The organism is Chromobacterium sp. ATCC 53434, assembly GCF_002848345.1.
Classification (GTDB): domain Bacteria; phylum Pseudomonadota; class Gammaproteobacteria; order Burkholderiales; family Chromobacteriaceae; genus Chromobacterium.
On record NZ_CP025429.1, the window covers coordinates 2,409,120 to 2,465,388 of the forward strand.

A 56,269-nucleotide genomic window follows, 5' to 3' on the forward strand; every position below is an offset into this window, starting at 1 on the left:
TCCAGTGCCGCCACTTGGCGTTCCGCACCAGGTCCTGCAAGGCCGACACCGCGGTTTGGATGCCGTCCATGCTGTAGGCGCCGCTTGCGCCGCGGAAAAAGAACTCCGGCAGCATCAGGATCTTCAAGGTGTCGTCGGCGCCGGACACCGCCGGCAGACCGTGCGCGGCCTCCAGCACGGCGGACACCAGCTTGACGCGCTCCCGTATGTCCTGCGCCTCGTCGGCCAGGCCGATATACCGCTCCCGGCTCCCCGCCATCTGCGGGCTGGTATCCAGCACATGGGCGATGAATTGCACTTGGTAATAGTCTGCCGACATCGGGTCCGTCCTCTTCGCATTGAATCGGGTGCGGGACCGCTTCTCCCCGTCCGCCTGCCCGGCTCCACCACCGGACCGCAGCCAGAAGCGGCCCCGCGATGCCCACCGTACGCCGACTCCGCGCCGGCGGCGGCGGCCGACCGTCTTTTCGGAGCGTTCCGACGCGGGCCGCGCCCCCGGCCCACATCGGCGGCAGAAACGCGGGTATCATCGTCGTCCATCCGGATACCCATCAGCAGGAGGCCTCATGCCCACCCCCGCCGCCCTCGACAGCCCGGCCGTCTGGCAGGCCGACGCCTTCATGGCGCCGCCGGCGCCGCCGGCCATCGCGTTGCCGCCGGGCCCGTGGGTCTGCCTCGCCTCGCGCTTCGCGCTGACGGCTTACCACGACGACGGTTTCGCCGACTTCGGCGTCGCGTTTCCCGACACGCTGCGACGGGCGGTGCCCAAGCGCCGCGCCGAGTTCCTGGCCGGCCGCCGCCTGGCCCGCGAGGCCTTGCTCCGGCTGACCGGCCGCGCCGCCGACATCGCCATCGGCCCCCAGCGCGAACCGCTGTGGCCGGACGGCGTGCGCGGCTCGATCAGCCACAGCGGCGATCTGGCCGTCTGCCTGGCGACGGCGGCGGCCGACGCCCTGGTGGGCATAGACGTGGAGAACCTGTTGGCGCCGAGCGGCCGCGAGGCGGTGCTGCGCATGTGCACGCGCGAGGAGGAGTTGCCGCTGCTGCAGACGTCCCCGCTTGGCGAGACCACGGCGCTGACGCTGCTGTTCTCGGCCAAGGAGGCCTTGTTCAAGGCGCTGTTTCCGCGGGTGGGGAGCTATTTCGACTTCCAGGCCGCGTCCTTGCGCGAACTGGACCCGGCGGCGGGCCGCCTGACGCTGACGCTGACCGAGGACCTGGGCCAGGCCTACCGGGCCGGACAGCGCGTTCCGGTTCGTTTCGCCATCGAGACGACGCGGGTGATCAGCTGGATAGCGATGGGCGGAGACGAGGCGGCGGCAATCTAGCCGGGATCAGGCGGAACGAAGCAGGCAAGCCTGGGCCAGCCGCGCCAGCTCCGGCCCGCAGGAGCCGCAGACGGTGCCGCAACCGAGCGCCTGCTTCAACTCCGCCAGATCCAGGCCCTGCGCCAGCTTGTCCAGGATGGCGGCTTCGCCGACCTGGGTGCATTGACAGACGACGCGGTCGCGCTTGACGGCTCGCGCCGGCCCCGGTGAAAAGACCGACAGCCTCGCCCCCTGCCACGGCTCGTCGTCCAGCAGGCATTGCAGCAGCCGCTCGCCGGCTTCGCGGTCGGCCTGGGCGCCGCCGGCGAACAGCAGGCCGGCCAGGCGCTCGCCGCGCCAGGCCACGCGTTTCAAAACGCCGCGGCCGTCGTCGCGGTACTCCAGCACATCCGGCCCGGGCCACAGCGCCAGCGCGTCCAGCAAGCCGGCCAGCCAGTCCGGCCTCGGCGCCGCGTCGGCGGCGCGCAGCAGCAAGATGTCCGACGCCGCCAGCGAAATCGCCGCATAGCCGACGTCGCCCAGCAACGGCGTCAGCCTGGACTGCAGCGCCGGCGGATCGTCGCCCCGCAGCGCGGCCAGCACCCGCCACGGCAGTTCGGCCTTTTCCACCCGCACCGCCGCGTGCTTCAACTCGGGCTGGAACGACAGCCCGTCCACCGCCGACGTGGTCGCCTCGTTGCTGCCACCGCTGTTCAGGAAACGGCGGTTCCAGTGCATCGCGGCGAACACGCAGCCGGGCGCCATCTCGCCGTCGGTCTTCAGCGGCAGCACCCACTGGCCGCGCTTGCTGGCGACGCGCACCAGATCGCCATCCCGCAGATTCTGCCTGCCGGCGTCTTCCGGGTGCATGCGCAATTCCGGCTCCGGACTGTGGGCGAACAGGCTGGCGACCCGACCGGTGCGGCTCATGCCGTGCCACTGGTCGCGCAGGCGGCCGGTGATCAGCCGGAACGGATAGCGGGCCAATATCTTGTCCGCCGGCGGCTGGTAGGCGATGGCGTGAAACCGCGCCTTGCCGTCGGCGGTGGCGAAGCGGCCGTCGACATAGCGCCTGGCCTGCCCTTCGCGCCGGCCGGCCGGCAACGGCCATTGCTGCGGCCCGGCCGTCTCCAGCAAGCGGTAGTCCAGCCCGCCGATGTCCAGGTCGCGGCCGATGGTCAGCCCGCGGTGCTCGTCGAAGATGCGCGAGGCGTCGGGATAGTCGAAATGGTCGGCCTCGCCCGGATGCAGCCGCGCCGCCAGCCGGCGCGCGAACTGGCAGGCGATCCAGCTGTCCGCCATCGCCTCGCCCGGCGGCGGCGCCGCCATCCGCACCCGGCTGATCCGACGCTCGGAATTGGTGACCGTGCCCTCCTTCTCGCCCCAGCTGGCCGCCGGCAGCAGGATGTCGGCGAAGGCGGTGGTGTCTGTGTCGGCGAAGGCGTCCTGCACCACCACCAGCTCGGCGCGCGTCAGCGCCTGCCGCGCCAGCGCCAGGTCCGGCATCGAATGGGCCGGATTGGTACAGACTATCCACACCGCCTTGACGTCGCCGCGCGCCAGCGCCTCGAACATCGCCACCGCCGGCAGGCCGGGCCGCGGCGACAGCCTGTCCGCGGGCACATCCCAGTGCGCGGCCACCTCGCGCCGGTGATCGGGATCGGCGATGTCGCGGTGGGCGGCCAGCATGGTGGCCATGCCGCCGACCTCGCGCCCGCCCATCGCGTTGGGCTGGCCGGTCAGGGAGAACGGGCCGGCGCCCGGCCGGCCGATCTGGCCGGTGGCCAGGTGCAGATTGATCAGCGCCAGGTTCTTGGCCGTGCCCTGGCTGGACTGGTTCAACCCCATGCAATACAGCGACAGGCTGGCCGGACTGCGGCCGAACCACTCGGCGGCGGTGACGATGTCGTCGGCGGCGACGCCGCAGATATCGGCCGCCGCCGCCGGCGTGTAGTCGCGCGCCATGCGCTTGAGCGCGGCGAAACCGTCGGTATGGGCGGCGATGTAGCCGGCGTCGATCAGCCCCTCCCAGATCAGGTGGTGCAGCATCGCGTGGAACAGCGCCACATCGGTGCCGGGCTGGATCTGCAGATGCAGATCGGCCATCGCGGCGGTATCGGTGCGGCGCGGGTCGACGACGATCCAGCGCACATCGCCCCAGGTCCGCCTGGCGTCCTCCAGCCGGCGGAACAGCACCGGGTGCGCATAGGCCATATTGCTGCCGGCGAACAGCACGCAGCCGGCGGACTCAAGGTCCTCGTAGCAGGTGGGCGGGCCGTCGGCGCCGAAAGCCATCTTGTAGCCGGTGACGGCGCTGGACATGCACAGCCGGGAGTTGGTGTCGATGTTGTTGGTGCCCACCACGCCCTTGGCCAGCTTGTTGAACAGGTAGTAGTCCTCGGTCAGCAGCTGGCCGGACGCGTAGAAGGCCACCGCGTCCGGGCCGTGGCGGCGGACGATGTCGGCGAAGCGGTCGGCCGCCGCGTCCAGCGCCTCGTCCCAGCCGACCCGGCGGCGCGGCGCGTCCCTGGCCGGTCGCATTTCGGGATATAGCGCGCGGCCGCTATCGCCGGCCGCGCTGGCCGCCAGTTGCAAGCCCTTGCTGCACAGGCGGCCGTAGTTGGCCGGGTGCGCCGGGTCGCCGCGCACGCCGGTGATCCGGCCGTTCTCGCTGGCGATCAGCACGCCGCAGCCTACGCCGCAATAGCAGCAGGTGGAGCGGGTTTCCGTCTTGGCCATGCCGCGCCTCCTTGCCTGGCAGCCGTTCGCTACAAGGCCAGCCAGACTTCGTCGTTTTCCAGCCGGGCGGCAAAGCGGCGCGCGCAGCCGGCATCCGGCGCCAGCGCCTCCCCGCTGGCCAGGTCTATGTTCCAGCCGTGCAGCGGACAGGCCACCGCGCGGCCGTGCACCATGCCCTGGCTCAGCGGCCCGCCCTTGTGCGGACAGCAGTCCAGCAAGGCGAACACCTGGTCGTCATGGGTGCGGAACAGCGCGATGTCGCCGCCCCGCCATGCCAGCACGCGGCTGCCCTGCGGCGGGATGTCGTCCAGCGCGCAGACTCTGGTCCAGTTTTCCGTGTTCATTCCGCTCTCCTCAGCTCTCCACCGCGATGGGGATGTATTCGCGCTTCTGTTCGCCGGCGACGCGCGCCGCCCACGGATCGGGCAGGCCCTGCAGGGCGAACAGCAGCCGCCGGTGCAGCGCGCGCCGGCTGTCGGCGTCGTCGACCACCCTGGCCTTGACGTAATCGAGCCCGACCCTCGCGATGAAGTGGACGGTGCGGTCCAGGTAATAGGCTTCCTCGCGGTACAGCTGCAGGAAGGCGCCGCTGTATTCCTTCACGTCCTCCGCCGTCTTCACCTTGCACAGGAATTGCGCCACCTCGGTCTTGATGCCGCCGTTGCCGCCGACGTACAGCTCCCAGCCGGACTCCACCGCGATCACGCCGACATCCTTGATGCCGGCCTCGGCGCAGTTGCGCGGGCAGCCGGACACCGCCAGCTTCACCTTGTGCGGGCTGCCCATATTGGCCAGCATGGTTTCCAGGTCTATGCCCATCCGCGTGCTGTCCTGGGTGCCGAAACGGCAGAACTCGATGCCGACGCAGGTCTTCACCGTGCGGATGGACTTGCCGTAGCCATGGCCGGAATTCATGCCGAGTTCGCGCCAGACGTCGACCAGGTCCTCCTTCTTGACGCCAAGCAGGTCGATGCGCTGGCCGCCGGTCACCTTGATCATCCTGATCTGATATTTGTCGGCGACGTCGGCGATGCGGCGCAGCTCGTCGGCGGTGGTGACGCCGCCCTTCATCTGCGGAATCACCGAGAAGGTGCCGTCCTTCTGAATGTTGGCGTGCGCCCGCTCGTTGATGAAGCGGCTCTGCGGATCGTCCACCGCCTCGTGCGGCCAGGTGGACAGCAGGTAGTAGTTGACCGCCGGCCGGCAGGTGGCGCAGCCGTTGGGCGTCCGCCACGCCAACTGGCGGAACACCTCGGCGTGACTCAACAGATGGCGCTGGCGTATCGCCTCGCGCAGCTCGGCGTGGCTGAGGCCGGTGCAGCAGCAGACGGCCTTGGTCTTCGGCGCTTCCTGGAAGCTGGAGCCGACCACGCTCATCAGTATCTGCTCGACCAGGCCGGAACAGGAGCCGCAGGAGCTGGCCGCCTTGGTGTGCTTCTTCACCTCGTCCAGCGTGAACAGGCCCTTGTCCTGTATCGCCTTGACGATGGTTCCCTTGCACACGCCGTTGCAGCCGCAGACCTCGTCCTCGTCCCGCATCGCGGCGGCGCGGCTCTGCCCCTGCACGCCGACATCGCCTATCGCCGTTTCGCCGAACATCAGCGTGTCGCGCAGATCGGCCACCGAGCGCTGCTCGCGCAACAGCTTGAAATACCAGGCGCCGTCGCCGGTGTCGCCGTATAGGCAGACGCCGGCCAGTTTGTCGCCGCGCAGCACCAGCTTCTTGTAGATGCCGCCGGCCGGATCGGACAGCACGATCTCCTCGCAGCCTTCGCCGCCGATGAAATCGCCGGCGGAAAACAGGTCGATGCCGGTGACCTTCAGCTTGGTCGCCGCCACCGATCCCCGGTAGCGGGCGGTGCCCAGCCGCGCCAGATGATTGGCGCACACCTTGGCCTGCTCGAACAGCGGCGCCACCAGCCCGTAGGCGACGCCGCGGTGGCTGGCGCACTCGCCGACGGCGTAGACGCGCGGGTCCGATGTCTGCAAGGCGTCGTCCACCACCACGCCGCGGCTGCAATGCAGGCCGGCGGCCGCGGCCAGCCCGGCGTTGGGACGGATGCCCACCGCCATCACCACCAGCTCGGCCTCCACCTCCTCGCCGTCGCAAAAACGGGCCGCCCTCACCCGGCCGCCGCCGTCGTCCAGCAGCGCGGCGGTCTGCCGTCCCAGCAGGAAGCGGATGCCGCGCGCCGCCAGCGCCCGGCGCAGCAGCTCGCCGGCCTGGCGGTCCAGCTGGCGCTCCAGCAGCCAGTCGGCCAGATGGACGACGGTGACCTCCATGCCGCGCAGCCGCAGGCCGTTGGCGGCCTCCAGGCCCAACAGGCCGCCGCCTATCACCAGCGCGCGGCGGCAGCGGCCGGCGGCGGCGATCATGTATTCGGTGTCGGCGATGTCGCGATAGCCTATGACCCCGTCCAGATCCCCGCCGGGAATCGGCAGCATCACCGGCGAGGAGCCGGTGGCCAGCAGCAGCCTGTCATAGCCGGCGACGGTGCCGTCGTCGGCCGTCACCTCGCGCCGGTCGCGGTCTATCGCGTCGACGCGCTTGCCCAGATGCAGGGCGATGCCCCGCTCCGCGTACCATTCCGGCGGATTCAGGATGATGTCCCGGAACGCCTGCTCGCCGGCCAGCACCGGCGACAGCAGGATGCGATTGTAATTGGGGTGCGGCTCGGCGCCGAACACCGTGATGTCGTACAGGTCCGGCGCCAGCGCCAGCAGCTCTTCCACCGCGCGGATGCCGGCCATGCCGTTGCCGATCACCACCAGCCGCTGCCGGGCCCGGTCCTTCAGTTCAGCCATATCCATATCGTTTTCCCTTTCCACTGCACCCGGCGGCAAACGCCTAGACGCGGGCGGCGGCCGCCGCCCAGTTGTCGCGCCAATGCCGCTGCACGCCCGAGAGGCCCAGCCAGGCCAGCAGGCACAGTCCGGCGAACAGCCACAGCCCCGGAGCGTAGTCGCCGCCGGCCTGCTTGATCAGGCCCAGGCCGGCCGCCAGCATGAAGCCGCCGATGCCGCCGGCCATGCCGACCAGGCCGGTCATCACGCCCAGCTCCCGGCCAAAGCGCTGCGGCACCAGTTGGAACACCGCGCCGTTGCCGGCGCCCAGGCACAGCATGGCCAGCACGAACAGCGTCAGCGCCGCGCCGGCTCCGCCGGGGTTCAGCGCGGCCGCCCCCAGCAGCAACGCGCAGGCCAGATAGACCGCCAGCAGCGAGCGGGCGCCGCCCCAACGGTCCGCCAACACGCCGCCCAGCGGCCGCATCGCCGAGCCGGCGAACACGCAGGCCGCGGTGTATAGGCCGGCAGTCTTGGCGTCGAAACCGAACTGGTCGTGGAAATAGCCGGGCAAGGTGCTGGCGAAACCGGAGAAACCGCCGAAGGTCATCGAGTAGAAAAACATAAACCACCATGCGTCGCCTTGCTTTAGGACAAGCAGATAATCCGCCAGCCGTTTCGTCGGCGCCGCCGCCGGCGCCTCTCGGGCGAAGACGGCGTAGACCAGCAAGCCCAGCGCCAGCGGCAGACAAGCCAGGCCGAACACGTTCTGCCAGCCGGCGGCGGCGGCCAGGGCCGGCGCGAACAGCGCCGCCAGCACGGTGCCGGAGTTGCCCGCCCCGGCGATGCCCAGCGCCGTGCCCTGGTACTGCGGCGGATACCAACGCGAGGCCAACGGCAATGCGGCGGCGAACGAGGCGCCGGCCACGCCCAGCAGCGCGCCCAGCAACAGGATGCCGGCGAAGCTGGATATTTGCGCCAGCCAGGCGCCGAACAGCGCGGCGAGCACCACCGCCTGGCCGAACAGACCAGCGCGCTTGGCGCCGATGCGGTCCACCAGCACGCCCATCAGCGGGCGCAGCAGCGCGCCGGCCAGTATCGGCACGGCCACCATCAGCGCGCGCTGCCCGGTGGAAAGCCGCAGCGCGGCGGCGATGGGCACTTGCAACGGCCCCAGCAGATACCAGGCCATGAAGCTCAGGTCGAAGTACAGAAAAGCACAAGCCAGCGTCGGCCGATGTCCGGCCTGCCAGAAGCCACGGTCCATGATCACTCCCGGCGCGAGTTCCGCCGCGCATGCGGATCGTCAAACAAAACGGCGCCCTCTCCGGTATCAGAACAGGAGAGGACGCCGTTGTCCCTTGTGGCAACCACCTAATCTTGGCGCTTGCCCGCGTCTATCGCTCGGCGGCGCGCCGTTGCGCCGCCCAGGCATGGACACCGCAAATCGCGTGCCAGCGCTAAGAACCTCTGCTCCCGCGTTGCGCCTCCTTGTCGTACGACTGGCGCCGCCTGCATCGGCGCGCCCTGGCTCAGGTTCTCTGCGAGGTTTTGTTCGCGGCGCCAAGATTCCAAGCGTATCGATTTTCGCTGCTTTGCCGCACCGCAACAGTGCGCCGCCATCGAATTCGCACCGCTTTCGGGCGGCGGCATCGCTCAATCCAGCAGTTCGCTGGCGTCTATCAGCTGGCGGGACAATTCGGCCAGGCGCAGGCCGGCGTTCATCGCCCGGCGGCGCAGCAGCGCATACGCCTCCTCCTCGCCCAGTCCGCGGCGGCGCATCAGCATGCCCTTGGCCCGCTCGATCAGCTTGCGCTCTTCCAGTTGCCGTTCCAGATCGGCCAGCTGGCGCTTCAGCGCGGCGTCCTCCTCGAACTTGACCCTGGCCATGTCGATGATGGGCGCCAGCCGCTCGGCGGAGACGCGATCGACGATGTAGACGGTGACCCCGGCGCGCACCGCGGCCTGGATGGCCGGCATTCCGCCGTGTTCGGCGAACATCACCACCGGGCGAGGCGCGAACCGTTGCATCAGCGCGAGCGGCTCCAGCGTGTCCGGCGTCGGCGACTCGGTATCGACGATGACGACATCCGGCCGCTGCGACTCCGCCAGCCGCCACAGCTCGGCCGCGCCGTCGGCCTCGGCGATGACCCGATAGCCGGCGTCGGCGGAAGCGTCGCGCAACTGCCGCATCGGCCGGTCGGCATCGTTGACCAGCAACAGCCTCAAGGGGGCGGACGGGTCCATGGTCTCATTCGCGGAATGGCTCTGCGGGACATAAAAGCAAACCTCATGCCCGAATGCCGTGACAACGCAAAAACGCCCGCGTGAGCGGGCGTTGCGTGAATCAGCCGGCTTTGACCGGTTCCGGCTTGCCTCCCTGCGGCGGACCGCCCGACTCCGCGTCCAGATTGCTCTCCGCGCGGCGGCCTGTCCAATAGGCTGCATTGGCGATGCCAAGCTTTTCCGGATGAAACACCGGGTCCACGCCCAGCGCCTTCTGCGCCTCGTAATCCCGCAGACAGGCCAGCGCCGGCTTCTGCATCAGGATGATGGCGACGATGTTCAGCCAGGCCATCAGGCCGACGCCGATATCGCCCAGGCCCCAGGCCAGGTCGGCGGTCTTCACCGTGCCGTAGACGGTGGCCGCCATCAGGCCCACCTTCAGCGCGAACATCAACCACGGCCGCCGCGTCTTGCGATTGATGAAGGCGATGTTGGTCTCGGCGATGTAGTAGTAGGCGATGATGGTGGTGAAGGCGAAAAAGAACAGCGCCAACGCGACAAACACCGAGCCGAAGCCGGGCATGATGCTTTCCATCGCGGTTTGCACATAGCCCGGGCCGGCAGCCACGCCCTTGATGCCGGTGTACAACGCCGCGCCGTCCGGCCCCTGGACGTTGTACTGGCCGGTGATCAGCAGCATGAAGGCGGTGGCGGAACAGACGAACAGGGTGTCGATGTACACCGAGAACGCCTGCACCAGTCCCTGCTTGGCCGGATGGCTGACCGCGGCCGCGCTGGACGCGTGCGGACCGGTGCCCTGGCCGGCCTCGTTGGAGTAGATGCCGCGCTTCACCCCCCACTGGATGGCGAAGCCCAGCACCGCGCCCATGCCCGCCTCAAAACCGAAAGCGCTCTTGAAGATCAGCGCCACCACGCCCGGCAATTGCTCGATATTGAGCGCGATCACCACGCAGGCGACGATGATGTAGCCCAGCGCCATGAAGGGCACCACCGCCCCGGCGAACACCGCGATGCGCTTGACGCCGCCGAAGATGATGAAGCCCAGCATGATGGCCAGCACGGCGGCCGTCACCGTGGGCGCGATGCCGAAGGCCGACTGCATCGAATTGGCGATGGAATTGGCCTGGATGCCGGGCAGCAGCACGCCGGTGGCCACCACCGTGGTCAGCGCGAACAGCCAGGCATACCACTTCATGCCCAGCCCCTTCTCGATGTAGAAGGCCGGTCCGCCGCGGTACTGGCCGTCTATCTTCTCCTTGTACACCTGGCCCAGCGTGGACTCGACGAAGGCGGAACTGGCGCCGAGAAAGGCCACCAGCCACATCCAGAACATCGCTCCCGGCCCGCCGAAGGTGATGGCGGTGGCCACCCCGGCGATATTGCCGGTGCCCACCCTCCCCGCCAGCGTCATCGCCAGCGCCTGGAAAGACGACACGCCTGCGCTGCTGCTCTGGCGGTTAAACATCAGGCGCAGCATTTCCTTGAAATGCCTCAGTTGCAGAAAACGGGTGCGCAGCGAGAAATACAGGCCCACGCCCAGACACAGGTAAATCAGTGCCGGGCTCCAGACCACGCCGTTGATGGCGTTGACCAACTCTTCCATGGGTTCTCCTTTGTAAGCGAAGATGTGCAACCGGCGTGTTCTTATATTCCTGCTGCCGATTGTCCGACCGGAACCCGCAAGATAATGGTCAAAGCCTCAATGTTTCCAGATGGTTTACTGTAAAAATAAAGTAAATACCCTAAATAAATAACATCGCGCCAGCCCGGCAATCGGCCGGCAGGACCGGCGGCGCCGCGTCGGGCCCAGGCCGGAGCGGCATGCCCGCGCATGGTATAGTGTGCCCCCGGTTCTTCCCGTAGAAAGCTTCAAGCCATGCCCATTCCCTTCCGTCTGTCCGCAGCCTGCCTGCTGCTGGCCGCGCTGAGCGGCTGCCAGCAGCCGCAACGCATCCAGGCCAGCTACCACTGCGATGATCAGATTCGGTTCAGCTTCGACCGTCGCACCCAGACGGTGGAAGTGGTCCGCGGCGGCGAGCGCTTCAACGGATATATGGACGAGAAAGGTTTGCTGACCTGGCCCAAGCCGCTGGCCGGCAAGGCGCTGCCGGACAGCTTCTTCATCTCGCGCAAGACGCCGGACCAGATGAAGCTGTACGGCGGCTTCGCCGGCACCGGCAAGGCGTGCCGGCTGGATCCGGGCTGAGCGGGCGCCGCGCGAGGCTTCACATCCGGCCTCCGCCAGCGTCCATGGAGCGAGCCGACGCATTTTGCGCCGGCTTCAGCTAAATCGAGAAACCGCCGTCGAAGAAGACCTTGTCGCCGAAGCTCAGCCGGCCGCCGGAAAAGATCAGGTCCAGGTGATGGCTGCCCAGCTCGCCGCCGCCCAGGCCCAGATGCAGTCCTGGGTGGCGCTCCTCGAAGCCGGCGTTCAAACCATACAGTCCCTTCACGCCGCAATTGGTCCCGATGCCGAATTCCGCCACTGCGGCGTTGCCGGCGTTGGCGCTCAGATACTTGTCGAAATCCGCCGAGAAGCGCGCGTCGCCGCAACTGAAGTCCACCACTCGGCTGCCGCGTATGCGCAGCGTCGCGAAATCGCTGACCACGCCGTATTTGACGGCGAACGGTATCGTGCTGAGGAAGGCGCCGCCGAAGCTGAACTCGCCGTCCAGATCGGCGATGGAGGTGGCGATCTCGCCGGGCACCAGATCGACGTTGCCGTCGCCGTCTATCGAGGTCCACGGCTGGTCCGGCGCGATGGAGCCGCTCAATCGTCCGCCGCCCGCCTGTTCGAACACCACCTGCCGCGCCTGCCCGGCCAACTCGATCAGCCGGCGATTGCGCGCGGCGATGCGTTCGCGGTTCTCGGCGAAGGCCTCGTAGAAATACGATCCGTAATCCTTGAACAGGATGGATTTCTTCCAGTTGGACTGCATCGCCTGCTTGATCGGCAGCAGGAAGGCCGGCCCCCTCGGATCGACCACCGGCAGCGTCGACGAGCGGTACAGGAAGATGAAGGCGTCGCATTGCGCGATCGCCGCCTCCACCTCGTCCGCCGCCGCGCTTTCCAGCGCGGCCAGCTGCAACTCCAGCTTCAGCCCATCGCCGGCGCCCTCGGAGATGTCGGCGGCGACCTCGCGGTGGTAGTCGTCGAAGCCCAGCAGCAAGCGCACGGTCTCGCCGGCGGCGGCCTTGCCCCTGACCGCCGGGTGCAGGGCCAGGCAGGCGTACATATTGCGGACGCTTTGCGTCTGATCGTCGTTGATGCGCATCGAACTCTCCTCTGAAAAACGGGGCCCAAAGGCCCCGTCGTCAACATGCCGATACAGTTTGCCGCTTAGACCGGCCACAGCGCGGTGCCGAACGGCACCACCGCCTTGTCCTGCATCATTTGCACGGCTTCGGCGAAGGTTTCTTCCTGGAACCAGGCGTCCAGTTCGATGTCGGCGGTTTGGATTTGATCGTTCATCTCTACACTCCTTCATGACGTTTGAGAGGGTTAAGCGCTAGAGCAAATGCTCCAACATAATTACAGACGCATGATAGTTGCAAAAGTTCTACCCCGTCATAGTATCTTTCGTACTATCAGAATTATCCGAAATATCCATTTAGCATTAACCATGCCGCATTCAGACACGCCGCCTGTTCTATAATGCAAACGCTTATCCATACCCGAAGGGGTCGTCATGCAGGTTCCCGGCATACCTGCCAACGAGGCGGAACGCATCCAGGTTCTGCAGGACCTGTTGATTCTGGATACCGATCCGGAAGATCGCTATGACGCGATCACCGCCTACTGCCGCTCCCGCTTCACGGTCAAGATCGTGTTGATCAGCCTGGTGGACACCAATCGGCAATGGTTCAAGTCGAACTGCGGGCTGGATGCCAGCGAGACCTCCCGGGACATCAGCTTCTGCGGCCACGCCATTCTCAGCGACGACATCCTGGAGATTCCGGACGCGCTGGACGACATCCGCTTCCAGGACAATCCGCTGGTGCTGGGCTATCCCCATATCCGCTTCTACGCGGGCGCGCCGCTGAAGCTGTCCTCAGGCCACGCCATCGGCACGCTGTGCCTGATCGACTCCAAGCCCAAGCACATGGCGGGAGAAGAGAAAAGGCATCTGAAAACGCTGGCGCACACCGTGGTGATGGAAATAGAAAGCGGCCGAGCCAGCCTGCCGGGCTGACTCGACGCGCGGGCTAGCGCTCTGGCCAGCGCTGGTAGCCGTTTTCGTCGTAGAAGGTTTCGCTCAGCGCCGCCCCGTCCAGCTCCAGCCTGACGAAGCCGTTCAGCACCCGCTCCGGATACCGACTGTCGTCGGCGGAACGCGTCTCCGCCCACTCGACCCCGGGTTTGCCGTCCAGCAGCTTGGCCGGCCCGTACGGGATCGCGCCGTGGCCGACGCAGCGGGCCACCAGCCTGCCCTGCGGCCGGTAGCAGATGACGTTGTGCAGATGGCCCCAGTACCAGTAGTCCGGCGCCCGGCCCAGCGCCGCCGCCACATCCCGATACAAGGGCGTCGTCGCCGAGCCGTCCATGGTGTAGCCCTGGTGGTGGGACAACAACATGATCTTGCCGCCCCAGCCGGCGGCCAGCTGCTTCAGCCAGGCGGTCTGCAGATCGCCCAGCGCGCCGTCCATATACAGCCCCATCTTGTCCGAGTGATAGGCGCTGTCCAGGCCGACGATCAGCCAGTTGCCATTGTGCAGGCTGAAATAGCTGGTGCCCTGCTGCATCGGGAATTTGCTCGACAACTCGCCGAAATAGCCGAGCGCGCCGTTGTACATCTCGTGATTGGAATTCAGCGTGAACTGCCCGCTGACACCGGGCGGCCAGCCGGCCAGGTCGTTGCTCTCGTCGGAGCCGACGCCGGCGTAGTAGACGTCGCCCAGATGTATCGTGTAGTCGGCCGGCTGCCGCCGCATCGCCGCGGCGACCTTGGCCGCGATGTAGTCGCCGGTGCCCCAGTCGCCGGCGATGCAGAAGCTGACCTTGTCGGCGATCTGGATCCGCCCCGGCTGGCCGGCCCACGGCGCGTAATCCCACAGGTGGCCTATCCACTGCACCAGCGCCTCGCCCCACAGCGGGTCCAGCAGCTCCCATTTTCGACAACCCAGCAGCGTGCCGTCGTCCATCACCCGGGTCGGCAGTTCGTCCTCGGTGGTCGGCAGCGGTTTGCCGTCCAGCACCTTGTCCAGTATCGACAGTCCTCGCGCCAACTCCCACGGAATGCCGCCGGACTCGGTGCTGCCTGAGTCGATCACCGCCCTGACCTGCTGGTGCACCTGCTGCAGCCGGTCCAGTATCTGTTGCTTCTGCTCAAGCGTCTGCCTGATGTCGCCCAGGCCGGTCTCGACCCGGTTCTTCCAATCGCCGAAATCCATCGCACACCTCCACGCCCGCCCTACAAGGTCTTCATGTATTCGATCAGGTCCCACTTCTCGCTATCGCTCAAATGGATGCCGTATTCATGCCCGCTGTTGTGATTGCCCGGCAGGCTGGTGTCGAACTTGAAATAGCCGCCGCCGGCGGCGTCCGGCCCGGCGCTGCTGAAACCGACATTGCGGGTGTCGAACACGCTGGAGCCGCGATAAAACACCTTGGGCCGCTTGTCCGGCGGCTGCAGCAGGTCCCACAGCGTCGGCACCGAGCCGTTATGCAGATACGGCGCGCGCAGCCAGACGCCGTCGGTCGGCGTGTTGCTGTAGCTCTGGGTCTTGCGGTAGGCGCCGAAGTCGAACGGCGGCTTCTTGAACTGGTGGAATTTGTCGACCAGGCCGACGGTGAAGGAATGGACCCGGTACGGATCGGTGCCCAGCTCGTCCAGCCCCACCGTCACCTGCCCGGTGGCGGCCTTGCCGAAGTCGTGGCAGCCGGCGCAGTTCTGCTGCCACAGCGTCCCGCCGCGCGCCACCCTGACCTGGTCCAGGCCGCCGAACGGCCACTTCGGCGGCTGATGCGTCAGCAGCCAGTCGGTCACACGCTTGAACTCGGCGGGCAGCACCGACTGCGGCGTGGCGCCGACCGCCATCGCCGCCGCGTAATTGCGCTCGTGGATGTCGTTGTTATTGCCGTCCCAGTGCAGATACAGCGACTCGCGCGGCTTCTGGTTCCAGATCTGCGGCAGGTCGACGGTGCCGATGGTGGAGTCGTCCGGGAAACCGAACACCGCCATCTTGGTCGGATTGAAGGTGTCGGTGCGGCCCGGCCCCTGCAACGGCCGCAGCTTCTGCCAGGCGTACTGCTGCTCCTGCTTCAGGAAGGCCTGGCGCGTGGCCGGCACGATCAGGAAGCGGTAGAACAACTTCTCTATCGGCCCCAGATCGTAATGCTGCTCGATGGCGTCCATCACCTTGGCGTTGAAATCGGCGTCGCCGGCGCAGTCGTACAGAAACCACTGGAACGATTCCAGATCCAGCAGCGCCGCCGGCGCGGTCGGCACCGGCACCGGCACGTCGTCCGCGCTCTTGCGGTACATGCCGGTGTGGCACAACGCGCAATTGGGCTCCACCGACGGATAGCCTATCTGCCGCTTGGCCAGGCCTATCGGCAGATCGCGTCCGCCCTCGTAGATGAAGCCGAAGGTCCGCCAGCCGCTGCCCATCCTGGGCATCCGGCCGGCGCACACCTGCGGCAGCACCGAGAACACGTACAACGGGATGCGGGCGTCCGGCCCCAGGCCTATCGCCGCATACTTGAAGTGGTCGACGTCGGACGCCAGCGGCGGCTGCGGCACCTCGCGCAGCAGATTGGCCCAGGCCTCGTAGCCGACGAAGGCCAGCACCAGCACCACGACGACGGCGATCTTGCGGCGGGCGCCGGAAAAGCAGCGGGCCAGACAATGCCACAGCCGGCACAGGCCGGCGCGGATCAGCGGCCATGGTCTTTGCTCGGCGGGCAGGCCGGCATACAGCAGCGCGCCGAGGATGACGAACATCGCGGCGTCGGCATACAACGGCGGACGGAAGGCGTCCGGGTAGCCGGAAGTGTTGATCAGGTAGATCCAGAACACCACCGCCACCAGCCGGGACAGCACGCACAGCCAGGAATACACCGGGTAGCGGGCGGCGTCGACGCCGGCCGGGGCGTAGAACAGGCTGATGCCGACCAGCAGCATCCCGGCGTTCTGCAACCACGGGTAGACCGCCTGGCTGGGCAGGCCGAAGCTGGCGTTCAGATAATCCGGCCAGAACAGCGCCGGAATCGCGAACACCATATTGATGGCGATGCCTATCCAGATGAAGCGCTGGAACCAACGCAGGCCGCGGGCGGCGCAACTAGTCTTGTTCATGGCGAATCCCTCGTGAAGACGGCGGCGCGGCCGGAACCATCCCTCGATTCCGGCCAGGCGGCGTCAGGCGCTGGCGGTCTTGTCCAGGTGGGCGACGATGGCCGGATAGACGTCGGCGGCGGCCCGGCTGCCGAAGATGCAGTCGATGTGGCCATAGCCCGGCACCACCACCCGGTCGTAGCGCTGCGGCCCGAACAGCTTGACCAGCCTGTCGTAGGTGCGCTGCGTGCTCTCCGGCAGATAGCACTCGTTCTGCCCGCCGCTGATGAACAACATCGGCAGCTGCAAGCGGTCGAAGTGCGGCATGTAGATGTCGGCGCCGTCAAAGGCCACCAGCCGCCCTTCGCGGCACATCCGCGCCAGATGCTCCATCGTCCGCATATTGGCGACGCCGAACAGCTCATGCAGATTGTCGTGCAGCGTCTCGTTCAGCGTGTCGTGGCGGTACAGCGACGCGTACATGAAGGTGATGCGGTGGCAGACCGGGTTGTTGCAATAACCCTGGGCCTCCGCCAGCGCATAGCCCTTCAACCCGATGTCGTACAGCTTCTCGAACCAGTCCGAATTGGACGCGGTATAGGCGCTCAACGATTTCACGCCCAGCCGGTCCAGCACCGTAGGCAGGTGCAGGCCGGTCTTCAGCGCGGTGGCGGTCGGCACGACGATGTCGGTGGCGATCTGCGAGCACACGACCGAGCGCACGCCCTCCAGCCCGGCCAGCAGCGACATGAAGAAGGTGGTGGCGCCGTAACAGTGCACCACGCATTGCACATCGCGCGCGCCGGTAAGCTGGCGGATGCGATTTATCGCGGCCGGGTAGTCGTAGCGGGCCACCTGGTCGCCGTCGCATTGTTGCTGGCTGGCCGGCAGCAGGATGCTGACGCGGAAGTCCAGCAGCCACACGTCGTAGCCGTGCTTGTACAGGAACTCCAGCAGATTGGTCGGAATGGTGTCGGTGGAAAAGATGTTGGAGCCGACCCCCAGGCCGTGCACCAGCATCACCGGCCCCTTGTCGCCGCCCTGGTAGCGGGTCAGCCGCAAATCGACGCCGTCCTCGGTGCGGAAGAACTCCACCGTCGGCGCGCCGACGGCCAGCGGCCGCTTCTTGCGCGGCGGCGCGTCGGGATTGAAGTAGACGTCGCGCGCCAACACGCCGCCGTAACTCTCCCACAGCACACCGGCGAAATACTCGCCAAAACGGGCCAGCTGCTTCAGCCGCTCCGCCTCGCCGGAGACGTTGAGCACCTTCATCGTCGTCATCTGCCGCGCGAAGTCGGCCGGCTCGATATGCAGCACGCCGCCGCCGACCACCTCGCCGCCGGCATCCACGCCCCGGTATACCGTCACGTACAAGGTGCTGGTGTCGGCCCAGACCCGCAGCGGGCCGTGATCGCTGGGCACCGACTTGAACGCGCTGAAGAAATACTCGGTTCCGTCCTCCGCCGTCAGCCGCATCTTGTAGTTCATGTGGCGCTCGCCCACCTGCTGCGGGTACTCCTCGAACAGATTGAACACCCCGTGGCTGACGGTCAGCGGCCGCGGCGACAGCGCCGGCGCCTCCAGCGTGCCGACGATGGTCGCGGGATGGCTGGGGTCGGAGATCAGCCGGTCCAGATCGTCGGACCTCACCGTCACGGTGAAGGCCATCGTCGAGCCGGCTTTGCGGCCCGTTTCGGCGACAGCCTCGTAGGCGGCCAGATCGACGCCGCCCGCCCGGTGATAGCCGGTGGAGAAGAAGCCCTTCATCGTCTCGGTAAACTCGATGCCGGGCCGGAGCGGCTGTTGCGTGCGGCGGGAAACCGACGGCAGCGCGTAATCTATCGTCCAGCCGCGATCGGCCGCCAACAGCGCCATCGCCCGCTCGCTGACCGCCGAGATGGTCAGCAACGGATTGACGGCCAGCGAGGTGGGAATCACCGAGCCGTCGGTGACGTACAGCCCCGGATAGACGGCGTCGCCGGACTGGCCGCTGAACACCTGGCCCTTGTGGTTGACGACGCCCTGCTCGGCGCTCTCGCCCATCACGCAGCCGCCCAGCGGATGCACGGTGATCAGGCTGTGCTTGAACAGCTCGGTCCAGATCGGATTGGGCACGTAATCGCCGCCCAGCGCGCGGGTGGCCTGGTACAGGCGGTCGTTGCCTATCTTGAAGTTGGGCTGTTCGCCGACGCCGGGCCAGTCGAGCCGCAGCTGGTCGCTGTCGTCCAGCGCCATCACGCCGCCGCCATTGTCGTGGCTCATGATCAGATAGGTCTGCAGCCGGTTCACCGCGCCGCGGTAGGGCCCGAGCAGCGCGCTCTCCACCTCGCGCGCCGCGTGCCGGATCCGCGCCAGCGCGCCGGTTTCGGTAGCCTGGCCTATCTCAGCCGCCGCCGCCGCGATCGCCGGCACCATGGCGCCGCCGATGGCGCCCGGAATCGAACCCTCCTCTATCACCATGCGTCGGCGCCAATCCGACTCGTCGCGCATGTCGATGATGGAGGTGATACAGGGACCGACCGGACCGACCTCGCTGGCCGCGTGGCTGCCGAAGCCTATGCCGTTGATCTTGTCGTCGTTGTTGTAGCCGAAGCCGAGGATGTCGCCATTGCCGCTCATGTGCCGGCCCAGCTGGCCGGACAGCGACAGGCCCGCCTTGCGCGAGCGCAGCAGGATTTCGGTCGAGCCCAGCGTGCCCGCCGACACGATGACGATGTCGGCCCTGACGAACAGCGTCGGCGCGTCGAACTTCTCGCGCCCGGTGCCGACGTATTGGAAATGAACGATCCAGCCGTCGCCGTCGCGCTCCAAGTGGCGCACCGCCGCCTGGCAGAAGACCTCGGCGCCGTGGTTGCAGGCGTCGGGCAGATAGTTCATCAGCGTGGTGTTCTTGGCCTTGTTGTTGCAGCCGGAAACGCAGTCGCCGCAGTAGTTGCACGGCAGTTGTTCGACGCCGACGTGGTTGCGGTCGTCCGGCAGCGCGTCAAAATTGACGTTGATGGGCGGCCGGTAGAAGGTGTGCTGCGCGGCCAGGCGTTCCGACGACTTCTGATTGGCCCGCATCTTGGGCAGCGGCGGCGCGTGGTCGGGATACGGGGCCGGCTTCAGCATTTCCCGCGCCCGGGCATAGCCGTCGCGCAGCAGCGTGTCGGCGTGGGCGCGCATGCTTTCCGGCCAGCGCGGGTCGTCGAAGACCTGCGGTTCCGGCTGCAGCGATACATTGGCGTTGATCAGCGAGGTGCCGCCCAGCCCGCAGCCGACGATGACGTTCTGCTGCGCGTTGACGTGCAGATCGTACAGCCCGGTGCGGGAGCCGAGATGGCCGTCCGGGTGGTGGACCTGGAATTCCTCGGTCGCCTCGACCAGGGTGTTCGGATATTCGCCGGGGACGATCTCGCGCCCCCGCTCCAGCAGACAGACCGTGCGCCCGGCCCGCGCCATCCGCGACGCCGCGATGCCGCCGCCATAGCCGGAACCGATCACCACGACCTCGTAACGCTCCTTGATTTCACTGATTGGGGTTGCGATCCGGACCATTTGCTTGCTCCCTGGCATTGAAGGAAAGCCGGCCCACGAAACCATGCGCAAGGCTGGCGCGGCGTGGTGGCGCGCGCGTCAGCGTTAACTATTTCTAATAAAATCAAGGGCGTAAAAATAAATTCGACATTTCTGTTCGATCTAGATCAATCGAACAACGCTGTCAACGACGATATGACGCTTTTATGAACCGCCGCGAAAACCGCTGTCGAAAACGGTCTCTCCATTTCAAGCGATAGCTCACCCCGCCCGGTTTACAAGACAGTGTAAGTACCTATATCCATTCAAAATTTCCATTCCTATATTTTTTTCAACCGTCAAAAGGAACAGGATCGGCAGTTCGCCAACCGGCCCGCGAAACCCGTCGCGACACGGCGATCCTGCCGACCCATGCGGATGAAAAACCATGACCGACATGCCGAAACAAGATGATCCGCGCCACCCCGCCCGATTGGCCGGCGACGCGCCGCCCGCCCCGCCGCGGGAGCTCAGCCGCCTGCTGGACACGGCGCTGCGCGCCATCGTCGGCCAGTATTTCCGCGACAAGCGCATACGCGCGATCTACCGGCTGGCGACCACGTGCGAAAACCTGCTGCTGCGCGCCGGCCGCCATCCGTACCAGGTCGGCTTCTACCGGCCGGATTTCGTCTACGACCGCGACGGCCAGGCCCGCGTCTGCGGACTCGGCGCCCGCTATCCGCTGAGCGGCTGGATGGTCGGCCAGCTGATCAAGGCCTTCCACGGACCGGCGCCGGAAGCGCGGCCCGACCACGGCGCCTTGCTGAAAATGCTGAGCGGGATGTATCCGCCCGACAGCGCCGTGGCGATGGTGCACACCGGCGAGCGCGGCGGAGAGGTCCTGTTGCTGACCGACGAATTGCGCCGCTGCGGCGTGCGCCTGCTGCAGGCCCATCCGATGGAACTGCAATGCGACGGCGACCGCGTCTGGGTTCGCGATCAGCCGGTGGACCGCTGCATTCTGGAAATGGACCGCAGCGAGCTGCCGCTGATACCGGCCGCCGCGCTGACGCGGCTGATCGAGACCGGCGCCTATTGCAACGATGTGCGCACGCTGATCCTGGTGCACGACAAGCGCGCGCTGGCGGTATTGAACCACGCCGGCATCATGGGCGACTGCATGGAGGCCGCCGACTACGCCGCGCTGCAGCCCTTTCTGATTCCGTCGTTCGCGCTGGCCAGCCAGCAGGAGGCCGAGGCGCTGCTGGCGCGGCCCGGCAGGCTGATCGCCAAGCCCAACAGCGGCGGACGCGGAGCGCCCCCCCGCCTCAGCGATGGCTGCGGCGCCGACGAATGGCGGCGGCTGGTGCGGCGGGAATGGCCGCGCTACATGTTTCAGGAATACATCGAGCAGCGGGAGTTCGCCGATCCGGAAACCGGATGCCCGGTCCATCTGGTCGGCACGCTGCTGTGCCACAACGCCGCCAGCCACGGCGGAGGCGTGTTCGGCGACGCCGACGAACGGCTTCGCCGCGGCAAGCTTTATTCGGCGATGGTGGCGGCGTAGGCGCCTGTTGACGATTCTTTCGCCAGCGACGCGGCCGGCCGATTGTCAGCCGCTGCCCGGCGGCCCGGCGCGGAGCTCGGGAATCGGCTCGCCCGGCAGCCAGCGCCGGTAGATGGCGGCGAAGCTGCCGTCGCGCTTCATGCCGTCCAGCGCCCGTTGCCAGGCCTGCACCACCTCGTCCGAGGTCTGAGGCGAAAAGGCGATGTAGCCGTAGGTATGGATGAAGGTGAACGCCGGCCGGACGTCGGCCGGCCGATAGCCCAATAGTTTCAACTGCGTCGGCAGCGTGGTGTTCTCGCTGGCGATCACTTCCGCCCGGCCATGCATCAGCATCGACACCATCTGGCTGGGCCCGGCGATGGGCTTCAGATTGGCGAAACCGTGCGCTGTCAGCATCAATTGCAGATACCAGTCGCGCACCACCAGCACCTGGCCCAGGCGCTTGGCGCCGTCCAGCGAATCCAGCGTCAGCTTGCTGTCGCTGCGGACGAAAAAACTGCCCTGCGTCACCGTGACCGGCCCGACCCACTTGAACAGGCGCTCGCGCTCGGCTATCCGATTGGTGTTGAACAGCGCGGTATTGGGCTCGAGCTGCGCCTGACGGTAGGCCCGCGCCCACGGCACCAGCAGGATGGGATCGCGGTTGTCGATCCGGTGCTGGATCTCGCGCACCACATCCACCACCAGTCCGGCCGGATGCCCGTCCCGGATGAAACTCAACGGCGGGTCGTCCTCGGTCAGGATGTTCAACGGCGGCATCGCCGCGCCGGCGGCGGCGCTGACGGCGATCAGCAACAACGGCAACAGATGACGGATCATGAAGGATCAAGCCTGCGCGGTTTCCTCACCTCATTCTAGCCGCTGCGCCGCCCTTCTACTGCCGCGCGACGCGGCAGGCCAGGCTGGGCGGCACCGCCAGCGAGCGCTGCTCCAGCGGACGCTCCATCGTGTAGTACGACAGCTGGCGCAATTCGCCGTCGACGTAGCTCATCGTGATGTTGCGGGCGCCGTCGACGTGGATGATTTCGACGCCGCCCTGAAAGCAGGAAATCACCTGGCTGTTGAAGTCGCTGTCGCTGACATGTTGAGAACCATGAACCGGGTAATGCTCGCCCGCCTGCGCCATCCCGGCGCTCAAAGCCAGACATGCGGCCCCGACCGCCACCCTCTTCTTCATATCCGCCTCCAGCCATGCCCGCCGTCTGTGCCGCGGCGGCGCTCAAGCTTGATTGGAATGCCGCCGTCCGGCACAAGTTCCCCATAGCCGCCTTCAGCGTTGTCGGCCGCCGTTCCTCGCTGGCACAAGGGACAGGCCTGAAGCCGACAGGAGCAACTACGCTCATTCGGAGACGCCGGACGCGCGCTGCCAAGCGCGCCCGCCCTCCCCCCGAAAAGGAGCAAGCATGGGTATTCCGACGAAGCAAGCATGGCTGCGCCGGCTGCTGCGCGGCATCGCGCTGCTGGCGGCGCTGCAGACCCCGGCCCTGGCGGCTGACGCCGTCCGGCCGACCACCGCCGCCGCGCACCGCCCGGCCGGCGTGCCGGCCGACTACGTGGTGACGCCGTTCGGCTATTTCCACCCGAGCTGCGTGCAGGAAATCCGCCCCGGCGAGACGCTGCAGGCCGACGGCCGCATCCGCGCCGCCGACGGCGGCCTGAGAGCCGCCGTCGCTTGCCGGCACGCGCGTTTCGGCCCTCAGGGCGAGGCCATCGGCCAAAACGGCCCGGCGCCGAAGCCGCAGGCGTCGACCGACGATCAGATCAACGGCTGGGTGCTGGACACCGAGCTGGTCACCAGCTCGGCCTATGCCGGCATCAGCGCCAACTGGACCGTGCCGGCGGCGCCCGCCTCCAGCGACGGCCAGGTGGTCTACTTCTTCCCCGGCCTGCAGGACCGCAACAATGTGCAGAGCATTCTGCAGCCGGTGCTGGGCTGGAACGCCTTCAACGACAATCGCTGGACCATAGCCAGCTGGAACTGCTGCCGCGACGGCGCGGTCAACTACAGCACGCCGCAGGCGACGGCCAGCGGCAACCAGATCGTCGGCACCGTGCAAAACAACTGCGCCGCCGGCACCGCCACCTGCACCTCGTGGAACATCGTCACCCGCGACGCCACCCGCAATGTCGCCAGCACGCTGAGCCGCACCAGCAACTACGGACAGACCTTCAACTGGGCGTTCGGCGGCGTGCTGGAGGTATACGGCGTCAACAGCTGCGACGACTATCCAAGCGACGGCGCGATGAGCTTCACCGCCGTCCGGCTGCTGGACGTCAACAAGCAGCCCATCACCCAGCCCGCCAAGCTGGGCTGGAGCGCCAATGTGCTGCAGCAGCAGGCCGGCTGCAATCTGAACGCCGCCGCCAGCCCGACCGTCAGCAGCCTCAGCTATTGACCGACACAAACCGCGCCTTTGCACCGCCGTGACCTTGCAGCCCCCCTGTAGTCATGGCGGTTTTTTTCGTCCGCGCGACCGGCAAGCGCAAGCGGGATCGATCGGAGTTTGATCAGCGGCTCTTGAGCCAGCGGCTGCGGGTCTCGCGGTAATAGTCGGCCATGCCGTAGCGGCTCCATACCGGCAGCGCGTCCTCGGCGAACACCCCCTCCTTCAACGCGGTCCGGATCCGCGCCTGAACCGCCGGCGGCAGGCCGGCATTGCAGGCCACCCAACGCTCCACCTGCTCCAGCATGAACAGCGGCGCCGGCATCCTGGCGTCCTGGCCCGGCGTCCGCACCGGCGGCATATCGCTGATGAAGACGTCGAAGCGGCCCGCGGCCAGCATCAGGAAGCCGCTGGAGGCGTTTTTCGCCGGCATGAACGGCATGCCGGCCGAGCCGAGGAAATCCCTGACCTCGGCGATGTCTACGGCGCCCAGCCGGTGCTTGCGCAGCGCCGCCTCGCCCGGGATGACCCGCTTGTCGTCGCCGCGCTTGTAGGCCGTCAACGCGATCGGCGCGACCACGCCGACGAAATTGACGGTCTCGCTCTGGCCCTGGTCGAAGTTGACGGCCAGCGCGCAGGTGCCGGCGCGGGTGGACACGTCGAGGAAGGCCCGCTTGGCCGGCACCACCTGATAGACCACCTCGACGCCGGCCTTGCGCATCAACAGCCGGAACGCGTCGGCGTACGGCCCTGACAGGCCGCCGTCGCCGCGCACCAGAAAGGGGGGGTATTCGTCGGCCACCACGTTCAGCCTCAGCGGCTGGGCGGCCAGCGGCAGGCAACATCCGGCCAGCGCCAGACCCAGCCAGCGTCGCGACCACGCCATGTCAGTGTCCTTTCACCAGATCGACCGGTGTCTGCGTGATGGTCTGGATATTGGCCTGCCGAACATGGTTGCGCAGCGATTGCAGCGCCAGGTCCAGCGCGTACTGCATCTGCAGCGCCGGATGCTGATCGGCGGTGGCGGCGATGCGGCCGCTGGCCAGATACGGCGCCACGTCGGTGATATTGTCGTAGCCGCCTATCAGCACCTTGCGGCGCCTCGCGGCCACCGCCTCGGCCGCGCCTATCGCCATATTGTCGTTGCCGCACAACAGCGCGGCGAGATCCGGCGTCGCGTCCAGCAGCTCCAGCGCGGCCTGCCGGCCCCTGTCGCTGACCCAGTAGCCCCAGCGCATGCCGGCCAGCGTCATGCCGGCGCCGCGGATGGATTCGCGAAAGCCGTCGCTGCGCGCCTTGGCGTTGATGGACTGCGACAAACCCTCGATGATGCCGACCTTGCTGCCGGGCTTCAGACCGCGCAGGATGTAGTCGCCGACGACGCGCGCGCCGTTGAAGTTGCTGGGGCCGACAAACGGTATGTTGACGTTGGCCTTCACCAGCGCGCGCTCATCCAGCTTGTTGTCGACATTGATCACCAGCATGCCGGCGGCGACGGCCTTCAGCAGGATGGGGATCATCGCGCTGGAGTCGGCGGGCGCGATGATCAGCGCGTCGTCGCGCCGCTCCAGGCAGCGCTGGACGATGGCCTGCTGGCCCTTGACGTCGGTCTCTTCCTGCACGCCCTCTATGGTCAGCTGGTACTCGCCGGCGTGGCTGACCCGATGCTGGTCCGCGCCGGCGATCATCATCGTGAAGAATTGATTGCGCAGCGACTTCAGCGCAATCGTGATGGCCGGCCTGCGCGCGGCCCCAAAGGCAAACGGCAGGGCCAGCAAACCGCCCGCTGCCGTGCTCAAGAATTGGCGACGCCTCATGCGTGTCACGCCCTCGCTGTCGGTCAGCTCGAACTATAGCCAAGCTTGCGGGCCGCCCTCAAGCGCATCACCGGCGCCGGTACACCATGCGTCTGCCGTCATCGTCCGTCGCCAAGCCGTCGTCGCCGTCCGGCGCCAGCGTCATGGTGCGGAACGGCGCGCGCGCCAGATAGGCGGCGTCGTCGACCGCGAACGCGGCCAGCCGCTGGCCGGCCCGGTCGGCGGCGATGTCGAACCATTGCGGGACGGCGCCGGTCCGCCGCAGGCTCGCGCGCGCCCAGCTCTCCGTCGCCGGCATCGCCACGTCGGCATCGCCGTTGGCGTCGGTGACCGCGGTGGCCGTCTTGCCGGAACGGCTGACGAAACCGACCTCCACGCCCTGCATCGGCCCGACGCCGGGCATGCCGACGATGGCGATCCAATGCCCCGGCTCCGCCGGCCTGCGCACCCGCATCTCCTCATCGCGGAACGGGCGGAACACCGGCTCCTTGTCCGGCCCGGCGGCGTTCAGCTCCACCTTGCCCTGCCGCAGTTGCCAATGCCCCTGGGCGTACTGGTCGACCGCGCCGTAGCTCAGTCCCCACTCGAAGCTGCCGTCCGGCTTCAACAGCAACTCGCCGCCGACCTCGGTCACGCCCTGCAAATAGTAATGGCCGGCCAGCGCCGACGGACCGGACGCGCAGGCGCCGCCGGCCAGCAACAACGATAAAACCGCAACGAACCGCCGCATCGCGACCTCCATCGATCAAACCGGCAAGCATACACCGGTTTGCCGCGATCACGACGCGGACGGGCGGCGGCGGACGGAGAACCCGGCCGCCGCCCGCCTTCACGCCGGCGCGTCCGCCTCCAGCCTGCGCCTCACGACGGCGCAGACATCGGCCACCGTGCGGATGCCGGCGATGTCGTCGACGCCGATCTCGATGCCGAAGGCGTCGTTCAACGCCATCACCATGTCCAGCAGCTCCAGCGAGTCCGCGTACAGATCGTCGACCAGCCTGGCCTGCGGCTCGAGCTTGCACTCCTCCACCGACAAGCAACAGGCCATCACCGCCACCACTTGCCGCTCAAGACCGGCGGGCATGGTTGCGCTCCTGGCTGCGCTTGGGGTCCAGATGCAGGCCATCGGTGGTCAAAGTGACCCCGGACGACGGACTCAAGGCCTCGCCGCGCCGCGCCTCGGCGGCGGCGTCTATGCCCAAGCCGCTCAGCAGCTCCGTCACCAACGGGTTGGCCGGCTTGCCGCGCGGCAACAGATTGGCCTCGCGGATCAAGGTGCGCGCAAAACTGCTCAGCGCCTGGCGTTGCCGCGCCAAACCCGGGTGCTCGGCCAGCACTTGCCGCAGTTGCGCGGCGTCGTCGCCCAGCGCGCCCGCCTTGCCGTCGGCGAAATCCTTCAGCACGCCGCTCTGCTGGGTGCTGTTGCCCGGCAACACGCGGTTGCGCAGCGCTTCGAACTCGCGTCGTTGCGCGAAGGGCTGCGTCGCGTCGGGTTCCAACGCGCCGCGCACCGCGCGGATCAGCTCGCCGCCCGCGTCGAGCGCGAAAGCGCGGCTGCGCAGATAGGCCTGGGTCGGCAGCGTGTACAGATTGCCGTCGCGGAACTTGAGCCCGCCGAAGCCGCCTCCGTCCGGTTCGGCCGCCCGATCCGCCGCCGCGTCCGCCGTCGGAGCGCCGTCGAGCCGAGGCGCTTGCGCATTGGCCGTCGGCTCGCTGGCCGCTTGCCGGCCGTCGGCGGCATTCAAGACCTTGGACAAGCCGCTGGCCACCTCGCTCGCGGCCTGATGCAGGCGCGCGCCGGCATCTTTAGCCGACGCCTTGCGCGGCTGAAGGCCCAGGCCGGCCAGAAACTCGCCCAGCAAGGGATTGACCCGTCCACCAGACGGCAGCAGATTGGTTTCCCGCATCAGGGTTTGCGCGAAACCGCCCAATGCCTGACGCTGCCGTTCCAGGCCGGGATGTCCGGCCAACACCTCGCCCAAGCGGCGCGCATCGGCGGCCAGCGCTTCCGGCGCGCCATCGGCGAATTGCCGCAGCAAACCGTCTTGCTCGATGCGATCGTTAGGCAATATCCGCTTGCGCAAGGCTTCGAACTCGCGCCGTTGCGCGAAGGGCTGCGCCGCGTCGGGCTCCAGCGCGTCGCGCAGCGCCTTGATCAGCTCCCGGCCGGCGGCATGGCCATCCACGGTCGAATGGAAGATCTGGCTGCGCAGATAAGCCTGGCTGGGCAGATTGCGCAGCGGACCGCCGCGGAAGGCCAGCGCGGCGAACTCGCCGGCAGACTCTCCGTCGAGGCTGGCGGCTTTCGGTTGCGCCGTCGCTTGCGGCTGTCCCGCTTGCGCCTCGCCCGGAGCCGGCGACGCCGGCCCTGCCTCGCCCAGCGCCGTTTTCATCAGTTCGGACAAGGCCCCCGCCACTTGGCCGGCCGCGTCGCGCAGCGCCGAACCGGCATCGGTCTGCACGCTCCGCTCGACGCCGGACGGCGCGTCGCCGAGGCTGGCGAATTGCGGCGTGGCGGGCGGATCGAGCCGCGCCTGGCGCGCCGTCGTCTCCAATTTGCCCGCTTGCGCCGCGCCCGGCGTCGGCGCCGTCAACGTTTCCTCGCCCAGCGCCGTGCTCATCAACGCGGACAAGGCTCCCGTCACCTGGCTGGCCGCGTTCAACAAGGGATGGCGCGCCTCCGACACGGCAGCCTGCTGCGGCGTCGGCAAGGCCTGGCTGCGGGCGACCTGCGGCGTCGGCATCCGCAAGGACGTCACCAGGCGCGAGGGCGCTCCGCCGTAATGGCGGTTGCCGTTGCGCGCATCGCCCAGATACGTGTCGCCGCGCTTATTCCAACGCCGGTTGTCCTGACGGTTGTCTTGGCTGTTGTCGTTAAAGTTGAAGTGGTAATGCACTTCCTGCGGCCGCGGCGTCTCTCCCGACTCCGCCGGGCCGGGGTCCGGCTTGGGCTGGGGCTCGGGCTGCTCGTCACGGACCGGGCGCGGCTGTTCCGGACTCTTCGGGTCCGGGACCAGCCCGTCCAGCACGCCGCGCAACAGCTGCGGCAGGATCGCCACGGTGTCGAGGTCGCGCGCCTGCCTGCCCAGGCTAGGACCGCTCAGCCCGAGCATCTCGCTGCGGCTCTGGCGCAGCGAGGTGAACGCCTGCCGCGCCGCGCGGTCCACCAGATCGATCACTTGCCGGCCGGTGGCCTCGTCCAGCGAACGGCCCAGCTGGGTCTCGACATAGGACAGGATGAACAGGCTGACCTCGCCGTGCATCAGCTTGTCGCCGAGCTTCATCGCGTCACCGCCGCAATGCTCGCTGGCCAACTGCGCCAGCTTGTGCTCCAGTTGGTTGCGCAGCTGATATTGCTTGTTGGTGCGCTGGGTCCACGGGCCGAAAGCGGATTTCGCGCCCAGGCCGTCGTTCAGGATTCTGGCGGTGTACTGCTTGGCCAGATCGTTCAGGGCCTGGCTCTCCTTCCCCTCCTTCCCCTCCTGGGAACATTGCTTCAGCAACTGGGCGTAGACCTTGGCGAATTCGGCGATTTCCAGTTGGGCGTAGACATTGGGCGAAGCCAGATACAGCTTGTCCAGGGCCCGGGCATCCGGCGAGGCGGCGAACAAGGTCGCCACGCTGTCGCGGGTGTACTGGGCCTTGAAGTCGGCCGGATCGGTCGCCGCGCGGCTGCGCGCCGGGTCGGCGCCGCCGCCGCGCGCCTCGCTAAGCTGCCGCGCCAGCGGGCTGGCCGGACGCGGCTCGCCCGACGGCATCGACTGCGAGCGCGTCAAAACGGGGGATGCTGCAGAAATAGGCATGGCGGAATGCTCCCGGGCGTTTAGCCTTGCAAGAAGGATTTGGCGGTTTCCGTGCAACTGCTGATGGTGCTGCTGAGCACCTTGACCAGGTTGTCGAACAAGGAGTTGGCGTTGCTGAGCTTCTGGGTCAGCGTCTGCAAGGTGTTTTTCAGGTTCTCTTCCTGCGCCTTGAAGCCGGACTGCCAGGACTGGTATTCGGCATTGTTCATTTCCACCTTCTTGTCGGAGGCCGGCACGCCGCCCGCCAGTTTGTTCAGCGCATCCATCATTTTCTGCAGCGGGCCGTTGTCGATGACCACCACATACTTGCCCGAGCCCGCCGGTTTTTCCTGGGCGACGGCGCCGGAACCCAGATCCGCGACCCACTTATCGGCTTCCGCCTTGCTGACCGTACCGCTGGCCGGGTGCAGAACACCGTTGCCCACGACGACGTAACCGCTACCCTGTTGCTGCACGCAAGACTCCGGCAAGCCCAGATCCTTGGCCTTCTGTTCGGCCTCGGCCTTGCTCACGGTGCCGCTGGCCGGGTGCAGGACCCCGGTCCCGTATTTCTTCATCAGGGCGTCCAGCTCCTGGTACAGCTGGCCGACGCTCAAGGTCACCTTGTCGCCCTTGTCGTTCGACGAGACCCAGCCGGCCATCTTGGTCAGGATGGCGCTGAAGTCCTGATAGAAGGCGATGTATTTGCCCACCACATTCTCATACACGCCGAGGTAGCCGTCCTTGATGTCGCTGATGGAGCCGCCGATCAGCGCCCACAGCTCGCGGTCGGAAATCATGCCGTTGGCGGCGCCCTTGGCCGAATACAATATGGGCGCGGCGGCTTCCCGCGCCGTTGGCGACGCGGCGGCGAACAGCGACTCCAGTTCGGCGCTCAAGCGCTGCTTTTGCTCCGGCGACATCGAATAAGCGCTTTGCGCGACGCCGTTCAGGCTGCCGACGAACTGCTGGACATTCAGCGTCTGCATGTCCCTGGCCTCGTCCAGCGTCGCCTGCTGCGCGCCGCGCTGGATGCGGACCGACTCGGCCGACGGCTGCTCGCCGCCGGACACCGCCGCCGCCCAGCGCCGATCGGCCAGCCTGCTTTCATAGCCGCCCTGTCCTTCCACCGCGCGCCGGACTTCCTGGTTCGATTGGCTCAGCGCGTCCGCCTTGAGCCGCGCGGTGTTCAATTCGGACGCCGCGGGGCCCGGCGCGACAACGGCGCTGGCCGCGGTGGCGCCGCCGGAAGCGTCGGCCCGCGTCGAAGCGGCCGGGGTTTCGGTGGGTTGCGGCCGCGTCGGCTGCAACAACGATGAAGTTTGGATGCCGTACATGGAATTCCCCTGCATGGCCGACGCCGAAGCAGGCGCGATGGCGCGGCCGGATGAATGGTCAGGAAAGCCGCCCCGCCCGAAAGGGCGGCGGCGGCGGGCGGCGCGCGGAACGGCGCCGCCCGTTTAGCGGATCAGGCGCGGATATTGCCGGCCACGGCGCCCATCGCCGCGCTCTTGGACTGGCTGATGCTGTCCAGGGTGCGCAACAGTTCCTGAACGAAACTGTCGGACTTGCGGCTGCTTTCGCGGGTTTCCTCGGACGCGGTATTGGCTACGCGGCCGGAAGCCTGGCTGATCTGCTGCTCCGATTGCTCCAGCGTGGAGGCGTAGCGGCCCGAGCCGCCGGCGATATTGCTGGCCGCCGACGAGCTATCCATGATCGCCTTGCCGGCGGTCTGCTTGGCCTGGCCCTTGAGCTTGGTGTTGTCCATGGCCAGCTGCTCGGCCTGGCTCTTCACCGCCAGATCGTCGCCGGCGCTGCCCAGCGCGGTCTCGTGCTGCTTGGCCAGGCGCTGATTGCTGGACTGCAGGCCCAGCTTGTCGCCGGCCATGCCGTCGGCCACGCCGCCGGCGGCGTTGGACTGCGCACCCAGCTCATTCGCGCCCGGCTTGGCCGCGGCCGTCTGCGGCTTCAGGCCCACCTGCTTCAGGCCATCGGCGTCGGCGCCCAGCTTGACCGCGTTCTGGCGGCCCAGCGCGCTCTGGATGTTGCGCCCCTCGTCGCCCAGCTTGGCCAGCTTGGGCGCGTTGTTCTTCAGCGCGCCGCGCTCGGCGTTGATGCCGCTGAGACTCTTCTTCGCGCCGACGCCGGTGATCGCCATCTGGCCGACGCCCTGCGCGATGCTGCTGGATAGATTGGCCACGCCCTCGCGCACCATGGAGGCGGCGGTGGCCTTGGCGGCGTCGAAGCCGACCAGAGACAGCTTGTTGCTCAGCGTGTTGTCGGCGGTGCGCAGCGCCGACATCAGCACGATGGCGGCGACCAGCAAGGCCGCGCCGCTGGGCGCCAAGCCGCTGATGTCGAAGCTCTTGCCCTGCTCGGCCTGCTCCTTGAGCTTGTCGTTCATCAGCTTGTTCACGCCGGACTCGACCTTGTCGAACAAGACGCCCAGATCCTGGACGAATTCCGGGTCCTTGGCTTTTTCGCTCAGATAGGTCTTCAGGCCATCGGTCACCTGCTTGCTGAGCTCGGTGGACGGCGGGCGCAATTGCGGACCCGACATCACCTCGGCCAGCGTCTGGCCGTCGCGGCCGGCGCCGGCCAGGATGGGCAGGATGTCCTTGACGTCGACCAGCGACTTGGCGACGGGCGATTTTCCGACCACGCCGGAATCAAGCGCCGCGGGATGAAGATTGAGCGTGGAAGCGCTGCCGATAATGGTTGCCATAATATTCTCTCCTACCTCAAGCGTGGCTCTGACGCAGCACGAAACGGCCGGCTTCCGCATTTTGTTGCATCGCGGCGGACATGGTCGTGGTCAGTTCCTGGGTGATTTTCTGGGTGCTGGCGAAGACTTCCACCGCCTGCTTCAGCCATTGTTCGATCTGGTCCATCGAGGCGCGCGCCAGCGTGAAGTCGGCCAGCATGTCGCTGGCGTTCTTCATGAACACGCCCTGGGCCACATTGCCGCCGGCCTGGCTGGTCGCCTGCACCACTTCGCCGCCGACCACCACGCGGCTCAGCGTATTGGCCATCATCTGCTTGGCGGCGGCGTCGGTTTGCAGACCCAGGCTGTTGGCCAGCCGCTGGAAGCCCTGGCTCAGCACCTTGCTGCCGTTCTTGGCCAGTTCCTTCAGCATATTGGGCACCATCTTCTTGATGGCGTCGCCGACCAGCTTGCTGAGCGCGCCGCCCAGTTTGCTGGCTGCGCCCTTGCCGACCACGGCCACCACGACGATCACCGCGACCATCGCCACCGCGGCCAGCACCGCGCCTATGATGGAGCCGGCCAGCTCGGCGGTCTTCTTGTCCACCCCCAGGCCTTCCAGCGCCTTGGTGATGGCCTTGCCTATCAGGTCCATCAACGGCTTGAGCACCTTGTCCATCAGCGGCTTCAAAGCCTCTTCCATGAAGGACACCCCGGTCGTGGCCTTGACCACCTCGTCCGCCACCATCAGCGCGACGCCTATCGCGGCCAGCGCCAGGCTGGCGCCGCCGGTGAACGCCGCGGCCACGACGCTGACCACCGTCAGCACCGCGCCCAGAATCTTGCCAATGCACCCCATGGTGCGATTGAGTTCTTCCGCCTTGCGCACTTCTTCCTTGTACTCGGCGGACTTCTTGTCCATTTCCTTCTGGCGGCCTTCCTGCATGGCCTGGAACAGTGCCAGATCGTTCTTCAGGCTGTCTTCGCTGTTCTTGCCCACCATCTCGACGAACATCGCCATCAACATGGTCAACTTGGCGACGCCGGTCAGATGGTCTTCCGCGCCTTGCTGCGCCGCCTCGCTCCGGACATTGAGCCCCTGGGCCTGGGTCAGCAGCTTGTCGGCCTTTTCGGTCTTGTCCTTGGCCAGCACATGCGCGTCGGTCGCGACCTGTTCAGCCTTGTCGGCCTTGAGCTTGGCGGCCTGGGCCTCGTTGGCGGCCTGGTCCCGCGCCGCCAGCGCCTGCTGATAGCCGGAGTCGTCCGGCGTCAGCCCATCCAGCTTGGCCTGGGCCATGGCCTGCTTCTGCTTGGCCGCCTCCAGCACCGACTTGGCCGTCTTCAGATCGCCCAGCGCCGCCTGATAGGCCTCGGTGGCCTGCTCGGCCTCGCCCACCGCCTGCTTCAATTCGCCGGACAGCTTCTCGCCCATCGCCACTTGCGCATCCATCATCGCGCGCCAGGTGGCGATGCGGCTTTCCAACTGCGCCAGCGACACATCGCCGAGCACGGCCATCAGCTGCCCCAGCAACAAGGTCAGCTTGCCCGCGCCGTTCAGCTCGCCCTTGGCGCGCTCCGTCGGCTCGGTCAGCGGAGGCGTGTTCAGATCGCCGCGCGGCTTGGCCGTCCCGGCGTCCTCGCTGACTCGCGTCGTGAACAAGGCCTGAGCCGACTTTTGCGCGGCATCGGCGAATTTCTCGCTGACCTGGGTGTTGCCCGATAGCGCTTTCGCCAGCTCGGCACTGCCAAGATTGAAGCCTTGACCGATAGTATTACCGCTCATACTTGCTCCTTTTCCTGCTGACGGGATGACTCGGCCTCCGTCTCCTGCAAGCTGTCCAGATACGCCTGGGCCTTGGCGCGCAGCGACTCGTCGCCGCTTTGCTCGCACACCAGTTCGAAACACTGCCTGGCCTTGGCCGCCTTGCGCATGAACAGCTGGCACTGGCCGGTGAAGAACACCGGCCGGTAGTCGCTCTTGCTCAGGGCGAAAGCCACCGCGTACAGATCGGCGGCTTTCTGGAACTGTTTCTTCAGCTGGCACACGGCGGCCAGGCCCATGATGTAGTCGGGGTTGTAGAAGTCGTAGATGCAGAGGAAGCGGAAAAAGGTTTCCGCCTCGTCGAGCCGTCCCTTGTGGTAAAAATCGTAAGCGTGGGCGTACAGGCCTTCCATCATGTCCTGCGGAATCCCGTGCACGTCCTTCAACGTGGCGCCGCCGCTCACGGCCTCCCAGACCATCTCCGCAAAACGGTCGTCGCTGACGTTTTCATTAGCGTCCATCACAAATCTGCTCCTGAGTAAGGTCACCAACCCGGCAGAGCTGGCTGGTGCCCCGGCCTCTCGGCTGGGGACACCGTCATTTAACCGCGCCCGCCGGGGTCAAACATTCAGGAATCGCTCACGGCCCGGACGGTTCGTCGTCGGGCCGACCTGCGTTTTCCACCTGCTCCAGCCAGGCCAGCAGCCGCAGCACCTCGTCGACCTCGTCGAGGCTGATGAAGGAGTAGCGGCGGTGGCTGGCGAAAATGCGCCGCGCCAGCGGCACGTCGCGAACCACCGGCACGCCGACTTTCTCGGCGTAGGCGCGCACCGCCAGCGCCCGCTGGTTGGTTTCCATCACCGAGACGAAGGGAATCGGCACCAGCTCCGGCCGGAAATAGATGCCGACGGCGATATGGGTGGGGTTGGCGACGATCAGCCGCGAGTTCTCGATATCCGACTTCACCTGCTCGGACAGGATTTCCATATGCGCCTCGCGCCGGCGCGACTTGATCTCGGGATTGCCTTCCTGCTCCTTCATCTCGCGCTTCACTTCCTGCTTGTCCATCTTCATGTCCTTCATGAACAGGAAGTATTCGGCGACGGCGTCCAGGATCAGGATCAGCGCGATGCAGCCCAGGCAGGTCAGCACCAGCGACAGCAGCAGTTCGCGCCAGACCGTCGCGACGTCCATCACGCCGCCGTTCAGCTGGGCGAACAGCAGCGCCTTGTGCTTGCGCCAGATCAGCACCACCGCCACCGCGAAGCTGGCCAGGTACAGCAGCGCCTTCACCGCCTCCTTGATCGTGCGCAGGCTGAACAGCTTCTTGAAGCCGTTGACCGGATTGAGCGCCTCCAGATTGAGCTTCAGCGCCTCGCTGGCCAGCACGAAGCCGGTCTGCAGCAGCACCGGCAGCGCCGAGGCGAAGACGCACAGCAGAAAGATCGGCAGCAGCAGCTTCAGGCCCAGCCAGAACACCGCCTGGGCGTAGCCGTGCATGTCTTGCTGAAAACCGCCGGCTATCGCCTGGCGGAAAGCGCCCATCAGCTCCACCAGCGAGCCGAAGGACACCAGATAGGCGACGCCGCACAAGGTCAGGCAGGCCACCACCAGATCGCGGCTCTTGAAGGACTGGCCCTTCTTGGCCGAGTCCTGCAAGCGCTTGCGCGTCGGTTGTTCGGTCTTGTTGGCCATCTCAGCGCACCAGCCAGCCGCCCAGCGCCTCGGGACGGAAGCCCAGCCGCAGGATCGTGTCCGGCAGCACCGGCGCGAAATACAAAAGCATGATCAGCAGGGCCACCGCGCTTTTCACCGTCAGCGACACCGCGAAGGCGTTCATCTGCGGCGCGAAGCGCGACAACAGGCCCAGCACCGCCTCGGACAGCAGCAGCGCCGCCATCACCGGACTGGCCAGCACGATGGACTTGGCGATGACCTGGTTCAGCATGCCCAGCACCGGCGCCAGCGGCGGCAGGCCGTCGCCGAGCGGGTCCAGCAGCTGATAGCTCTGCCGCATCACGTCCAGCATCAGCCCCATGCCGCCGCCCTGCAGGTAGACGGCCGCGGCGAACAGATTGAACAGATTGGCCAGCTCCGAAGTGTCGACGCCGTTGGCCGGGTCTATGCTGCTGCTCAGCGTGGCGCCGCGCTGGTTGTCTATGATGCTGCCCAGCGCGTGGAACACCCAGAACGGCCAGGCCAGCAGGCAGGCCAGCAACAGGCCGACCGTCGCCTCCCGCATCAGCAGCGCCAGCAGCGGCAGCGCCTGGAAGGCCTGCTGGGCCAGCGGCGGATGCGGCCACAGCCCCAGCGCCACCATCATCGCCACCGCGGTGCGCACCATGCCGGTCAGCACATTGCTGTTGAGAAACGGCAGAATGAAGAACACCGGCGCCACCCGGGCGAAGCCCAGCGCCGCCGCCGCCACCCAGCCGTGGACTTCGAAGAACAGCGAGAACGGCATGCGGCTATCCCCTGGCCAGCGCCAACCGCATCACTTCGCGGCCGAAGCCCAGCAGGGTCTCTCCGTACCAGCCGGACAAGAGGAACAGGCACAGGCTGACGCCGAACAGCTTGATGCCGAACGGCAGCGTCTGTTCCTGCAATTGGGTGACGGTCTGGAACAGACCGACCAAGAGGCCGATCACGGTGGCGACCACGATGGGCCAGGCCGACATCAGCAGCACCAGATACAGCGCCTTGTTGCCGGCGAAAACCAGATCGTTCATGGCAAACCTTTCATGCTGGGTCCTGGCGCTAGGTGGCCAGGTCCAGGTATTGCAGGACCAGGCCCTTGGACAGCAGCGTCCAGCCGTCCAGCGCGACGAACAGCACCAGCTTGACCGGCACCGATATCGTCACCGGACTCATCATCATCATGCCCAGCGCCAGCAACACGCTGGAGATCACCAGATCGACGACGACGAAGGGCAGGTAAAGATAAAAGCCTATCTTGAACGCGCTCTTGATCTCGCTGAGCGCGTAGGCCGGCAGCAACGCGAAGATCGACGGTTCCTCGTCGGCCGCCGCCTCGCCGGTCTCGCGCTCGGTCCGCTGCGTCTGCGCCTTCTCGAAGAAGCTCACCAGATCGGGATCGGAATATTTCTTCAAATAGCCGCGGTAGCCGTCCAGACCGCTTTCGACGAAGCCACTGACGGCCTCGACGCTGCTGAAACTGACCTGCTCCTGCTGGTAGTAGCTGTAGGCCTGCTGCGCGACCGGCATCATCACGAACATCGACAGCATCAGCGCGATGCCGTTGAGCGTCATATTGGACGGCACCTGCTGCAGCCCCAGCGCGTTGCGCACCATGACGAAGACGATGGAGAACTTGACGAAGCAGGTGCCGGACGCGATCAGGAACGGCAGCAGCGTCGAAAACGCCAGCAGCGCGATCAGCGAAATATCATTCGACATCGTCCAGCCCGCCCCGCCACTGCGCCAGCTCGACGCCGAGCCGGCCATCCATCTGCACCAGTTCGCCGCGCCCCATCAGGGCGCCGTTGGCGCGCACTTCGACGCGGCGCTCGGCATCGGGCACCAGCGGCAGCAACTCGCCCTCGCACAGCCGGCGCAGCTCGTCCAGCGTCACGCAGCTTTGCTGCAGCACGAACTCCAGCCGCACCGGCAACTGGCCCATTCCATCCAGCGGCCGCTGTTCCCGCGCCGCCTCCTCTTCATTGCGCCATTCCATGACGATTCCTTCCTCAATGCATCGATAATGTCCGATCGCGCGGCCGTTGCAGCGCACGTCGGCGCTGGTTTCGGCGATCAGCAGCACGTCGCCGGCGCGCACGGTGGCCAGCAGCGCCAGGCTGATGTCGCTGGCGCCGGCGATGAAGCTCAGCGGCAGCGGCAGGCCGTCCAGCGCGTCGGCGCCGGCGTCCGGCATCGGCTCGGGCGCCCGCTCCAGCCATACCGCGCCCTGGGCGGTCTGCGCCTGCAGCAACGGCCGCCGCGGCAGCTCGCCGGCGTCGCTCAGCGCGCCCACCCGCAGCCGCCCTTCGCCCATCTCCGGCATCGGCCACGTCAGCGGCGCCTCGCAGGCCGCGATCAAACGGGCCGCCTGCTCGTCGCCGCCGGCGGCGCTGGCCAGCACCGCCAGATCCGGCGCCATGCTTTCCAGCCAGGCCCGCGGCTCCAGCCAGCCGCGCCAGCGGCCGGCCCCGTCCGCCACTTCCAGCCAGCGGCCGGCCTGCGGCGGATAGGCCATTTCGGCCTGCCAGCCCTGGGCCGCCCAGGCTGCCGCGACGCGGCGCAGCGCATGGTCGCGGCTATCCAGTCGCCTCAGTTTCAGCATCAGGCCTCCTCTTCCTCGTCATGCTGCCGGCGTTGATCCCGCCCGCCGCCGTCTCGGCCGTCCCCGGCCAGATTCCATTGCTGCGGATTGCCGCTCTGCCACTGTTCGCTCAAGCGCTGCTGCACCAGATTGTCCGACGGCTGCAGCGTCAACTGCGTCGCCCCTGGCGAAGCCTGCACGGTGACGGCATGGCCGGCGCCCCAGCTCTGGAAGCGGTAGGTCAGGCCGGAGGCTTCCGGCGCCGGGGCCGTTTGCGGCGCGGCCGGCGCAGGCTGGGACTGCGGCTTCGCCTGGCGCGGCGCCTCGGCCGGAAGCGGCGGCGCGTCGACTCTGGCCGCCTCCGCGCGCACCGGCGCGGCCGCCTGCCCGGCCGGCGCCGCGTCCGTCTCCGGCTTGCGCGGCGGGCGGGCGGGCGCCGGCGCCGTTTCGCCCGCCTGCGGCGCGGTCGCGCGCAGATGCTCGCGCAACAACGGTTCCAGGCCTTCCCGCTGTTGCGGCCAGGCCGGCTGCGCCTCTGTGCGCGGCTCGGCCGCCGCCGGCGCAGGCGAATGCCCCGCCGGCTTCGCCTTGTCGCGCGCCGGCGTCGATATCGGCATCGTTTCCGCCGCGGTGGCGGCCACCACCTCTTGCAGCCGAAGCGGCAGACGCGCCGCGCCGGACGCCGCATGCGGCGCCGGCATCGACAGCGCGCTTGCGCCGGACTGCCCCCGCCGGCCATCGTCTCGATGCGCCAGACCAGCGGCCTTGCCCACCTCGCCGCGCTGCTGCGCCGGCGTTTCGCCGGCGCGCCGGCCTCCCTGCTTCAGGCGGAGCGCCGCCGGCAGCGGCGCCTGCCATGGCCATGCCGTCGGCGGCATGGCCGGCTCCGCGCCCTGTTCGTCGCCGCCCTTGCGCTCGTCGCGCGACGGCTTGGCCTCCAGGCGGCCAGCCTCGCGCTCGAAAGCCTCCTCCACGCCAGCCGTCTCGATTTGCTGCGTCGGCGCCGCCGCCGCAGTCGTTGTCGGGATCACCACGTCCATATCCTTGCCTCCTCCTGTTCGGCCTCCTCGCGGCGCAAGCGCGACAGGCGCTCGCGCCGGCGCTGCAGCCGCGCCCAACGCTGGTATTTGTCTTCCTTGCGCAGCCAACGGCTGCGCGTCTCGGCTTCCTCGGCGCGCAGCTGTTCCAGCCGCTGCCGTTGCACCCCAAGCTCTCCGTCCTGCAGGTCCAGATTCTGCAATTGGCGGCGCAGCACCGCCTGCCGGCGCTGCAAGGCGAACAGGCCGCCCCGGTCGAATACCGTTCCTTGCGGCCGCTGCGCCTGCAATAGTTGGCGCAGGCCATGCCGCTGGCCGGCGATGTCGTCCTGCTCGCGCCGCAAGTCCTCGTCCTCGCGCGCCAGCCTGGCCAGCGCCTGTTCGCTGCGGCGCTGCGCCGCCCGACAGCGGCCCAGCAAGGCGTCCAACCTAGCCCGCAAGCTCATCGAGCGCCCTCAGCGTGCCCTCCAGCGGCGCGTCCTCGTCCATCCGCTGGCGCAACCAGCGCAGCAGCGGCTCGCGCCGCCGCATCGCGTCGTCGTTGTCGGCGTTGTCGCCGGGCCGGTATTCGCCCAGGTCGATGAAGACCTGCAACTCCTCCAGGCGCGCCAGCAGGCCCCGCGCGGCGGCGGCGGCGCGTTGCTGCCCGGCGCCGGTCACCTGGCCCGCCACCCGGCTGGCGCTTCTGAGCACGTCTATCGCCGGGTAATGTCCCTGTCCGGCCAGCTTGCGGCTCAGATAGATGTGGCCGTCCAGAATGGAGCGGATCTCGTCGGCCATCGGGTCCGGCTCGTCGTCGCTTTCCAACAGCACCGTGTAGAAGGCGGTGATGCTGCCGGCGCCGGTGGCGCCGGGACGCTCCAGCAATCGCGGCAGACTGTCGAACACCGAGGCCGGGTAGCCGCGCCGCGCCGGCGGCTCGCCGGCCGACAGCGCCACGTCGCGCAAGGCGCGGGCGTAGCGGGTCATCGAATCGACGAACAGCACCACCTTCTTGCCCTGGTCGCGGAAATACTCGGCCACCGTAGTAGCCAGCAGCGCGGCGTTGCAGCGGTCCACCGAGGCGAAGTCCGAGGTGGCGTACACCAGCACGCAGCGATCGCGCTTGTCCGAGCCGCGCAGCGCCTCGACGAATTCGGTGACTTCGCGGCCGCGCTCGCCGATCAGGCCGACGACGAAAACGTCGGCGTCGGCCCGCTCGATCAGCATGTGCATCAGCATGGTCTTGCCGCAGCCGGCGGAGGCGAAGATGCCGACGCGCTGGCCGACGCCGCAAGCCAGCAAGCCGTCTATCGCCCGGACGCCGGTGGCCAGCGGCTCGCGCACGCCGACGCGGCTGGCGTAAGGCGGCGGGTCGGCGTCTATGCCGCGCGCCTCGCCGCCGACGCCGGCCGCCGGCGCCAGCCGCTCGACGACCCGTCCGGTCGGATCGAGCACCGCCCCCAGCGTGTCCGCTCCCACCCAGGCCGACAGCGTCTGCCCGGTCGGCTGCAGCACCGCGTCGCGCGACAGGCCGCGGGCATTGCCGATCAGGCTCAGCACCGCGCGCTCGCCATGCAGGCCGACCACCTGGGCGCGCGCCACGGCCTCGCGCTCGCGCCAGCCGGCGCGAATCTCGCACAACTCGCCGATCGCGACGCCTGGCAGCGAGGCTTCCAGAATCGGACCGCTCAGCTTGTGCGGGCTGGCCAGACGGCGCAGCAGCCGCGGCGGCTTCATCTGAGCACCGTCCCGCAGAAGCGTTCCAGGCTGTCGAAGAAGCCGTTCAGCGCCTCGGAAAAGCGCTTGCCGTCGGCCAGGCTGGCCGGGTCCAACAGCGCCTTCAGTTCCAGCGCGCCGTCGGCGCGCGCCAACTGCAGCTGGCCGCCGCGCGCATAGCCGCAGCCGTCCAGCAAGGCGTTCAACAGTTCGGGCGCGCGCTGCGCCAGCGCCTCGTCGCCATGCTCGGTCAGCCGCGCCCACAGCCAGACCTCGTCGCCGTCTGCGGCGACATGGATGCTGGGCAGATCATGCAGATCCAGCGCGATGGTGGAATGGCCGTCCAGCTCGCCGAGCAGGCTGGGGTCGCAGCCGCTTTCCTGCAGCGCCGAGCGGACCAGTTGGGCGATATCCAGTGCGAACATAAGCTTGCGTCCTCGTCAGATGGTTTTGATCACGTTGACCGACACGCTGTCGGTAATTTCGCCGAAGGACACCACTTCCAGTTCGCGGAAGCGGGTCTCGACCAGTTTCTTGATGAAGCGGCGCACGTCGACCGAGGCGAGCAGCACCATGTCCTTGTAGGCGACGCCCACGTTGTCCAGGCCCAGCGCGAACAGGTCCATCAGTTCGTCCGACGCCGCCGGCTCCAGATTGAGGAAGGCGCCGGCCGAGGTCTGGCGTATGCCCTTGCGCACCATGTCCTCGACCTCGGCCGAGATCATCACCGCCCGCAATTCGCCGCCGCCGGCGAATTTGTGGCAGATGTAGCGCGCCAGCGCGCCGCGCACATGCTCGACCAGGCTGATCACGTCCTTCTCGCGCGGCGCCCACAGCGCCAGCGCCTCCATCACCAGCTTCATATTGCGCACCGAGATGCGCTCGGCCAGCAGCCGTTGCAGCACTTCGGCGATGCGCTGCACGGTGGCGTGGCGCAGCACTTCCTTCAAAAGATCCGGGTATTTGTTCTCCAGCTGGTCCAGCATGTGCTTGGTTTCCTGGACGCCGAAGTATTCGTTGACGTGGCGCGCCAGCAGCGCCGCCAGACAGTGGTAAAGCTCGTCCAGCGCCGGGCGCAGCTGGTAGCCCAGCGCGGTCAGCCGCTCGGCCTGCTCCGGCCGGGCCCAGGCGCAGCGGCTGCCGGCGTGGCTGCTCCATTGCAGCTCGATGTCCAGCGCCTCCAGCTCGTCGGAAGGATTGACCACCCGCATCAGGTCGAAGCGGATCGAGAACACGTCGGCGCGGATTTCGTTGATCAGCAGCGCCACGCGGTCGTCTTCCAGACCGTCGCCGTCGCGCAGCAGCATGTCCGGCAGCCGCACGCCGTAGTCGATGAAAAACTGGCTGCGCAGCCGCTCGGCCAGCTGCGCTTTTTCCAGCGCCGCGCGGCGATTCTTCGGCACCAGCAGGATTAGCGGCACCGTTTCCGCCGCCACTTTGTCCAGGTCGCCGATCAGGCCCAGCGAGCTGTCGGCGGCGCGCGCCGCCTCGGACGCGCCGCTCCCGCCCTTCGCCGGCGCCGCCGCGCCCGGCGCGGCCTTGCCGCGGGCGACGCGTCGCTTGTAATAAAACAGGCCGCCCAGCGCCCCGGCCAGGATCAGGAACACGATCAGCGGAAAGCCGGGCAGCATGCCCACCGCCAGCGCCAGCACCGCCGTCACCACCAGCACGAACGGGTTGCCCAGCAACTGGCTCATGATGTTGCGGCCCATATTGTCGCCGTCGCCGTTGACGCGGGTGACGATGAAGCCGGCGCTGATCGCGATCAGCAGGGCCGGAATCTGCGCGACCAGGCCGTCGCCTATGGTCAGCATGGTATAGGTCGACAGCGCGGTGGACAGGTCCATGCCGTGCTGGGTCATGCCGACGGAGATGCCGCCGATGAAGTTGACGAAGATGATGATGATGCCGGCGATGGCGTCGCCCTTGATGAACTTCATCGCGCCGTCGAAGGAGCCGTACAGCTGGCTCTCGCGCTCCAGCACGCTGCGGCGCTCGCGCGCGCCGTCGGCGTCGATGATGCCGGCCTTCAGATCGGCGTCTATGCTCATCTGCTTGCCCGGCATGCCATCCAGCGAGAAGCGCGCCGCCACTTCGGCCACCCGCTCCGAGCCCTTGGTGATCACGATGAACTGGACGATGGTGACGATGGAGAACACCACGAAACCGACCGCCAGGCTGTCGCCGATGACGAACTGGCCGAAAGTGGCGATGATCTCGCCGGCGTCGGCCTCGATCAGGATCAGCCGGCTGGTGCTGATCGACAGCGCAAGCCGGAACAGCGTGGTGATCAGCAGCACCGACGGAAAAGTCGAGAAGCTGAGGATGCGGTCGATGTAGAACGAGCCCATGAATACCAGCACCGCCAGCACGATGTTCAGGCCGATCAGGAAGTCCACCAGATAGGTGGGCAGCGGAATGATCAGCATCGCGATGATCATCACCATCAGCAGCAGGATCAGCAATTCCGGGCGCGAGCGCGCGCCATTGAGCAGGGAGTTGAGCACCTGTGATTCGTCCAGTCAAAACCGGCGCGGCCCGCGCCGGGGTTCAGGGAAAACGGCCATCCAAACCGCGCCGGGCGCGGCTTGGATGGCGGCTCTCGCTTATCAGCTTTCCCGCCGCCTCTCCGCCAGCTCGTGGCGGTAGGCGACGGCGGCCATGTCGCGCAGCGCCTCCAGCAAGGCCGGCTGCCAGGACTCGTCCAGGAAGAGCCGCGGCGACAGCGCCTTGCAGGCCTGGTAGACCAGTTGCAGCAGCGAGGAATGCTCGGCGTGGCGGCTGAGCAGCGCCTCGGCGCCGACCGTGTCGGCCAGCAGCGCGTCGACCTGCTCGGGCTGTTGCAGCAGGCCCAGCATCAGCAGCAGCCAGCCGCCCTCGTCCGGATTGAAGCGGCGCGCCAGCGGGTCGGCCAGCAAGCGGCCGACGAACTGGCTGTCGGCCGAACGCAGCAGCTTCAGCTGGGTCAGCCGTCCCAGCAGCAGGCCGAACTCCAGCCGCGAGCAGCTCGGGTCCTGGGCGTCGATATCGGCCAGCAGGGCGCCCTCGATAAAGTCCAGCACCGCGGCGCGGCGCCGCAGGCCGTAGCTGGCCACCCAGTCGGCGTAGACGTCGGCCTCGGCGGCGTCGCTCTCCAGGAACTGGCGGTAGCTGGCGCGCAGCAGGCCGGGGCTGAGGTCCAGCGCCTTGCCGAACAACCGCGCCTTCAAGGCGCAATTGATGCCGGCCTTCAGCTGCTTGGGCTCGGCCTCCTCCTCCACCTGCGTCAACAGCGCCTGCAAGCGCTTGCGCACCACCTCGTCCAGCTGGCGGCGGCGCAGCAGCTCGCGCAGCACCAGCACCAGATCGCTGGCGTCCGGGAACAGCGCGCGCGCCTGACGCAGCAACTCCTCCGCCGACACCCCGTGCATCTTGGCGACCTGGATGATGCGTTGCGCCTTGGGCAAGGTCTCGTCGTCCAGCACCCGCTCGAAGCTGTCGGCCAGATGGCCCAGCTTCTTGTCATAGTCGCGGCGGTTGCGGAACTGGGTCAGCACCGCCGACATTTCGTCGGTAGACTGGACGAAGCGCTGCACCTCGGCCGCCGGACTGGCGTCGTCCGCCTGCTGCGCCTCGGTCTGCCTGGCCTCGCTCTGGCGTTGCGCGTCCTTCTGCGCATCCCTGCCCATCTGCTTATGCGAGCGCAAACCCATGCTGAACGAGGCGGCTCGCGGACCGATATCCATCGCCGCCTACCCGCCGGACCGCTGCTCGCGGTCCAGATAGTCGCGCACCCATTGCTGCAGCGAATCGGTCTCGATGCCGCCGCGGCGCGCCAGGTCGGCCGCCAGATCGCTGGCGTCCGGCGTCAGCGGCTCGTCTATCTCGCGCGGCTGGATCAGGAAGACGCGCACCGTGTTGCTCTGGCTGTCGCGGTGATAGCGAAACAGGCCGCCCACCAGCGGCAGATCGCCCAGCAGCGGCACCTTGGCCTGGCTGCGGTCGCTGGCGTCGCGGGTGTAGCCGCCTATCAGCAGGCTCTTGCCCTGCGGCACGCGCGCCACCGTGCTGATGCGGGTGCGGCCCACTTCGGGCAGTCCGGCGTCCTTGTTATCTTCCTTGTAGTCCGGCGCGCGCGTCTCGCGGCCGTCCTCGATGTTCAGCGACATCTCGATCTGGCCGTCGGCGGCGAAGCGCGGCAGCACGCTGACCAGCGTGCCGTAGGTGACGTGCTGCAGATCGACGCTGCGCTCGCCGACCAGCTTGGCGTAGAAGGTGCGGTTGTTGTCGAAGATGGCCGGCACGTTTTCCTGGGTCAGCACCACCGGCCGCGACACCACATTCGCCTTGTCCTTGCGCGACAGCGCCATCACCGAGGCGAGAAAGCGGGTGCCGTCCAGCGTGCTCAACGAGCCGGCCTGGTTCAGCGCCACGCCTATCTTGTTGCCGACGGTGACGCTGCCGCTCCAGCTGACGCCGAGCTGGTCCAGATCTTCCTTTTGCAGGTCTATGATCCACAGCGACAGCTCGACATGGCGCTTGGCCACGTCCAGCGCCTGCGCCAGATTCTCGATGAAGCGCACCTGCTCGGCGCTGCCCTTGACCAACAGGCTGTTGGTGTCCGGATAGGCGATCACCCGGATGTCGCCGGCCGCGCCGTCCTGCTTCAGCGCCTCGGGCAGGCTGAGCCTCGCCTGGTACGGCGACGTCTTGGCCTCGCCGGGCGAGAAGTCCGGCATCGCCGGAATGTCGCCGCGCCGCTCCGGCGGCGCGCCTGCGACCTTCTGCAACGGTTTCTGCTCGCCTTCGAGCAACTTCTCTATCACCGTCGCCATGCCGGGAATGACGATTTTTTGATCGCGCAACTCATAGCTGCGGTCGCTGACGAAGGTGTTGCCCAGCCGGATCACGCCTATCTTCTGCCGCCCCAGATCCAGGCCGTCGCTCTGCTTGTCCATCATCGCGGCGGCGTTGCTGACCAGGTCGACGAACACCGGCGGGCCGGAGACATAGAAGGTGCCGCGGCGGGCATCGCCGCGCAGCGGATAGCGCTTGTCGTACAGGCCGGACTTCCTGAGGAAGTCGTTGAAGGCCTGCAAGGTGACATTGCGCAGCGACAGTACCGCGCTGCGGGTCTCGCCGGCGTCGTAGACATAGATGGCCTGGCCGTCGTGATACCAGATCAGGCCCAATTGCTGCGCCATTTTCTCCAGCATCGCCTGCGGATTCGACAGGTCGAACTGGCCGCTGATCTGCTTTCGGGCGGCCAGCTTGCTGACGATGACCGGCTTTTTCAGCCGCGACGACAGCGCGTCGAAAAAGCCGCGCAGACTGTCCTTGTTGGCGATATAGCCGCTATCGGTGGCAGCCCGCTCCGCGGCGGCGGCGGGCGCCGCCATCAGCGGCGGCGACAATAAGGCGCATCCCAGCAGCGATGCGCATAACAGGTGTTTTTTCATTTGGTGGCCAGTTGAATGATATTGGACAGACCGCGTGGAGAAACACCGATCAGACCCTTGATTTCATTGGAAAAATGAGAAGAAGACGCATAGCCGTGCTTCAAGGCGACCTGGGTCAGGCTATCCCGCCCCTCGGCGACGTCCAGCAGCGAGCGCGCCATGCGCCAGTCCCGCAGCTCGGTCTTGGCGGCGGTGCCCAGCGCGTTGCGGCACAAGCGGCGGAAATGCGAATAGGACACGCCGTAACGTTCGCCCAGCTGCTGCAGCTTGTCGCCGCCGGCGGACTGGGCCAGCAGAAAGCGCACCAGCCAGTAGCTCTCGTTGTGGCGCAGCAGCGCCAGCAGATCGGCGAAGGCCTCGTCCGGCTGCAGCACCCGGCGCAAAAACCAGTACTCGCAAGCGCGCCTATCGTTCCAGTCCTCGTCGTCGGCCAGCTGCAGCCAGGTCCATCGCGTCTCGCACGCGCCTTGCGCCACATCGCGCGACTCGTCGACGAAGGCCAGCAGCTTGGTCAGCGCTTCCAGCCGCAACGGGCGAAAGACGACGCTGCCGGAGACGACCGTCGCTTCCAGACGGTCCAGCAGCAGCAGGCCGCGCCGGCCGGCGGGCAGCTCCACGGTGGCGCCGCCCGATGTCCAGGCCAGGGCCAGGCTGGCCGCCCCTGCCTGCGGTTGCAACAGCCAGGCCTCCTGGGCGGCCACGCCGCGCTTGGCGGCGGCGCCCAATGTTTCCAGCGGATTCAACACATCGTTGTCTGTCATCTGTCATGCCCGTTGGCTGGGCTCTAGCTTCGATGACGGACAGTTTCCCGCAGCCTCGCCAAGGAATCCTGATGCAAATCTGATGGTGAACCGAGGTTTGCATGATCTGCGTTCAATCGTGCAGGCAAACCCCGGCGGCGGCGCCTAGGCGGCGGCCGGCGACTCCGACCAGCCGGGAAAGGCCAGCTTGTCGGCCTGCCACAGCGGGTACTGTCGCTGCATCAGCTCCTCGAGGGCGGCCTCGGCGCGCGTGAAACCGGCCTCGCCGTCGCCGTGGCCGCGCATCGCCGCGGCGAAGCGCTCGCCGAAGCCGTCCTGCGGCTGGCGGCGCAGGAAATACTCCGCCTCGGCGCGCACCGCGGAGCCCGGCTCGGCCAACCGGCGGAACAGCCCCTGCAGCGCCGGCCGCTGATCAAGCCGCAGATCCGGCCAGCGCTCCGCCTCGCCGACGGCCTGCAGATGCAGATAGTGCATCATCGGCGCGCTCAAGCTGTTGTCGCCCCAGCGCTCGCGCAGCACGACGCCGGCCGACGCCCCGGCGCTCAGCCCCAGCTCCAGCGAAACGCCGGGCTGCAGCGGCACGCCGCCGGACACCGAGAGCGCGGCCTCGCCGCTGGCCGACACCCGCGACAGCTGCAAGCGGAAGCCGGCCGCTCGCGCCGGGAAATCGGCCTCGCTGTGGTATTGCGGCCGGTAGAAGCGCAACAGCAGCGTGACGCCGCCGCCAAGCTGGCCGGACAGCGCCGACTGCGCGTCGGCCAGCGCCGCCGGCAAGGCCTCGGCCAGACCATGCGGCGCCAGCTGCGCCATCAACGCGCCCTTCAGCTTGTCCAGCGCGCCGGCGTCGGCCAGGCTGCCGGACAGCGTCAGGCGCAAGTCCTTGTAATCGCCGGCCCGCACCGGATTCAAATGCACCCGCTGACGCTCGACCAGCGTCGCCTCGGCCTTGACGCCCAAGGGACCGATGCCGCCGCCCAGATTCAGCGTGTGGCTGCGCTCGACTATCTTGAGCTCCAGCGTGTCGAGGAAGGCCGTCCGCCGGGCCAAGGCCCCGGCGTTGTGGCGGATCGGCGGCGCGCAAAGCCGCGGCGCGATGTCGGCCAGCGCCTGCGCCGCCGGCGCGGCCTCGGGCCGTTCGGCGGCGGCCACCATCAACGCCGCGTGCGCCAGCGCCATATTGGCCAGCACATCCTCGCGGCTGCGCCCGCGCCAGCTGTCGGCGATGGAGCGCTCGACCCGCGCCCCGCCCTGACGCTTGCCGATGCCGGCGTCAAGCTGTTGCGCCACCGCGCAGAAATGATCCAGCTCGGCGGCCAGGCCCTGCACCGCCTTCAGCAAGACCTCCGGCCCGCATTCGCGCAAGGCCCGCGCCGACGCGACGGCGCTCAAACGGCTCAGCGGCCGCGCGCCGGCGCGGTCGCGCGGGCCGTCGAACAAGGCCTGGGCCTGCGCCTCGATGCCAGCCAGCCGCTGCGCGGCGATTTCCGGATCGCGCGCCGCCTGCCGCGGCGAGGCCAGCGCGCGCCAATACGGCGTCCAGGCCTTGGCGTGGATGTCGATGCGTTCCACCGAGACGCCGACGCCGGCGCTCAAGCCCGCCGCCTCGGCGCGCGCGCTGGCGCCGCCCTTGACGCTGACGATGTCGCCGGACGGCACCACCGCCGGACGCGAGCCCGGCAGCGGCGCCGAGGCGTCGCGCTGGCCCAGCCAGCCCAGCAGCACGCCCAGCCGCTGCTGCTGATCGGCCGCTTGCTGCTGCAGTCGGTGATAATGTTTCAGCTCGTTGCCGTGCCCCGGTCGGAACAGCCGGATCAGCGCGCCGACCGCGGCGCGGGCACCCTGGCCCAAGGTATCGCGGCGCGACGCGCGGCCCAGCGTGTCGGCGTTCAGCTTCACGAAGGCGGTGGCGCTGTCGTATTCCTCGTAGCGCGTGTGCTGCGCCCGCCCGTCGACGCCGCCGGACAGCTTGGCGACGCCGACGCCGCCGCCGATGGCGGCCGAGGCCGTCGCGGTCTTGCTGCGGTTGCGGAAGACGAAGCCCTCGTCATCATTGTCCACGCTGCGGCCCCAGCCCAGGCCGACATTGAAGCTCGCCTTGGCGCCGACGCCGCCCTCGCCCAGCCCCAGACCGACGCCGACCGAGCCGCCGACATGGCGCTCGGAGCTGGCGCCGGGACGGTCGAAACGGGCGAACTGCGGCAGCAGCTGCGTCTCGGCCTCGGAACGCGCCAACTGCGCCCAGGCGGCATGGCCGTGCAAGGCCAGCCGCTCGCTCAATTCGGCCAGCCCCCGACTGATCTCGGGACGCGGACCGCCGGACGGCAGCAGGCCGGCCAGTTTTTCCATCTGCAACGAGAAGCGCGCGCTTTCGCGAATGTCCAGCGCCGGAGCGGAACCGGCCGCCAACTGCCGCTGCAGATCCCGCAGCAAAGCCAGCGCCGGCGGCGTTTCAGGCCGGCGCAGCGGCCCGATGCGCAAGGCCTCGACCCAGCGCGGCCGCGCAGGCGTCTCCAGACTGCTGACGCGCGCCTCCAGCGCCGCCAGCACCCGGCCCACGTCCTGCCGCTGCAAACGCGCGTCGGCCGCGTTCAGCCGCAAGACATCCGGCGCGCGCGCCGCCTCCGCCGGCTGACCATGCGCCGATCGCAGCGCGCCCGCCACCCCCGACGCCGCGACGGCGGCCTCGCCCGCCGCCTCCGTCGCGCCGCTCGGCGCCAAAACCGCTCCCCTGCCTATCGCATCCAGCATGACCGTCTCTCCTCGCTCATTCTCCGCGCGCGCCGGCGATGTTCACCGCCAGCGACAATGGATTGGCCGCCGACTCCATCCGGCCGCCCAGGACGCCCAGCTTGTCGGCCAGCCCGCTCGCCTCGCGGCGCTCGGCCGGCGCCAGCCGGCCGTCGCCGCCCATCTGCCGCAGCATGCCGGCCGCCGCGTCCAGCTCCGCGCGCAGTTGCGCCAGACATGCCTGAAACCCGTCCGCGCCGCCGCGCTCGGTCGCCTCGCGCGCCGACGCGCCTCCAGCGGCCATGCCGACCGTCCGCAGACCGGCGCCCAAGGCGGTGCGCTCCGTGGCCGGCCGCTCGGCCGTCAGTCCCGACAGGCGCAGCTCGCTCGCGCCCGACACTCCATTCACCATGCTGATACTCCTGCCCGGCTCAGCCGGAACGACGGTTGGCGCCGGCCCGGACGGACTGGCGAATGAGCGTCAAAGTAGCGCAAGGCCCACGCCGGGACTTGCATAAAACGCCAACTGGCTGTTGGCGCTTTTAAGAGTTTTCCCATTTGTAGCAAGCGGTCCCTCGCGTAGTATTCCAACTCTAATCTGGATATTTCGTAACCGAATCATCAGCAAGCTGTTCAAATGTAAAGAATCAGACGCCGATCATTCACCCTCGCCATGGTGCTGGACGATTTTTGCAAGCCGCCAGCGCGGCAGCATAAGTACCATGCGCTATCCGTTTTATGATGTGCCGATAACGACAACAACCAAGACAGATCACCCACATATCTATCAGAAGAAAGCACGCCGACAGGACGCACCGCCACGGGGGATGGGCGGCGGACGCGACCAGGGCCGACTCGACTCCGTCGGCCCGTCCGTACGGTTGTTGCGCGCTACGCGCAAGAGGAACAGGAAGATGGCGTTAAACAACGATGGCTTCATCAATCGACAATTCGTATTCGGCGATTTCGTGCTGCAGTTCGACGGCGTGCTGACCCACCGTTCGCAACAGATCAGCGTGCCGCCGAAAGAGCTGGCGGTGCTCACCACGCTGCTGGAAGCCGCCGGCGAGCTGGTCAGCAAGGATGCGTTGCTGGATCGGGCATGGCCCGACGGCGACGTCAACGAGGAGTCGCTGACCCGTTGCATCTACGCGCTGCGCCGCATCCTGCTGGAAGACAAGCGCAACCGCTACATCGACACGGTCTACGGCAAGGGCTACCGCTTCTGCCGCCCGGTCGCCGTGGTGTCGCGCCCGACGCCCGCCGCGCAGAAATGCACGATGGCGGTGCTGCCGTTCCGCACCGACGGCGAGCTGGACGCGCTGGAGTTGCACGGCGCGCTGGTCCAGTGCCTGTCGCGCTATTCCCCGTTCGGCCTGATCGTGCTGCCGGCCACCATCACCCGCACCGGCGGCGACGTCGCCGACATCATGGCGATGATCGACCAGCTGCGGCCGGATTACTATCTGGCGGGCCAGGCGCAGCGCAACGGCGACGGCTGGCAGCTGCGGGTGGAGCTGGTGCGCGCCGACGGCCATCAATTGCTGCACCACGAAAGCATCGAGCTCGGCCCCGGCCAGCACATCGCCACGCTGCAGAGCCGGCTCGCCAGCGTCCTGCCGCAACGCATCCCCGGCCTGCGCTGGAGCCAGGGCAGCTCGCAGCAGCTGGAGTCGCTGGACATGGCCATCACCTACCTCAACGCCCGCCACGAGATGCAGCGGCACACGCCGTCCAGCCTGCGCCGCGCGCTGGTGCTGCTGCTGCAATGCGCCAGCAACGCCCCGGGCAGCGCGCTGCCGTATTGCAGCCTGGCCGAGTGCTATCTGGCGCTGGCGCAACTGGGTCTGTTCGATCAGCGGCTGGCGCTGGTCGAAGCGCAGCTGGCGGTGGACAAGGCGGTGGCGCTGGACGCCGCCAACCCGCAGGCGCTGGGCCTGTTGGCGCTGCTCAGCAGCCTGCGCGGCGAACTGACCGTCGCCGAGGCGCTGTTCGAACAGGCGCGGCTGCTGGCGCCGGAATCGCTGGACGTCCGCTACTACCACGCCTGGCATTTATTCCTGTCCGGCCGCCTGGCGCTGGCGCAACAGGCGCTGGACGCCTGCCTGGAGCGCGACCCGTCGCGCATCGCCGCCAGTCTGCTGAAGCTGTGGCTCACCTATTGCGACCACCGCCTGGACGAGGCGGTGGCGCTGGGCAAGCGCCAGCTGTGCCAATACGGCCAGGAACATCCGGTGTTGCAGAACATGCTGGCGCTGATGCTGGCGCTGCAGGGCCAGCACGCCCAGGCCGAGGAGCTGGCCGCCGCCGTGCGCGCCGCCGGCGAGGAATGCGGCCTGCTGGCGGTCAACGGCTGTTACATCCGCCTGTGCCGGCATGGCGAGGCCGCCGGCGAGGAAATCCAGGACTTCCTGGCGCGGGTGGACTGCCGCCAGGTGCGCTCCGGCCTGCTGCCGCTGATCCTGGCGCTGCACGGCCTGGAGGCCGCGCAACGCCTGTGGCGGCAATTGCAGGCGGAAAGCTATTTGTGGCTGCGCGCCTCGCAGCAAGACCCGCGTCTGGCCGAGCTGTGCCAGCCGCGGCTGCCGGAGGCGGCATGAAGCGGACCGCGCTCGGCGCCGCGCTGCTGCTCGGCTCGCTGACCGCCCGCGCCGACTGCTGGGACCGCGCCGGCGCCGCCTTCAATATCGAACCCGACCTGCTGTACGCCATCGCCCAGCAGGAGTCCGGCCTCAAGCCGGACGCGGTCGGGCGCAATCGGGACGGCAGCCGCGACCTGGGCCTGATGCAGATCAACAGCGTCCACCTGCCGCGGCTGCGCGCCATCGGCATAGACGAGAAACGCCTGCTCGGCGACGCCTGCCTGTCGGTCATGGTCGGCGCTTCCATCCTGGCCGACATGATGAAACGCTACGGCTACTCCTGGGAAGCGGTGGGCGCCTACAACGCCGGTCCGGCGCCGGGCCGCCACCAGCTGCGCATGCGCTACGCCCGCCAGGTGTGGCAACGCTACCAGCGCTTGCGCGCGCCGACTTCCATTCGCTGATTCGCTTCACCCTTGATATGGCGGCTCCGCTGGCGACAGCGGCAAGCCGCCATCTTTTTCGCCTCTCCTTCATCAGGCGCGGCAACGCCACCCGCGCCTGCGCGCGCCGGCTTCCACTCGCGGATTCGCCTCACCCGCATGGCGGCTCCGCCGACGACGGCGGCAGACCGGCATCTTTATTTTCCCCCTTCATCAGGATTGGCCGATTTTCCATCAGGAACTGCCGCGCCGCCGCCGCTACAGTGGCCATAACGGCGCACGATCGCCATCTCCATCAGTACAGACATCATGGCCGTAGAAGACATCCAAACCTTCGGACCCGACGCCGTCGTGGTCCGCCTGCTCAACAGCCCGCTGCGCGGCTGCGAATTCCTGTTGCCGCAGGGCCGAACGCTGTTTCTGGTCGGCCCTGAACGCACGCTGGACGGCGGTGGCGGCGCGCCGCCGGAACTGCCGGCCGACACCCTTTACGTGCCGCTGGAGTACGGCGGCGTCAACTTCGAAGTGATCGTCGACGGCGATCAGGCGACGATACGCGAGCTGGGGCCGGACGACGCGGAAGCACGCGTCGTCGACTTCAACCAGGCGCTGGACGTCGGCGCGCTGCAACTGGCGCTGCGTCCGCGCCACCAGGACTGGCTGCCGGACGCGCTGAGCGCCCCGGCGCAGCCGGAAGCCGGCGCCGCGCGGGAACCTCGCCGCGGCTGGTGGTGGCTGCCGGCGCTGGCCTTGGTCCTGGCGGCCGCCGGCGGCGCCTGGTGGCTGTGGAACAGCCCGCAGCGGCAGGCCGCCGAATTGTCGACGCTGCTGGGCGGCAATCCTCAACGCTTCCGCGTGCTGGATGGCCGCGATGGTCGCTTCTACGTCGCTTCCGCCGATCTGCGCGCCCGTGCCTGGGCCGCCCAGGCGCTGCTGCGCAGCGAGTACCGCGACAAGGCCCAGGCGCTGGACCCCGGCCAGGAAAACGAACGCATCGCGCGCTGGCTGGCCGACACCCGGCCCGGCCTCGCCTACTACCGCCTGCAACTGGACGATCCGCGCCAGCCGCAGCTATGGATCAGCCGGCAGCGCGCGCCGCTGGACGCCCGGGCGCGCCAGCTGCTGTCGCTGCAACTGATGGGGCAATTGCCTTATGCCTCCCAAGTGGACATCGTCGACATCGACGACGCATCCGCGGCCCAGGCCGCCGAATCCGGCCTGAGCCGCCAGGCGCTGCCCTTCTCCCGCAGCGCGAACCCGGACAGCGTCACCTTCGTCATCGAAGGCGCGCTGGACGATGGCGAACTGGAACGGGCCCGTCGCTTCGTCGACGGCTACTACCGCCAATGGGGCGGCCGCTACGTGCAGTTCGCCATCGAACTGAAGGACGACTGGCTCAAGGGCAAGTCCTTCGCCTACGGCAGCCAGGGCTACGTCAAGATGACGGCAGGCCATTGGTATTTTCCGAAACCCCTCTGAAGCAAAGGTGACTCACCATGGCAATCGACATCCCCAGCACCGGCTGGTCCCTCAGCGACATGTCCGGCGAATTCGACGACAAGACGGCGTCGCTGCAAGCGGAGCTGAAAACCGCGCTGGCCGACCTGACCGCCAACCCGTCCAATCCGAAAACGCTGGCCGACTACCAGAGCAAGCTGTCGGAATACAACCTGTACCGCAACGCGCAATCCAACACCATCAAGGTATTCAAGGATATCGACGCGGCCATCATCCAGAACTTCCGCTAAACCCGGCGCCGGCCCGGCGCCGGCGGCCCCAGGAGCCGACACATGCCCACCTTCTCCATCCAGGCGCTGGATGCGATGACACGCCAGGCCTCCGGCATCGCCGGTCCCGAACGCGACGTCGTATCGCTGGACAACCGACTGATCCAAACCTTCTCCCAATCCGCCGTCGATATCGGCATGGAAAAAGACGCCATCCTGCAACGGCTGGAACAGCCCGAAGCGCTGAGCAATCCCGCCATGCTGATGGAACTGCAACAGCGCACCTCCAACTACAATCTGGAGGTGTCGATGATCAGCACCCTCACCCGCAAGACCGTGGGCGCGGTGGAAAGCCTGCTGCGCTCATGATGCGCGCCAGCCTGAAAGCCGCGCTGCTGGTGCTGTTGCTGGCCGGCTGCCAGCAACAGGACCTGCTGAAGGGCCTGGACCAGCAGCAGGCCAATGAAGTGATCGCCGTGCTGCAACGGCACAATATCGAGGCCGCCAAGACCGATCGCGGCAAGACCGGCTTCAGCATCGCCGTGGCCCAGCCCGATTTCGCCGCCGCCGTCGACTGGCTGAAAACCTACAATCTGCCGTCCCGCCCGCGGGTGGAGGTGGCGCAGATGTTCCCGGCAGACTCGCTGGTCTCGTCGCCGCGCGCCGAGAAGGCCAGGCTGTATTCGGCGATAGAGCAGCGGCTGGAACAATCGCTGCAGACCATGGACGGCATCCTGTCCGCGCGCGTGCACGTCAGCTACGATCTGGACGGCGGCGAAGGCGGCAGGGCGGCGGCGCCGATGCATATCTCGGCGCTGGCCGTCTACGACCGCGATGTCGAAGCCGGCGTCATGATCAACAATATCAAGCGCTTCCTGAAGAACAGCTTCGCCGACGTCGAATACGACAATATCTCGGTGGTGCTGTCGCGCCGCGACGAAGCCCAGCAGCAGGCGCCGATGCCGGCCGCCGCCGCCAACCCGGCCGGCTCGCTGTGGCTGTTGGCGCTATTGGCCGCCGCCGCGCTGGCGGCAGCCGGGTTCTGGCTGTGGCGGCAGCGCGGCGACAAGCCGTCGACGCCCGCCACCCCGGAGTCCGGCCATGGCTGAACGCGGCCTCGCCGTGCCGCCGGCCCTGCGCGCCATTCTGTTCGACCCGCTGGGCTATCTGCATCCGCGGCGGCTGCGGCTGCCGCCGGCGCTGATCGGCCCGGGCCAGCGCGCCGCGGTCAATGACCTGCTGATCGCCGGCTACCGGCTGGACACCGACTGGCCAGCGACCGCCTCGCTCGACGCCGGCCCATGGCTCAGACACTGGCGGCGCCTGCCGCAGATCGCCTACCTGATGGGCTGCCATGCCAAGCGGGCGGCGCTGGGTTGGCAGGGCGGACTGCTGCGGCTGCCCGATTGGGCCCGCCCGTTCGCCGCGCTGCCGTTGCCGTCCGACGCCGCCGCGCCCGGCGCGCCGCTGAGCCACCTGTGCCTGCTGCGCGCCGGCTACGGCCAGCTGCTGGCCTGGGGCGGCGACATGCCGCCGGCGCTGCGCCAGCGGCTGCCGCTGCTGTTCCCGCCGGAGCTGGACGTCGAAGCCGCGGCCGCGACCGTCCCCGACCCACTATTGCTGACACTGGCGATACAATATGCCCAGAGACATCCCCACACCCCACCCGCCGGCAGCCTGTGAAGGCGTACTGATCCGCCGCGCCAGCCTGC

The 56,269-nt window shown here is 67.9% G+C and carries 51 protein-coding genes (2 of these 51 only partly in view); 13 read left to right on the forward strand and 38 right to left on the reverse strand.

Annotated elements, in window-relative coordinates; all coding sequences use genetic code 11:
- Positions 1-319 carry the 5' portion of a hypothetical protein gene (locus CXB49_RS11010; RefSeq protein ID WP_101708434.1) on the reverse strand. It extends 656 nt beyond the left edge of the window, so 319 of the gene's 975 nt are visible here — the first part of the coding sequence; the start codon lies at positions 317-319; the stop codon falls past the left edge of the window.
- A gap of 247 nt (positions 320-566) precedes the next feature.
- On the opposite strand from CXB49_RS11010, the gene CXB49_RS11015 reads away from it, so the two are divergent.
- Entirely contained in the window at positions 567-1,328 is a 762-nt protein-coding gene (locus CXB49_RS11015) for a 4'-phosphopantetheinyl transferase (protein WP_101708435.1), read from the forward strand.
- A 6-nt stretch (positions 1,329-1,334) separates the two neighbouring features.
- On the opposite strand, the gene CXB49_RS11020 is transcribed toward CXB49_RS11015, so the two are convergent.
- The 6 genes from CXB49_RS11020 to CXB49_RS11045 form a co-directional block, all read right to left on the reverse strand.
- Positions 1,335-4,046: a nitrate reductase gene (locus CXB49_RS11020; protein WP_101708436.1), complete on the reverse strand. Its 2,712-nt coding sequence runs from the start codon at positions 4,044-4,046 to the stop codon at positions 1,335-1,337.
- Between the two features lie 29 nt (positions 4,047-4,075).
- Complete coding sequence (nirD, locus tag CXB49_RS11025; protein WP_101708437.1) at positions 4,076-4,390, reverse strand: nitrite reductase small subunit NirD; 315 nt, start codon at positions 4,388-4,390, stop codon at positions 4,076-4,078.
- 10 nt (positions 4,391-4,400) lie between these two features.
- Entirely contained in the window at positions 4,401-6,851 is a 2,451-nt protein-coding gene (gene nirB / locus CXB49_RS11030; protein ID WP_101710681.1) for a nitrite reductase large subunit NirB, read from the reverse strand.
- Positions 6,852-6,894: 43 nt separating this feature from the next.
- On the reverse strand, positions 6,895-8,097 hold the full coding sequence (locus CXB49_RS11035) for a NarK/NasA family nitrate transporter (protein WP_101708438.1): 1,203 nt from the start codon (positions 8,095-8,097) through the stop codon (positions 6,895-6,897).
- A 389-nt stretch (positions 8,098-8,486) separates the two neighbouring features.
- Positions 8,487-9,077, reverse strand: coding sequence for an ANTAR domain-containing response regulator (locus tag CXB49_RS11040; protein WP_101708439.1), 591 nt, complete (start codon positions 9,075-9,077; stop codon positions 8,487-8,489).
- 100 nt (positions 9,078-9,177) lie between these two features.
- Positions 9,178-10,680, reverse strand: a complete 1,503-nt coding sequence (locus tag CXB49_RS11045; RefSeq protein WP_101708440.1) for a sodium:alanine symporter family protein — start codon at positions 10,678-10,680, stop codon at positions 9,178-9,180.
- A 273-nt stretch (positions 10,681-10,953) separates the two neighbouring features.
- Here CXB49_RS11045 and CXB49_RS11050 point away from each other — a divergent pair, with 273 nt between their 5' ends.
- A complete protein-coding gene (locus CXB49_RS11050) occupies positions 10,954-11,283 on the forward strand; it encodes a hypothetical protein (RefSeq protein ID WP_101708441.1) in 330 nt (109 codons plus the stop codon).
- A 79-nt stretch (positions 11,284-11,362) separates the two neighbouring features.
- On the opposite strand, the gene CXB49_RS11055 is transcribed toward CXB49_RS11050, so the two are convergent.
- Together CXB49_RS11055 and CXB49_RS24280 are read right to left on the reverse strand one after the other, a co-directional pair.
- A complete protein-coding gene (locus CXB49_RS11055; RefSeq protein ID WP_101708442.1) occupies positions 11,363-12,352 on the reverse strand; it encodes a leucyl aminopeptidase in 990 nt (329 codons plus the stop codon).
- Positions 12,353-12,417: 65 nt separating this feature from the next.
- Positions 12,418-12,549 (reverse strand): hypothetical protein, encoded by a 132-nt coding sequence (locus tag CXB49_RS24280; protein WP_255409603.1) that lies wholly within the window; start codon positions 12,547-12,549, stop codon positions 12,418-12,420.
- Between the two features lie 217 nt (positions 12,550-12,766).
- On the opposite strand from CXB49_RS24280, the gene CXB49_RS11060 reads away from it, so the two are divergent.
- Positions 12,767-13,270, forward strand: a complete 504-nt coding sequence (locus CXB49_RS11060; RefSeq protein ID WP_101708443.1) for a GAF domain-containing protein — start codon at positions 12,767-12,769, stop codon at positions 13,268-13,270.
- A 13-nt stretch (positions 13,271-13,283) separates the two neighbouring features.
- Here the strand turns inward: CXB49_RS11060 and CXB49_RS11065 are convergent, their stop codons facing one another.
- The 3 genes from CXB49_RS11065 to CXB49_RS11075 all read right to left on the reverse strand — a co-directional run bounded on the left by CXB49_RS11065 (position 13,284) and on the right by CXB49_RS11075 (position 19,891).
- Positions 13,284-14,468, reverse strand: coding sequence for a metallophosphoesterase (locus CXB49_RS11065; RefSeq protein WP_101708444.1), 1,185 nt, complete (start codon positions 14,466-14,468; stop codon positions 13,284-13,286).
- A 20-nt stretch (positions 14,469-14,488) separates the two neighbouring features.
- The gene (locus CXB49_RS11070) at positions 14,489-16,375 is read right to left on the reverse strand and encodes a hypothetical protein (RefSeq protein WP_101708445.1); all 1,887 of its coding nucleotides are present in this window, start codon (positions 16,373-16,375) and stop codon (positions 14,489-14,491) included.
- A gap of 63 nt (positions 16,376-16,438) precedes the next feature.
- Positions 16,439-19,891, reverse strand: coding sequence for an alpha/beta fold hydrolase (locus CXB49_RS11075; RefSeq protein WP_101708446.1), 3,453 nt, complete (start codon positions 19,889-19,891; stop codon positions 16,439-16,441).
- A 415-nt stretch (positions 19,892-20,306) separates the two neighbouring features.
- Here CXB49_RS11075 and CXB49_RS11080 point away from each other — a divergent pair, with 415 nt between their 5' ends.
- Positions 20,307-21,416 (forward strand): hypothetical protein, encoded by a 1,110-nt coding sequence (locus CXB49_RS11080; RefSeq protein WP_158300779.1) that lies wholly within the window; start codon positions 20,307-20,309, stop codon positions 21,414-21,416.
- Positions 21,417-21,461: 45 nt separating this feature from the next.
- On the opposite strand, the gene CXB49_RS11085 is transcribed toward CXB49_RS11080, so the two are convergent.
- Both CXB49_RS11085 and CXB49_RS11090 read right to left on the reverse strand, forming a co-directional pair.
- Positions 21,462-22,235 carry an ABC transporter substrate-binding protein gene (locus tag CXB49_RS11085; RefSeq protein WP_101708448.1) on the reverse strand — a complete coding sequence of 258 codons (774 nt, stop codon included), beginning with the start codon at positions 22,233-22,235 and terminating at the stop codon, positions 21,462-21,464.
- A 55-nt stretch (positions 22,236-22,290) separates the two neighbouring features.
- Positions 22,291-22,593 carry a hypothetical protein gene (locus tag CXB49_RS11090; protein ID WP_158300780.1) on the reverse strand — a complete coding sequence of 101 codons (303 nt, stop codon included), beginning with the start codon at positions 22,591-22,593 and terminating at the stop codon, positions 22,291-22,293.
- Between the two features lie 226 nt (positions 22,594-22,819).
- On the opposite strand from CXB49_RS11090, the gene CXB49_RS11095 reads away from it, so the two are divergent.
- Entirely contained in the window at positions 22,820-23,812 is a 993-nt protein-coding gene (locus CXB49_RS11095; RefSeq protein WP_101708450.1) for a hypothetical protein, read from the forward strand.
- A 112-nt stretch (positions 23,813-23,924) separates the two neighbouring features.
- Here the strand turns inward: CXB49_RS11095 and CXB49_RS11100 are convergent, their stop codons facing one another.
- The 24 genes from CXB49_RS11100 to CXB49_RS11215 all read right to left on the reverse strand — a co-directional run bounded on the left by CXB49_RS11100 (position 23,925) and on the right by CXB49_RS11215 (position 50,217).
- Positions 23,925-24,686 carry an ABC transporter substrate-binding protein gene (locus CXB49_RS11100; RefSeq protein WP_101708451.1) on the reverse strand — a complete coding sequence of 254 codons (762 nt, stop codon included), beginning with the start codon at positions 24,684-24,686 and terminating at the stop codon, positions 23,925-23,927.
- Between the two features lies 1 nt (position 24,687).
- Positions 24,688-25,617, reverse strand: a complete 930-nt coding sequence (locus CXB49_RS11105) for a substrate-binding domain-containing protein (protein WP_101708452.1) — start codon at positions 25,615-25,617, stop codon at positions 24,688-24,690.
- 67 nt (positions 25,618-25,684) lie between these two features.
- A complete protein-coding gene (locus tag CXB49_RS11110) occupies positions 25,685-26,347 on the reverse strand; it encodes a hypothetical protein (RefSeq protein WP_158300781.1) in 663 nt (220 codons plus the stop codon).
- A 99-nt stretch (positions 26,348-26,446) separates the two neighbouring features.
- Positions 26,447-26,701 carry an acyl carrier protein gene (locus tag CXB49_RS11115; protein ID WP_158300782.1) on the reverse strand — a complete coding sequence of 85 codons (255 nt, stop codon included), beginning with the start codon at positions 26,699-26,701 and terminating at the stop codon, positions 26,447-26,449.
- Positions 26,685-29,420: a hypothetical protein gene (locus CXB49_RS11120; RefSeq protein WP_101708455.1), complete on the reverse strand. Its 2,736-nt coding sequence runs from the start codon at positions 29,418-29,420 to the stop codon at positions 26,685-26,687. Before CXB49_RS11120 ends, CXB49_RS11115 begins: the two co-directional genes overlap by 17 nt.
- A gap of 20 nt (positions 29,421-29,440) precedes the next feature.
- Positions 29,441-30,736: an IpaD/SipD/SspD family type III secretion system needle tip protein gene (locus CXB49_RS11125; RefSeq protein WP_101708456.1), complete on the reverse strand. Its 1,296-nt coding sequence runs from the start codon at positions 30,734-30,736 to the stop codon at positions 29,441-29,443.
- Between the two features lie 131 nt (positions 30,737-30,867).
- Positions 30,868-32,124, reverse strand: coding sequence for an IpaC/SipC family type III secretion system effector (locus CXB49_RS11130; RefSeq protein WP_158300783.1), 1,257 nt, complete (start codon positions 32,122-32,124; stop codon positions 30,868-30,870).
- Between the two features lie 16 nt (positions 32,125-32,140).
- Entirely contained in the window at positions 32,141-33,886 is a 1,746-nt protein-coding gene (gene sctE / locus CXB49_RS11135) for a type III secretion system translocon subunit SctE (protein ID WP_101708458.1), read from the reverse strand.
- Complete coding sequence (gene sicA, locus CXB49_RS11140) at positions 33,883-34,386, reverse strand: type III secretion system translocator chaperone SicA (protein ID WP_101708459.1); 504 nt, start codon at positions 34,384-34,386, stop codon at positions 33,883-33,885. The genes sctE and sicA overlap by 4 nt, the downstream gene beginning before the upstream one ends.
- 118 nt (positions 34,387-34,504) lie before the next feature.
- A complete protein-coding gene (locus CXB49_RS11145; protein ID WP_101708460.1) occupies positions 34,505-35,560 on the reverse strand; it encodes an EscU/YscU/HrcU family type III secretion system export apparatus switch protein in 1,056 nt (351 codons plus the stop codon).
- Position 35,561: 1 nt separating this feature from the next.
- Entirely contained in the window at positions 35,562-36,329 is a 768-nt protein-coding gene (sctT, locus tag CXB49_RS11150) for a type III secretion system export apparatus subunit SctT (RefSeq protein ID WP_101708461.1), read from the reverse strand.
- 4 nt (positions 36,330-36,333) lie between these two features.
- Positions 36,334-36,594 (reverse strand): EscS/YscS/HrcS family type III secretion system export apparatus protein, encoded by a 261-nt coding sequence (locus CXB49_RS11155; RefSeq protein ID WP_101708462.1) that lies wholly within the window; start codon positions 36,592-36,594, stop codon positions 36,334-36,336.
- 28 nt (positions 36,595-36,622) lie between these two features.
- Positions 36,623-37,282, reverse strand: coding sequence for an EscR/YscR/HrcR family type III secretion system export apparatus protein (locus CXB49_RS11160; protein ID WP_101710682.1), 660 nt, complete (start codon positions 37,280-37,282; stop codon positions 36,623-36,625).
- Positions 37,272-38,165, reverse strand: a complete 894-nt coding sequence (locus CXB49_RS11165; RefSeq protein ID WP_101708463.1) for a YscQ/HrcQ family type III secretion apparatus protein — start codon at positions 38,163-38,165, stop codon at positions 37,272-37,274. The genes CXB49_RS11160 and CXB49_RS11165 overlap by 11 nt, the downstream gene beginning before the upstream one ends.
- On the reverse strand, positions 38,165-39,184 hold the full coding sequence (locus tag CXB49_RS11170) for a type III secretion system needle length determinant, SpaN/EivJ family (RefSeq protein WP_101708464.1): 1,020 nt from the start codon (positions 39,182-39,184) through the stop codon (positions 38,165-38,167). Before CXB49_RS11170 ends, CXB49_RS11165 begins: the two co-directional genes overlap by 1 nt.
- Positions 39,172-39,627, reverse strand: a complete 456-nt coding sequence (locus CXB49_RS11175) for a hypothetical protein (RefSeq protein ID WP_101708465.1) — start codon at positions 39,625-39,627, stop codon at positions 39,172-39,174. Before CXB49_RS11175 ends, CXB49_RS11170 begins: the two co-directional genes overlap by 13 nt.
- Positions 39,611-40,900, reverse strand: coding sequence for a type III secretion system ATPase SctN (sctN, locus tag CXB49_RS11180; RefSeq protein WP_101708466.1), 1,290 nt, complete (start codon positions 40,898-40,900; stop codon positions 39,611-39,613). The genes CXB49_RS11175 and sctN overlap by 17 nt, the downstream gene beginning before the upstream one ends.
- Positions 40,897-41,304 carry an SPI-1 type III secretion system chaperone SpaK gene (gene spaK, locus CXB49_RS11185; protein ID WP_101708467.1) on the reverse strand — a complete coding sequence of 136 codons (408 nt, stop codon included), beginning with the start codon at positions 41,302-41,304 and terminating at the stop codon, positions 40,897-40,899. Before spaK ends, sctN begins: the two co-directional genes overlap by 4 nt.
- 15 nt (positions 41,305-41,319) lie before the next feature.
- Complete coding sequence (locus CXB49_RS11190) at positions 41,320-43,386, reverse strand: EscV/YscV/HrcV family type III secretion system export apparatus protein (protein ID WP_101708468.1); 2,067 nt, start codon at positions 43,384-43,386, stop codon at positions 41,320-41,322.
- Between the two features lie 102 nt (positions 43,387-43,488).
- Positions 43,489-44,604 (reverse strand): YopN/LcrE/InvE/MxiC type III secretion system gatekeeper, encoded by a 1,116-nt coding sequence (locus CXB49_RS11195; RefSeq protein WP_304441848.1) that lies wholly within the window; start codon positions 44,602-44,604, stop codon positions 43,489-43,491.
- A gap of 6 nt (positions 44,605-44,610) precedes the next feature.
- Positions 44,611-46,317: a type III secretion system outer membrane ring subunit SctC gene (sctC, locus tag CXB49_RS11200; protein ID WP_101708470.1), complete on the reverse strand. Its 1,707-nt coding sequence runs from the start codon at positions 46,315-46,317 to the stop codon at positions 44,611-44,613.
- Positions 46,314-47,078: an AraC family transcriptional regulator InvF gene (gene invF, locus CXB49_RS11205; protein WP_233493049.1), complete on the reverse strand. Its 765-nt coding sequence runs from the start codon at positions 47,076-47,078 to the stop codon at positions 46,314-46,316. Before invF ends, sctC begins: the two co-directional genes overlap by 4 nt.
- Positions 47,079-47,222: 144 nt before the next feature.
- On the reverse strand, positions 47,223-49,826 hold the full coding sequence (locus CXB49_RS11210) for a hypothetical protein (protein WP_101708471.1): 2,604 nt from the start codon (positions 49,824-49,826) through the stop codon (positions 47,223-47,225).
- Positions 49,827-49,842: 16 nt separating this feature from the next.
- Positions 49,843-50,217 carry a hypothetical protein gene (locus CXB49_RS11215; RefSeq protein WP_101708472.1) on the reverse strand — a complete coding sequence of 125 codons (375 nt, stop codon included), beginning with the start codon at positions 50,215-50,217 and terminating at the stop codon, positions 49,843-49,845.
- A gap of 502 nt (positions 50,218-50,719) precedes the next feature.
- On the opposite strand from CXB49_RS11215, the gene CXB49_RS11220 reads away from it, so the two are divergent.
- The 8 genes from CXB49_RS11220 to CXB49_RS11255 all read left to right on the forward strand — a co-directional run.
- On the forward strand, positions 50,720-52,405 hold the full coding sequence (locus CXB49_RS11220) for a HilA/EilA family virulence transcriptional regulator (RefSeq protein WP_101708473.1): 1,686 nt from the start codon (positions 50,720-50,722) through the stop codon (positions 52,403-52,405).
- Complete coding sequence (gene iagB / locus CXB49_RS11225) at positions 52,402-52,851, forward strand: type III secretion system invasion protein IagB (RefSeq protein WP_101708474.1); 450 nt, start codon at positions 52,402-52,404, stop codon at positions 52,849-52,851. The genes CXB49_RS11220 and iagB overlap by 4 nt, the downstream gene beginning before the upstream one ends.
- 288 nt (positions 52,852-53,139) lie before the next feature.
- Positions 53,140-54,309 carry a PrgH/EprH family type III secretion apparatus protein gene (locus CXB49_RS11230; RefSeq protein ID WP_101708475.1) on the forward strand — a complete coding sequence of 390 codons (1,170 nt, stop codon included), beginning with the start codon at positions 53,140-53,142 and terminating at the stop codon, positions 54,307-54,309.
- 17 nt (positions 54,310-54,326) lie between these two features.
- Positions 54,327-54,578 (forward strand): type III secretion system needle complex protein, encoded by a 252-nt coding sequence (locus tag CXB49_RS11235; RefSeq protein ID WP_101708476.1) that lies wholly within the window; start codon positions 54,327-54,329, stop codon positions 54,576-54,578.
- Positions 54,579-54,620: 42 nt separating this feature from the next.
- Positions 54,621-54,926, forward strand: a complete 306-nt coding sequence (gene sctI / locus CXB49_RS11240; RefSeq protein WP_199406831.1) for a type III secretion system inner rod subunit SctI — start codon at positions 54,621-54,623, stop codon at positions 54,924-54,926.
- Positions 54,923-55,666 carry an EscJ/YscJ/HrcJ family type III secretion inner membrane ring protein gene (locus CXB49_RS11245; protein WP_101708477.1) on the forward strand — a complete coding sequence of 248 codons (744 nt, stop codon included), beginning with the start codon at positions 54,923-54,925 and terminating at the stop codon, positions 55,664-55,666. Before sctI ends, CXB49_RS11245 begins: the two co-directional genes overlap by 4 nt.
- Positions 55,659-56,240, forward strand: coding sequence for a type III secretion apparatus protein OrgA/MxiK (locus CXB49_RS11250; RefSeq protein WP_101708478.1), 582 nt, complete (start codon positions 55,659-55,661; stop codon positions 56,238-56,240). Before CXB49_RS11245 ends, CXB49_RS11250 begins: the two co-directional genes overlap by 8 nt.
- A protein-coding gene (locus CXB49_RS11255) for an oxygen-regulated invasion protein OrgB (protein ID WP_101708479.1) crosses the window boundary here: on the forward strand, positions 56,197-56,269 show its beginning. It continues 632 nt past the right edge of the window; 73 of the gene's 705 nt are visible here — the first part of the coding sequence; its start codon is at positions 56,197-56,199; the stop codon falls past the right edge of the window. Before CXB49_RS11250 ends, CXB49_RS11255 begins: the two co-directional genes overlap by 44 nt.

Bases quoted from the DNA above. Each gene is read 5' to 3' on its own strand.
- CXB49_RS11155 (WP_101708462.1), bottom strand. From the start codon at position 36,594: ATGAACGATCTGGTTTTCGCCGGCAACAAGGCGCTGTATCTGGTGCTG.
- CXB49_RS11245 (WP_101708477.1), top strand. From the start codon at position 54,923: ATGATGCGCGCCAGCCTGAAAGCCGCGCTGCTGGTGCTGTTGCTGGCC.
- CXB49_RS11230 (WP_101708475.1), top strand. From the start codon at position 53,140: ATGGCCGTAGAAGACATCCAAACCTTCGGACCCGACGCCGTCGTGGTC.
- sctT (WP_101708461.1), bottom strand. From the start codon at position 36,329: ATGCCGTTCTCGCTGTTCTTCGAAGTCCACGGCTGGGTGGCGGCGGCG.
- CXB49_RS11035 (WP_101708438.1), bottom strand. From the start codon at position 8,097: ATGGACCGTGGCTTCTGGCAGGCCGGACATCGGCCGACGCTGGCTTGT.
- sctE (WP_101708458.1), bottom strand. From the start codon at position 33,886: ATGAGCGGTAATACTATCGGTCAAGGCTTCAATCTTGGCAGTGCCGAG.
- nirB (WP_101710681.1), bottom strand. From the start codon at position 6,851: ATGGCTGAACTGAAGGACCGGGCCCGGCAGCGGCTGGTGGTGATCGGC.
- CXB49_RS11045 (WP_101708440.1), bottom strand. From the start codon at position 10,680: ATGGAAGAGTTGGTCAACGCCATCAACGGCGTGGTCTGGAGCCCGGCA.
- invF (WP_233493049.1), bottom strand. From the start codon at position 47,078: ATGACAGACAACGATGTGTTGAATCCGCTGGAAACATTGGGCGCCGCC.
- sctI (WP_199406831.1), top strand. From the start codon at position 54,621: ATGCCCACCTTCTCCATCCAGGCGCTGGATGCGATGACACGCCAGGCC.
- CXB49_RS11055 (WP_101708442.1), bottom strand. From the start codon at position 12,352: ATGCGCATCAACGACGATCAGACGCAAAGCGTCCGCAATATGTACGCC.
- CXB49_RS11220 (WP_101708473.1), top strand. From the start codon at position 50,720: ATGGCGTTAAACAACGATGGCTTCATCAATCGACAATTCGTATTCGGC.
- CXB49_RS11110 (WP_158300781.1), bottom strand. From the start codon at position 26,347: ATGCGGCGGTTCGTTGCGGTTTTATCGTTGTTGCTGGCCGGCGGCGCC.
- CXB49_RS11125 (WP_101708456.1), bottom strand. From the start codon at position 30,736: ATGTACGGCATCCAAACTTCATCGTTGTTGCAGCCGACGCGGCCGCAA.
- CXB49_RS11235 (WP_101708476.1), top strand. From the start codon at position 54,327: ATGGCAATCGACATCCCCAGCACCGGCTGGTCCCTCAGCGACATGTCC.
- CXB49_RS11050 (WP_101708441.1), top strand. From the start codon at position 10,954: ATGCCCATTCCCTTCCGTCTGTCCGCAGCCTGCCTGCTGCTGGCCGCG.
- CXB49_RS11160 (WP_101710682.1), bottom strand. From the start codon at position 37,282: ATGTCGAATGATATTTCGCTGATCGCGCTGCTGGCGTTTTCGACGCTG.
- CXB49_RS11080 (WP_158300779.1), top strand. From the start codon at position 20,307: ATGCCGAAACAAGATGATCCGCGCCACCCCGCCCGATTGGCCGGCGAC.
- CXB49_RS11105 (WP_101708452.1), bottom strand. From the start codon at position 25,617: ATGAGGCGTCGCCAATTCTTGAGCACGGCAGCGGGCGGTTTGCTGGCC.
- CXB49_RS11015 (WP_101708435.1), top strand. From the start codon at position 567: ATGCCCACCCCCGCCGCCCTCGACAGCCCGGCCGTCTGGCAGGCCGAC.
- CXB49_RS11175 (WP_101708465.1), bottom strand. From the start codon at position 39,627: ATGAGCTTGCGGGCTAGGTTGGACGCCTTGCTGGGCCGCTGTCGGGCG.
- CXB49_RS11090 (WP_158300780.1), bottom strand. From the start codon at position 22,593: ATGAAGAAGAGGGTGGCGGTCGGGGCCGCATGTCTGGCTTTGAGCGCC.
- CXB49_RS11065 (WP_101708444.1), bottom strand. From the start codon at position 14,468: ATGGATTTCGGCGATTGGAAGAACCGGGTCGAGACCGGCCTGGGCGAC.
- CXB49_RS11170 (WP_101708464.1), bottom strand. From the start codon at position 39,184: ATGGACGTGGTGATCCCGACAACGACTGCGGCGGCGGCGCCGACGCAG.
- nirD (WP_101708437.1), bottom strand. From the start codon at position 4,390: ATGAACACGGAAAACTGGACCAGAGTCTGCGCGCTGGACGACATCCCG.
- CXB49_RS11250 (WP_101708478.1), top strand. From the start codon at position 55,659: ATGGCTGAACGCGGCCTCGCCGTGCCGCCGGCCCTGCGCGCCATTCTG.
- CXB49_RS11040 (WP_101708439.1), bottom strand. From the start codon at position 9,077: ATGGACCCGTCCGCCCCCTTGAGGCTGTTGCTGGTCAACGATGCCGAC.
- CXB49_RS11210 (WP_101708471.1), bottom strand. From the start codon at position 49,826: ATGCTGGATGCGATAGGCAGGGGAGCGGTTTTGGCGCCGAGCGGCGCG.
- CXB49_RS11165 (WP_101708463.1), bottom strand. From the start codon at position 38,165: ATGCTGAAACTGAGGCGACTGGATAGCCGCGACCATGCGCTGCGCCGC.
- CXB49_RS11095 (WP_101708450.1), top strand. From the start codon at position 22,820: ATGGGTATTCCGACGAAGCAAGCATGGCTGCGCCGGCTGCTGCGCGGC.
- sctN (WP_101708466.1), bottom strand. From the start codon at position 40,900: ATGAAGCCGCCGCGGCTGCTGCGCCGTCTGGCCAGCCCGCACAAGCTG.
- CXB49_RS11115 (WP_158300782.1), bottom strand. From the start codon at position 26,701: ATGCCCGCCGGTCTTGAGCGGCAAGTGGTGGCGGTGATGGCCTGTTGC.
- CXB49_RS11130 (WP_158300783.1), bottom strand. From the start codon at position 32,124: ATGGCAACCATTATCGGCAGCGCTTCCACGCTCAATCTTCATCCCGCG.
- CXB49_RS11120 (WP_101708455.1), bottom strand. From the start codon at position 29,420: ATGCCTATTTCTGCAGCATCCCCCGTTTTGACGCGCTCGCAGTCGATG.
- sctC (WP_101708470.1), bottom strand. From the start codon at position 46,317: ATGAAAAAACACCTGTTATGCGCATCGCTGCTGGGATGCGCCTTATTG.
- CXB49_RS11020 (WP_101708436.1), bottom strand. From the start codon at position 4,046: ATGGCCAAGACGGAAACCCGCTCCACCTGCTGCTATTGCGGCGTAGGC.
- CXB49_RS11075 (WP_101708446.1), bottom strand. From the start codon at position 19,891: ATGGTCCGGATCGCAACCCCAATCAGTGAAATCAAGGAGCGTTACGAG.
- CXB49_RS11070 (WP_101708445.1), bottom strand. From the start codon at position 16,375: ATGAACAAGACTAGTTGCGCCGCCCGCGGCCTGCGTTGGTTCCAGCGC.
- CXB49_RS11060 (WP_101708443.1), top strand. From the start codon at position 12,767: ATGCAGGTTCCCGGCATACCTGCCAACGAGGCGGAACGCATCCAGGTT.
- CXB49_RS11215 (WP_101708472.1), bottom strand. From the start codon at position 50,217: ATGGTGAATGGAGTGTCGGGCGCGAGCGAGCTGCGCCTGTCGGGACTG.
- CXB49_RS11145 (WP_101708460.1), bottom strand. From the start codon at position 35,560: ATGGCCAACAAGACCGAACAACCGACGCGCAAGCGCTTGCAGGACTCG.
- iagB (WP_101708474.1), top strand. From the start codon at position 52,402: ATGAAGCGGACCGCGCTCGGCGCCGCGCTGCTGCTCGGCTCGCTGACC.
- CXB49_RS11100 (WP_101708451.1), bottom strand. From the start codon at position 24,686: ATGGCGTGGTCGCGACGCTGGCTGGGTCTGGCGCTGGCCGGATGTTGC.
- CXB49_RS11195 (WP_304441848.1), bottom strand. From the start codon at position 44,604: ATGGATATCGGTCCGCGAGCCGCCTCGTTCAGCATGGGTTTGCGCTCG.
- spaK (WP_101708467.1), bottom strand. From the start codon at position 41,304: ATGTTCGCACTGGATATCGCCCAACTGGTCCGCTCGGCGCTGCAGGAA.
- sicA (WP_101708459.1), bottom strand. From the start codon at position 34,386: ATGGACGCTAATGAAAACGTCAGCGACGACCGTTTTGCGGAGATGGTC.
- CXB49_RS24280 (WP_255409603.1), bottom strand. From the start codon at position 12,549: ATGAACGATCAAATCCAAACCGCCGACATCGAACTGGACGCCTGGTTC.
- CXB49_RS11085 (WP_101708448.1), bottom strand. From the start codon at position 22,235: ATGATCCGTCATCTGTTGCCGTTGTTGCTGATCGCCGTCAGCGCCGCC.